Annotated in this window: 40 protein-coding genes and 1 tRNA gene (1 of these 41 cut by a window edge); 20 read left to right on the top strand and 21 right to left on the bottom strand. The window is 59.0% G+C overall.

Annotated elements, in window-relative coordinates; all coding sequences use genetic code 11:
* Window positions 1-157 precede the first annotated feature (157 nt).
* The 4 genes from HNR46_RS15070 to HNR46_RS21530 all read right to left on the bottom strand — a co-directional run bounded on the left by HNR46_RS15070 (window position 158) and on the right by HNR46_RS21530 (window position 2,298).
* Complete coding sequence (locus HNR46_RS15070) at window positions 158-625, bottom strand: hypothetical protein (protein WP_184020238.1); 468 nt, start codon at window positions 623-625, stop codon at window positions 158-160.
* Between the two features lie 142 nt (window positions 626-767).
* Window positions 768-1,382 carry a hypothetical protein gene (locus HNR46_RS15065; RefSeq protein ID WP_184020237.1) on the bottom strand — a complete coding sequence of 205 codons (615 nt, stop codon included), beginning with the start codon at window positions 1,380-1,382 and terminating at the stop codon, window positions 768-770.
* A 180-nt stretch (window positions 1,383-1,562) separates the two neighbouring features.
* Window positions 1,563-2,000, bottom strand: a complete 438-nt coding sequence (locus HNR46_RS20665) for a transposase (protein WP_425491701.1) — start codon at window positions 1,998-2,000, stop codon at window positions 1,563-1,565.
* Window positions 1,945-2,298, bottom strand: coding sequence for a transposase (locus HNR46_RS21530; protein ID WP_184020254.1), 354 nt, complete (start codon window positions 2,296-2,298; stop codon window positions 1,945-1,947). Before HNR46_RS21530 ends, HNR46_RS20665 begins: the two co-directional genes overlap by 56 nt.
* Before the next feature lie 308 nt (window positions 2,299-2,606).
* On the opposite strand from HNR46_RS21530, the gene HNR46_RS15050 reads away from it, so the two are divergent.
* Window positions 2,607-4,325, top strand: a complete 1,719-nt coding sequence (locus HNR46_RS15050; RefSeq protein WP_184020236.1) for an ABC transporter ATP-binding protein — start codon at window positions 2,607-2,609, stop codon at window positions 4,323-4,325.
* A gap of 9 nt (window positions 4,326-4,334) precedes the next feature.
* Here HNR46_RS15050 and HNR46_RS15045 read toward each other — a convergent pair whose 3' ends face one another.
* Entirely contained in the window at window positions 4,335-4,910 is a 576-nt protein-coding gene (locus HNR46_RS15045) for a hypothetical protein (protein ID WP_184020235.1), read from the bottom strand.
* Between the two features lie 158 nt (window positions 4,911-5,068).
* On the opposite strand from HNR46_RS15045, the gene HNR46_RS15040 reads away from it, so the two are divergent.
* Complete coding sequence (locus HNR46_RS15040; RefSeq protein WP_184020234.1) at window positions 5,069-5,683, top strand: RibD family protein; 615 nt, start codon at window positions 5,069-5,071, stop codon at window positions 5,681-5,683.
* Window positions 5,684-5,750: 67 nt separating this feature from the next.
* Here HNR46_RS15040 and HNR46_RS15035 read toward each other — a convergent pair whose 3' ends face one another.
* Window positions 5,751-5,936 (bottom strand): hypothetical protein, encoded by a 186-nt coding sequence (locus HNR46_RS15035; RefSeq protein WP_184020233.1) that lies wholly within the window; start codon window positions 5,934-5,936, stop codon window positions 5,751-5,753.
* A 129-nt stretch (window positions 5,937-6,065) separates the two neighbouring features.
* Between HNR46_RS15035 and nifJ the strand changes: the two genes are divergently transcribed.
* The 3 genes from nifJ to HNR46_RS15020 all read left to right on the top strand — a co-directional run bounded on the left by nifJ (window position 6,066) and on the right by HNR46_RS15020 (window position 11,550).
* A complete protein-coding gene (gene nifJ, locus HNR46_RS15030; protein ID WP_184020232.1) occupies window positions 6,066-9,650 on the top strand; it encodes a pyruvate:ferredoxin (flavodoxin) oxidoreductase in 3,585 nt (1,194 codons plus the stop codon).
* Window positions 9,651-9,664: 14 nt separating this feature from the next.
* Window positions 9,665-10,660: a dihydroorotate dehydrogenase-like protein gene (locus tag HNR46_RS15025; protein WP_184020230.1), complete on the top strand. Its 996-nt coding sequence runs from the start codon at window positions 9,665-9,667 to the stop codon at window positions 10,658-10,660.
* 215 nt (window positions 10,661-10,875) lie between these two features.
* Entirely contained in the window at window positions 10,876-11,550 is a 675-nt protein-coding gene (locus HNR46_RS15020) for an LURP-one-related family protein (protein ID WP_221285198.1), read from the top strand.
* Between the two features lie 72 nt (window positions 11,551-11,622).
* On the opposite strand, the gene HNR46_RS15015 is transcribed toward HNR46_RS15020, so the two are convergent.
* Window positions 11,623-12,720 carry a PfkB family carbohydrate kinase gene (locus HNR46_RS15015; protein ID WP_184020228.1) on the bottom strand — a complete coding sequence of 366 codons (1,098 nt, stop codon included), beginning with the start codon at window positions 12,718-12,720 and terminating at the stop codon, window positions 11,623-11,625.
* Window positions 12,721-12,777: 57 nt separating this feature from the next.
* The gene (locus tag HNR46_RS15010; protein WP_246418120.1) at window positions 12,778-13,845 is read right to left on the bottom strand and encodes a phosphoglycerate dehydrogenase; all 1,068 of its coding nucleotides are present in this window, start codon (window positions 13,843-13,845) and stop codon (window positions 12,778-12,780) included.
* 190 nt (window positions 13,846-14,035) lie between these two features.
* Here HNR46_RS15010 and HNR46_RS15005 point away from each other — a divergent pair, with 190 nt between their 5' ends.
* The 4 genes from HNR46_RS15005 to HNR46_RS14990 are packed head-to-tail and all read left to right on the top strand — an operon-like array spanning window position 14,036 to window position 17,337.
* Window positions 14,036-15,052, top strand: coding sequence for a coiled-coil domain-containing protein (locus tag HNR46_RS15005; RefSeq protein ID WP_184020226.1), 1,017 nt, complete (start codon window positions 14,036-14,038; stop codon window positions 15,050-15,052).
* A complete protein-coding gene (locus HNR46_RS15000; protein WP_184020224.1) occupies window positions 15,052-15,387 on the top strand; it encodes a hypothetical protein in 336 nt (111 codons plus the stop codon). The genes HNR46_RS15005 and HNR46_RS15000 overlap by 1 nt, the downstream gene beginning before the upstream one ends.
* Window positions 15,388-15,429: 42 nt before the next feature.
* Window positions 15,430-16,431 carry a coiled-coil domain-containing protein gene (locus tag HNR46_RS14995; RefSeq protein ID WP_184020222.1) on the top strand — a complete coding sequence of 334 codons (1,002 nt, stop codon included), beginning with the start codon at window positions 15,430-15,432 and terminating at the stop codon, window positions 16,429-16,431.
* Between the two features lie 12 nt (window positions 16,432-16,443).
* Window positions 16,444-17,337 carry a hypothetical protein gene (locus HNR46_RS14990; RefSeq protein WP_184020220.1) on the top strand — a complete coding sequence of 298 codons (894 nt, stop codon included), beginning with the start codon at window positions 16,444-16,446 and terminating at the stop codon, window positions 17,335-17,337.
* Window positions 17,338-17,382: 45 nt separating this feature from the next.
* Here the strand turns inward: HNR46_RS14990 and ypfJ are convergent, their stop codons facing one another.
* The gene (gene ypfJ, locus HNR46_RS14985; protein WP_184020218.1) at window positions 17,383-18,237 is read right to left on the bottom strand and encodes a KPN_02809 family neutral zinc metallopeptidase; all 855 of its coding nucleotides are present in this window, start codon (window positions 18,235-18,237) and stop codon (window positions 17,383-17,385) included.
* Between the two features lie 141 nt (window positions 18,238-18,378).
* On the opposite strand from ypfJ, the gene HNR46_RS14980 reads away from it, so the two are divergent.
* The 5 genes from HNR46_RS14980 to HNR46_RS14960 all read left to right on the top strand — a co-directional run bounded on the left by HNR46_RS14980 (window position 18,379) and on the right by HNR46_RS14960 (window position 22,715).
* Window positions 18,379-18,816, top strand: coding sequence for an NfeD family protein (locus HNR46_RS14980; protein ID WP_184020216.1), 438 nt, complete (start codon window positions 18,379-18,381; stop codon window positions 18,814-18,816).
* Window positions 18,817-18,829: 13 nt separating this feature from the next.
* Window positions 18,830-19,816 carry an SPFH domain-containing protein gene (locus HNR46_RS14975; RefSeq protein WP_184020215.1) on the top strand — a complete coding sequence of 329 codons (987 nt, stop codon included), beginning with the start codon at window positions 18,830-18,832 and terminating at the stop codon, window positions 19,814-19,816.
* A 133-nt stretch (window positions 19,817-19,949) separates the two neighbouring features.
* Entirely contained in the window at window positions 19,950-20,882 is a 933-nt protein-coding gene (locus tag HNR46_RS14970) for a UDP-glucuronic acid decarboxylase family protein (RefSeq protein WP_184020213.1), read from the top strand.
* 45 nt (window positions 20,883-20,927) lie between these two features.
* Entirely contained in the window at window positions 20,928-21,725 is a 798-nt protein-coding gene (gene murI / locus HNR46_RS14965; RefSeq protein ID WP_184020211.1) for a glutamate racemase, read from the top strand.
* Window positions 21,726-21,854: 129 nt separating this feature from the next.
* The gene (locus tag HNR46_RS14960; protein ID WP_221285197.1) at window positions 21,855-22,715 is read left to right on the top strand and encodes an MBL fold metallo-hydrolase; all 861 of its coding nucleotides are present in this window, start codon (window positions 21,855-21,857) and stop codon (window positions 22,713-22,715) included.
* Here the strand turns inward: HNR46_RS14960 and HNR46_RS14955 are convergent.
* Complete coding sequence (locus tag HNR46_RS14955) at window positions 22,712-23,209, bottom strand: cupin domain-containing protein (RefSeq protein WP_184020209.1); 498 nt, start codon at window positions 23,207-23,209, stop codon at window positions 22,712-22,714. The two genes, HNR46_RS14960 and HNR46_RS14955, sit on opposite strands and share 4 nt — an antisense overlap.
* Window positions 23,210-23,345: 136 nt before the next feature.
* Window positions 23,346-25,007, bottom strand: coding sequence for a hypothetical protein (locus HNR46_RS14950; protein ID WP_221285196.1), 1,662 nt, complete (start codon window positions 25,005-25,007; stop codon window positions 23,346-23,348).
* A 188-nt stretch (window positions 25,008-25,195) separates the two neighbouring features.
* Here HNR46_RS14950 and HNR46_RS14945 point away from each other — a divergent pair, with 188 nt between their 5' ends.
* The gene (locus HNR46_RS14945; RefSeq protein WP_221285195.1) at window positions 25,196-26,260 is read left to right on the top strand and encodes a glycoside hydrolase family 43 protein; all 1,065 of its coding nucleotides are present in this window, start codon (window positions 25,196-25,198) and stop codon (window positions 26,258-26,260) included.
* 93 nt (window positions 26,261-26,353) lie between these two features.
* A complete protein-coding gene (locus tag HNR46_RS14940) occupies window positions 26,354-26,614 on the top strand; it encodes a hypothetical protein (RefSeq protein WP_184020207.1) in 261 nt (86 codons plus the stop codon).
* Window positions 26,615-27,177: 563 nt separating this feature from the next.
* Here the strand turns inward: HNR46_RS14940 and HNR46_RS14935 are convergent.
* From HNR46_RS14935 to HNR46_RS14915, 5 genes are all read right to left on the bottom strand, one after another.
* Window positions 27,178-28,344 carry an aminotransferase class I/II-fold pyridoxal phosphate-dependent enzyme gene (locus tag HNR46_RS14935; protein WP_184020205.1) on the bottom strand — a complete coding sequence of 389 codons (1,167 nt, stop codon included), beginning with the start codon at window positions 28,342-28,344 and terminating at the stop codon, window positions 27,178-27,180.
* Window positions 28,345-28,486: 142 nt separating this feature from the next.
* Window positions 28,487-29,353, bottom strand: a complete 867-nt coding sequence (locus tag HNR46_RS14930) for a 50S ribosomal protein L11 methyltransferase (protein ID WP_246418119.1) — start codon at window positions 29,351-29,353, stop codon at window positions 28,487-28,489.
* An 82-nt stretch (window positions 29,354-29,435) separates the two neighbouring features.
* Window positions 29,436-29,510 (bottom strand) — tRNA-Gly (locus tag HNR46_RS14925).
* 111 nt (window positions 29,511-29,621) lie between these two features.
* Complete coding sequence (locus HNR46_RS14920) at window positions 29,622-30,893, bottom strand: hypothetical protein (RefSeq protein ID WP_184020203.1); 1,272 nt, start codon at window positions 30,891-30,893, stop codon at window positions 29,622-29,624.
* A gap of 13 nt (window positions 30,894-30,906) precedes the next feature.
* Entirely contained in the window at window positions 30,907-32,163 is a 1,257-nt protein-coding gene (locus HNR46_RS14915; protein ID WP_184020201.1) for a hypothetical protein, read from the bottom strand.
* Window positions 32,164-32,262: 99 nt separating this feature from the next.
* Between HNR46_RS14915 and trpC the strand changes: the two genes are divergently transcribed.
* The 4 genes from trpC to HNR46_RS14895 all read left to right on the top strand — a co-directional run bounded on the left by trpC (window position 32,263) and on the right by HNR46_RS14895 (window position 37,429).
* Window positions 32,263-33,060 carry an indole-3-glycerol phosphate synthase TrpC gene (gene trpC / locus HNR46_RS14910; protein ID WP_184020199.1) on the top strand — a complete coding sequence of 266 codons (798 nt, stop codon included), beginning with the start codon at window positions 32,263-32,265 and terminating at the stop codon, window positions 33,058-33,060.
* Window positions 33,061-33,238: 178 nt separating this feature from the next.
* The gene (locus HNR46_RS14905) at window positions 33,239-35,473 is read left to right on the top strand and encodes a TonB-dependent receptor (protein ID WP_184020197.1); all 2,235 of its coding nucleotides are present in this window, start codon (window positions 33,239-33,241) and stop codon (window positions 35,471-35,473) included.
* A 6-nt stretch (window positions 35,474-35,479) separates the two neighbouring features.
* The gene (locus HNR46_RS14900) at window positions 35,480-36,172 is read left to right on the top strand and encodes a Fe2+-dependent dioxygenase (protein WP_184020195.1); all 693 of its coding nucleotides are present in this window, start codon (window positions 35,480-35,482) and stop codon (window positions 36,170-36,172) included.
* 63 nt (window positions 36,173-36,235) lie between these two features.
* Complete coding sequence (locus HNR46_RS14895) at window positions 36,236-37,429, top strand: PepSY-associated TM helix domain-containing protein (protein WP_184020193.1); 1,194 nt, start codon at window positions 36,236-36,238, stop codon at window positions 37,427-37,429.
* On the opposite strand, the gene HNR46_RS14890 is transcribed toward HNR46_RS14895, so the two are convergent.
* The 5 genes from HNR46_RS14890 to HNR46_RS14870 all read right to left on the bottom strand — a co-directional run.
* Window positions 37,426-38,670 carry a tetratricopeptide repeat protein gene (locus tag HNR46_RS14890; RefSeq protein ID WP_184020191.1) on the bottom strand — a complete coding sequence of 415 codons (1,245 nt, stop codon included), beginning with the start codon at window positions 38,668-38,670 and terminating at the stop codon, window positions 37,426-37,428. The genes HNR46_RS14895 and HNR46_RS14890 overlap by 4 nt on opposite strands.
* Window positions 38,671-38,675: 5 nt before the next feature.
* Complete coding sequence (locus HNR46_RS14885; RefSeq protein WP_184020189.1) at window positions 38,676-40,034, bottom strand: tetratricopeptide repeat protein; 1,359 nt, start codon at window positions 40,032-40,034, stop codon at window positions 38,676-38,678.
* Between the two features lie 215 nt (window positions 40,035-40,249).
* On the bottom strand, window positions 40,250-40,966 hold the full coding sequence (locus tag HNR46_RS14880; RefSeq protein WP_184020187.1) for a TonB family protein: 717 nt from the start codon (window positions 40,964-40,966) through the stop codon (window positions 40,250-40,252).
* Entirely contained in the window at window positions 40,963-41,367 is a 405-nt protein-coding gene (locus tag HNR46_RS14875; RefSeq protein ID WP_184020184.1) for an ExbD/TolR family protein, read from the bottom strand. Before HNR46_RS14875 ends, HNR46_RS14880 begins: the two co-directional genes overlap by 4 nt.
* A protein-coding gene (locus HNR46_RS14870) for a MotA/TolQ/ExbB proton channel family protein (protein WP_184020182.1) crosses the window boundary here: on the bottom strand, window positions 41,364-41,742 show its 3' portion. Its footprint extends 176 nt past the window's final position; the window shows 379 of its 555 coding nt (coding positions 177-555); its start codon lies off the right edge, out of view — the gene reads right to left on this strand; its stop codon occupies window positions 41,364-41,366. The genes HNR46_RS14875 and HNR46_RS14870 overlap by 4 nt, the downstream gene beginning before the upstream one ends.

Here is a 41,742-nt window from a genome sequence, read left to right as displayed (position 1 = left end):
GCATCGTAGTCATGAGTTTCTTGCAGAACGTAAAAGCTGTGGCGACCCCGATAACCCACCGGTGAAGCCATGGACAATCAATCACCTCCCGAAGCCGGCGGCAAGAACGCAACAAAGCCGCTGATAGGGGTCGCCTCCACTGCCTCGTTCGACTTCTTCATTTTGCAACGAGAGCCCGAAGTTTCTTGAGGATACCTTCATGGAAAACGCTGCTTCCGCTGTAGGGGCTTCCTGTAAACATACCCTTTCGCCCTTGCACCTTCTTCAGCTCATTGATGGCAACCCTGCGACCTTCACCTAGAAGCTCACTATCCTTCAGGTATTCGAGGTGGGCGACATAGAATCTACCTTTGGAGTCCACAAAAACGAACTGCTCAACAGGTCCGTAAAATGGCTCATCCTTCCAAGACGCTTCCCGGTAATCTGCCACAATCTTACCCAACGTCGCCTCACCCAAATCGAGTTTACCAACCAACTTGCCGGTTGCAATCCAGTACGTCGGTTTGCCGGTCAAATTGGATCTTACATGCTTCGGCGTCTCGACGCGGTCCTCGCGATAAACCTCAATAGTCTCAGCATGAGTGAACCCCACCAGAAGGAGTGTTGTCAAAATGACGAGTCTCATTTTTTGTCGAACGTTGAAGTGGTGGCACCCGCTACCGGGAGCGCCACTCCGACTCACGGTAAAGGGTTCTAGTCACGGTTCAATCTCCGACTCGCAGCGGGGTAGCGGGTTGCCACCCACGCCTTGTTCGCTGTTGGCTTGTCTATGGCGTCGTAACTTGCCCCTCGTCATCTATGTAAAGGGGGATTGTCGTCGTCATTTTGCGCTTTGGGGTTGCCAATCTCACACTGACCTCAACGGTGTCAGAAGACAGCCATCTTAAGGGCACCTGTCCGGAAGAACTCACAGACTCCTTGGCGACTCCAAGCTTCTTTGCGGCGATCTCCAACAAATCCGGAATCTCCAGTGATGCGGCAGTGCCAGCCTTGGAAATCCGATAGATGTTGAGCTTGCTGTGCCTTGCGCCTGAATCGTGAGTTGCGAGCAGCGTGGATATGTCGTTCCACTCTATTGAGAGAAACGAAGTCACTTCCTTGTCTGTCATCCACTTCGTTCGCGAATTGATGATAAATAGCAGTGTGGTGCGGTCTGCTGGCGCGAGCCCGATACCTGTGGCAGTGGTCGCGCTATCGGGAGTGTCTCCATCCCAATGATTGAACTCAAACAGCGCGTGTTCCGCGTCAGGAGATGTTGAACCCTCAATGAGAACGCCTTGGGTGATTCCGCGTTGCCTAGCCCACCACTCTTCTGGCTCCCGTGCACTCGCCGGAGGGGCGGCAATCGCTAGCGCAGAAATGGCAGTAAGGAAGCGATTCATTTCTCCAGCGAGACCCTATGGCTGCGACTTGAAGCAGTCGGGCACCATCGGAGTGGGTTGAGGGTTGGGAATAAGGTGTCGGGTCGGGTTCTTTTCGTGGGCGATCCCGCGTGAACGGGATCTATCCAAGATCAATGCGTGACGAAAAATGAAAACGAACTCAGACACGACCCGCACACCCTACCTCGGACGCGATGTCCATAACGAGCAAATTGACTCAGGTATTCGGGAACCATCCGTTTGTCCATCCCCTGCGGGTATGATCATCGTCATTCTGGAGGGGTCCCGCAACGCGGAACCTCGTCCGTAAGGATCGGTCGCCACCTCCCAGCACGCGCTGGGGTGTCTCTTCAGTGGGGCGACTTCACCCACCCACTGGCCAGCTTTGCCCCCGTCGGCCGAGATCAGTTTGAGCCAGCCAGAGGTGGTGGTGAGAACGGCCATCAGCAGGCGGGCTCCGTCGCGGTCCTGCACGTCGGCGGGAGTCACCTTCACGGAAAGGATGAAGCCGAGGGTGTCGACCAGGACGTGTCTCTTCCTTCCTGTCATCGTCTTACCCGCATTAGAGCCACGAAGTCCGGGTTGGCTCGCTGTGCGAACGCTTTGGCGATCGAGGATCGCAGCGGTCGGGGCATCTTTTACCGACTTTGAGCCGGTCCAGGTCGCGGATCGCGTGATGGATCTGCTGCCAATGGCGCTGCTTGGCCCACAGTCGGAAATCGTGGTAGAAGGTCTTCCGGTGGGGCAGGTCGTGCGGGATCCTGCGCCACGAACCGCCGGTCCGGATGATGTCGAGGATGCCATTGAGGATGCTGCATCGCGAGTGTTCGCAGGTCCCTTCCCCGCCATCCCTTCGGGCAACTGGGAAGTAGCGCGCGGATCCTCTCCCACTCGGATTCGGTCTGGCTGCTCGGATCCTCGTGCATCCCGAGCTTTTCGACCACCTAACCTAACAGAACAGAAGTTCGTGGCAAATCATGCTGTGTCTCCCGGCCGGGAAGCATGCGAACGGTTCGAGACTTTCCTCCTGAGGGGGGGAACGCCGACCCGGTCGTCGGCCCGCGGGAGCACGCCCACGGGCGCCCCTTAACCGAGCGGGATTCTCTGAGCGCTGACCGATGAAAGAGATCGCTTGATCGTCAGTTGCTTGTTGACGGGGCTTTTCGCTTTCACCGGCCCTCTTCCAGGCTTTTCTTTGGCGGGCGATCTTCAGGTTTCACACCGATGGACACGATGACCTTCCGCCACCACAAGCTCCGTGCCACTGCTCTTGTTCTTCTGGCTCTCGTCGGCACGGCTCTGGTCTTGGTCATTCCAGCCATCGCTCGCGAATTCACCGACGGAATCATCGGACAAAACCGGCCTGATCGGATTGTTCGAATCACTCTGATCGGCCTGGGCGCGATTGCCCTGAGGCAAGCTTTGCTTTCTCTCCGTTCGCTTCTTGCTCAGTCACTCGAGTCGCGGCTCACCCATGATTTGCGGGTCCGGCTGTTCGATCAGCTTCAGAGCCAACCCATTCGTTGGTTCGATCGTCACGCTTCGGGGGAAATCATGTCCCGTGTGGCGGATGATGTTCCTGCGACTCAGCGGATGTATGTGGAAGCCTTGGATGTCGCGCTTCCTGCCTTTTTTCAGTTCGCCGCCATTTTGGGATCGCTGTTCTGGCACGATAGTCGGCTGGCATGCGTGGCGATTGCTCCACTTCCGGTGATTGGGCTGATCACATGGCGTCACTCGGTTCGCGCCGCCCCTCATTGGAGGGCTTCGTCAGAGGCGACGGCGGATCTCCACGCCCATCTCCACGATTCGCTTTCTGGGATTCGCCAGATCAAAGTTTTCACCCACGAACCGGAGACCTTGGAATCCTTCGCCGCCGCCTCTCAGCGCACGCGAAGTCGCTATATGAAGGTGATGAAGGGCCAGGCGGTGGTTTGGCCCGGGGTCTCGATGCTAGCGGAGGCCGGAATCATTCTTATGGTCGCCTACGGAGCGTGGAGAGTGTTGCAGGGGGAAATGACATCTGGAACCTTGTTCTATTTCCTCTTTGCCTGGGGCTTCTTGTTTGATCCGGTGTCGAAGATCAATCCGCTGTCTCAGACCTTCAGTCGAGGTCGCAATGCGATGCGGCGGCTGCGCGAAATTCTTGATCGGCCTGCAGAGCCTCAGCTGACCGAGGGTCTGCGGCCGGCTGTTTTCCGGGGCGATATCCGCTTCGAAGGGGTTTCTTTTTCTTATGATGAGACGACTCCGGCGGTCGCCGAGATTCAGCTCCATGCAGCGCCCGGAGAGACGATCGCTCTGGTCGGTCCCACCGGGGCCGGAAAATCCACGCTGCTTCACCTCTTGGCCCGATTTTATGAGCCGAGTTCCGGACGCATTTTGCTCGATGGGCAACCCCTCGACCACCTGTCGAAAGAATGGCTGCGTGACCATATTGGCTACGTGACGCAGGACAGCTTTCTTTTCAACGATACGCTCCGCGCCAATCTGCAGATTGCCCGGCCCAGTGCGACGGACAGTGAGCTCTGGAAGGCGCTTGAGGCCGCCAACGCCGCGAGGTTCGTGCGTGATCTGCCAGAGCAACTCGACACGTTGGCGGGAGAACGTGGCATCCGATTTTCCGGGGGGGAAAAGCAACGCCTCTCCATCGCCCGCGCGCTTCTGCGCAATCCTCCGCTCCTGCTTCTCGATGAAGCGACCTCGGCGTTGGACAATCAGACGGAGCTACTGGTCCAGCAGGCTCTTGAACGTCTCCGCGCCGATCGCACTTGCTTCGTGATCGCCCATCGCCTCAGCACGATTGAAGCCGCGGATCGCATCGCGGTGCTGGTTGACGGCCGCATTGCAGAAGTCGGAACTCACGCCGAACTGGTGGAGGCTGCAGGTCCCTATGCTGATTTGCATCGGGGCGGATGGAGCCCACTTGTCCCACCAAGTTGAATCGAGGATCTACTCGAGTGAAGGCATTGCATGGGCCCGACCACGGGCACGCGCCTTCGCCACTGCCCAGATCGCGGATCCCCACGAGACGACCACCAAGGACAGGTTGGCGACAAACGGTTCCCAAGGATAGGGCCATCTGGGAATCACCCCGGTCATTTGGAGGAGCGCGGCGTAGGGGGCAAAGGCCGCCCAATATCCGGCCAATTGGAGAGCGACGCTGAGCAGGACTGCGATGGACATCCCCCCTGACAGGCGAACTTTCCATGCCGCCCCTGCGGCCACGCCCAAGGCGATGGGCGTGAGGTAGCTCCAGAGATCGATCGGGCCGAACGGGGCCAGAATTCGAGAGATCGCCGGGAGGCCGCCGCTTTCCCGGTAGATCTCGGTGAGCGTCTCGACTCGGATGTCGTAGGCCAACTGGGCCAACGCTAGCAGGGGGCTCAAAGTGGCCAACAGGACGGCAGAGCCGACCACCACGCGAGACCGCAGGCCCGGCACTACGACCTTATCGCCGGAGGCGGTTTTCATGTCGCCAAGTGCCACTGCTTGGTGGGAGAGGTGTGAAGAACGCAAGGGTTTCATCGCCGAATGAACGTTTCAGGATGGTGGCTTTTCCACCCGCCGCTTTCGAGCTCCATCGCTCGATCGGGTGAAACCCCGTCCGCCCGGCCAAGTCACGGATGCCTTTCCGAATCGGATGTCGACTCCGGGTGGCGACTTGAGAATGCTGGTTGCACCCCATGGTTCGTCCGCACCTCAGCCTCAATTTTGCTCTCTCTGCCGATGGCCGGATCACTTCCATCGCCGGGATTTCCTCTGGATGGACCTCGGAGGCGGATCAAGAGCGATTCCACCGCTTGCGAGTCGAAGCCGACGCCCTCCTGGTGGGAAGAGGGACCCTCGAAGCGGACCGGATGACCCTTACCGCTCCACAGAACCCCCTGCGTTGCGTCATTTCCCGGACGGGCAAGTTCGATCCGTCGCATCCGCTTTTCCACACGCCCGGCGGCCCCATTCATCTGCTGGGAACCGAGCACGCCCCGAGGAAGATCAAGGATACGGTGGGGCACCACTCCACTCTGGCCCAATTTCTTGAGCGTCTCCACCAGGACTTTGGCGTGGAGAGGCTTCACTGCGAGGGGGGCGCCAGCCTCGTCCGTGAACTCGCTGAAATCGATGCCATTGATGAAATCCACCTAACCTGGGCCGGTCACACCCTTTTTGGGGGACGGGATGCGCCTGGGCTCACCGGTCCTCCCGGGGATTTCCTAGCATCTTCTCGCCACTATCAACTCACTCATTTTGAATCCCTAACCGAATCGGGAGAATGCTTTCTCAGCTATCGCAGGGCGTAAAAAAGCCGTCTCCCCTTCAGGAAACGGCCTCAAAATCCGATCCCGGTTTCGCCCGGGTGGAGGCGAATCAATGGGCTTCTTCTGCGTGCTCACCCGCATGGCCCTCTTCGCCATGCTCGGCATGTTCTGCGTGCTCGTCATGACCGTGGGCCCCGTGGGCCTCGTGCAAGATCTTCGTTTCCTCCCAATCATGGCGTTCGCACGAAACGGCGGAAAACGCGGCAGCGGCGGCGAGCAGGCAGAAAAGTTTCATCGCCGCTTCGTTTAGGCCCCTCGCCCGCCCCCGGCAAGCGGGAATGCCCGCGGAACCGGAGCAATTCCCGCGGGGCGAATCGGCATCGACGCGAAGCCATCCGGTGGCCCTATCGCTTTGATTGCACACGTGAAACCGCACGCAACCCTCGAGGCCAACGAAGCCGTCTCCTCCGTGGCCTGCCGCCTGAGTGAAACGATTGCCATCTATCCGATCACTCCCAGCTCACCGATGTCCGAGCTGGCGGATGTCTTCGAAAGCCGCGGCCAGAAAAACATCTGGGGCGCGACGCCGCGAGTCATCGAGATGCAGAGCGAAGGTGGCGCCAGTGCCGTGTGCCACGGCACGCTTCAAGCCGGTTGCCTGTCCACCACCTTCACCTCATCGCAAGGGCTGCTGCTGATGATTCCTGCGATGTATAAAATCGCCGGAGAACTGACTCCCTTTGTCATGCACGTCGCGGCCCGCTCGCTGGCCACTCACGCCCTGTCCATTTTTGGCGACCACCAAGATGTCATGTCGGTTCGCCAGACAGGCTTCGCGCTGCTCGCCTCCGCCTCCGTGCAGGAAGCGCAGGACCTGTCGGCCATCGCCCACAGTGCCACCCTTGCCACCCGAGTTCCTTTCCTCCACTTCTTCGATGGATTCCGTACTTCGCACGAAGTCCAGAAAATCGAAATCCTTCCCGACGAGGTGCTCCATGGCATGATGAACGAGGACGACCGCCTCGCCTTCTACCAGCGGGCGCTGACCCCCGACGCGCCCACGGTCCGCGGCACCGCCATGAACCCGGATGCCCACTTCCAAGCACGCGAAGCCTGCAACCTCTTTCACGATGCGGTTCCCGCCAAGGTGCAGGCGGCCATGGATCGCTTCGGAGAACTCACCGGACGCCACTACCATCTGTTCGACTACACGGGTGCAGCCGATGCCGAGAAGGTCATCGTGGTCATGGCTTCCGGAGGTGAGACCGTGGATGAAACCGTCAAGTACCTCACCGCCCGCGGTGAAAAAGTGGGAGTGATTCGCGTCCGCCTCTATCGACCTTTCGATCAGGCCGCGCTCCTTGCGGCGCTTCCGCGGACGGTCAAAGCCATCGCCGTCCTCGACCGCACCAAAGAGCCGGGAGCCCCAGCCGAGCCCTTGCACCTGGATGTTTCCGCGGCCCTCTCCGAAGCCCTCGAAACTGGCACCTTGCCCTTCCCCATGCCCCGCCTGATCGGCGGTCGCTACGGGATCTCCTCCAAAGAATTCACTCCCGCCATGGTCAAGGCGGTCTTCGACGAACTCGACCAGCCTCGGCCCAAACGCCGCTTCACCGTCGGTATCGAAGACGATGTCACCCATCTTTCGCTCGCCTACGATCCATCGTTTTCGATCGAATCCGACCAAGTCGTTCGGGCGGTATTCTGGGGGCTCGGCTCCGATGGCACCGTCGGCGCCAACCGCAATTCCATCAAAATCATCGGCGAAGAAACCGACAACTTTGCCCAGGGTTACTTCGTCTTTGATTCCAAAAAGTCCGGCGGCGTCACCGTTTCCCACCTTCGCTTTGGTCCCGAGCGCATCCGGGCCCCCTACCTCGTGACCAACGCCAGCTTTGTGGCCTGCCATCAATTCGGATTTCTCGAGAAATTCGACGTCCTCGAACCCGCAGCCCATGGCGCGACGGTCCTCCTCAATGCTCCGTATGCGCCCGATCAATTGTGGGACAAACTGCCACTCGAAGCTCGCCGGGCGATGGTCGAAAAGGACCTCAAAGTTTATACCATCAACGCCTTTGAAGTGGCTCGAGAGGCCGGCATGGGAGGTCGCATCAACACCGTGATGCAAACCTGCTTCTTCGCCATCTCTGGTGTTTTGACCCGCGACGAAGCCATCGCCAAGATTCAGGACGCGATTCGAAAAACCTACGCCAAGAAGGGCGATGAGGTCGTCCGCCGCAACTTCGCCGCGGTCGACATCGCCCTGCAACACCTCCATCCCGTTCCCCTCCCAGGCACCCTTGAGGGCCCTCCCCGCGCCGCGGTCGTGCCCGACGATGCACCCGATTTCGTCAAGCGCGTCACCGCAGTGATGATGGAAGGAAAAGGCGACCTTCTTCCGGTCTCCGCCTTCCCTCCCGATGGCGTCTGGCCGACCGATACCACGCGCTGGGAAAAGCGCGCCATCGCCCACGAGATTCCCGCTTGGGAACCGGACCTCTGCATCCAGTGCAACAAATGCGTCATGGTTTGCCCCCACGCCGCCATTCGCGCCAAGTTCTACGACAAAGACGAACTCGGATCCGCTCCAGAGACCTTCAAGGCCGCCGACTTCAAGATGCGTGATTTCCCAGGATCCTCGTACACGATCCAAATCGCCCCGGAAGACTGCACGGGCTGCAAACTCTGCACCGTCGTTTGCCCCGCCAAGGACCGGCAACAGCCAAAGCGCAAGGCGCTCAACATGACCCCGCTGCTTGAGGTGCGGGAAACCGAACGGGAAAACTTCGACTTCTTCCTCAACCACCTCCCTGATCCCGACCGGGCGCGCCTGAATCATGGGGAAGTGAAATCCTCACAGTTCCTGCGTCCCCTTTTCGAGTTCTCGGGAGCCTGCGCGGGTTGCGGCGAAACTCCCTATCTGAAGTTGCTCACCCAACTTTTCGGGGACCGCCTGCTCATCGCCAATGCCACCGGGTGTTCCTCGATCTACGGAGGCAACCTTCCCACCACTCCCTATGCCAAAGATGCCTTCGGGCGTGGACCTGCGTGGGCCAACTCGCTGTTTGAGGACAATGCCGAATTTGGTTTCGGAATGCGCTTCGCCGTCGATCAGAAAAACGACGCCGCAAGAGGCCTGCTTTCCCGCCTGGCGCCGCAGATAGGCGACAGCCTGGTTCAAGAGATTCTGGACGCCGATCAGACCGACGAACCCGGCATTGAGGCCCAGCGCAAGCGGATCGCCACGCTCAAGGAAACCCTAGGCGGCATCTCCACCCCTGAGGCTGCGGCCCTGCGCTTGCTCGCCGACTATCTGGTGCGCAAATCCGTTTGGATCGTAGGCGGCGATGGCTGGGCCTACGACATCGGCTACGGAGGACTCGACCACGTCCTCGCCCAGGGCCGCGACGTCAATGTGTTGGTGCTCGATACCCAAGTCTACTCCAACACGGGGGGACAGGCGTCCAAGGCCACTCCGATCGGCGCCGCCGCGAAATTTGCCGCCGCTGGCAAGTCCAACGCTCCCAAAGAACTCGGCCTCATGGCCATGCAATATGGCAACGTCTACGTCGCCCGTGTCGCCATGGGAGCGAAGGACAGCCAAGTCGTCAAAGCCATGCGGGAGGCCGAGGCCTGGCCCGGCCCGTCGCTGATCATCGCCTACAGCCATTGCATCGCCCATGGCTTCGATCTCTCGCTCGGCATGGACCAGCAGAAGCGTCTTGTGGATAGCGGGCTTTGGACCCTCTTCCGCTACGATCCCCGCCGGATTTCCGAAGGACAACCCCCGCTCATCCTCGACTCGAAGGAGCCCAAAGGGACCACCGCCGACTTCATGCGCAATGAAACCCGCTTCCGCATGATCGAGAAAATCAATCCGCAACGCTTCAAGGAACTGGCCGATCATGCCCAGGAAAGCGCCCGCCACCGTTGGAAACTGCTCGAACAAATGGCCGCGATTCATTTCCCGGAAGAAGCCGCTGCCACCACCACTGAGGAAGAATCCTGAACTGCCCGAGAACCATGAACCTTGAAACCACCTACCTCGGCCTCACCCTCCCGCACCCGATCCTTCCGGGAGCCGGTCCTCTCACAGGAGACCTCCGCAAAGTTCGCCAGCTCGAAGACGTCGGCGCGCCGTGCTTGATCATGAACTCGCTTTTTGAGGAGCAGATCGTCAAAGAGCAACGCGCTGCCTTTGCCGCCATCGACGAGGCAGAGGACAGCTTTGCCGAAGCCCTCAGCTTCCTTCCTGAGCCAGAAGACTACTGCCTAGGTCCCGACGAATACCTCTCGCGCATTGCCCACATCAAAGCCGCAGTCGACATCCCCGTCATCGCCTCCGTCAATGGCATCAGTCCTGATGGGTGGCGGGAGTATCCACAATTGATCGCCGCCGCTGGGGCCGATGCTCTTGAGGTCAACCTCTACCATTTGTCAGCAGACAAGTTCGAAAGCTCAGCGGAGGTGGAAGAACGGCTTCTCGAATCCGTGCGGGCAGCGCGCGAAGGCATCGAGATCCCCATCGCGGTCAAACTCCCTCCTTTCTTCACGTCGATTCCTCATTTCGTATCGCGCTTGGAAGAGCTCGGCGTGCAGGCCGTGGTGCTGTTCAACCGATTCTACCAACCGGACATCGACATCGAAGAGCTCCGCACCGAACCCACCCTGCGCCTCTCCACCTCCGCAGAGCTCAACTTGCGGCTCCGCTGGTTAGCCATTTTGCATGGCCGCACTGGACTCGACCTCTCCCTTAGCGGTGGCATCCACGAATCCCATGACGTGATCAAAGGCCTCATGGCAGGAGCAACCACCGTTCAAACCGTTTCCGGCCTCCTTCTCCACGGACCCGCCCACTTGAGAAACCTCGTAGATGGCGTGATCGAATGGATGCATGAACACGAGTACTCTCATCTCGACCAACTTCGGGGCTGCATGAGCCACCAAAATGCACCGGACCCGGAAGCCATTGAGCGCGGCAACTACGCCATGGTTTTGCACAGCTGGACAGCCGATTGACCGACCCGACACTGCTCACGCATCGCCCTTCTGCAAAGCGGCGACTCAAGACATCACAGCCTCCTTTTGCCATCGCGGAACGGGGGCTTTTTTGCGGACAGGTCCGAGCCGCCCGGTGCAGAACCCGCCTTCATCGATCATCCCAGAATTCGTGAATGAATGACTTGGTATCCTTCGATCCTATCGCTAACCCATGAAGCTCTGACCTTCCTATCATGACGGACAATCCCTACGCCCCCCCTGCATTTCCTGCCACGCTTCCTCCCGCCACCGACGACATTTCCCGCCATCTCGCCGGTCTCCAGTATCCCCTCCAACTCAGCTTCAAGATTCTCGCCCTGGCCACCCAGGCCACCGTCACCGATGCCAACGGCAGAACCGTCTTTTACACCAAGCAGAAGATCTTCAAATTCAAAGAGCACGTCGAAATCTTCACCGATGCCACTCGCGCGACTCGATTGGCCGAAATCAAAACCAACAAGGTAATCGATTGGTCGGCCCGATACTTCTTCACCGACTCCCAAGGACAAGCCATCGGTTCCGTGGGACGCCGAGGATGGCGCTCCCTTTGGAAAGCCCACTACGAAACCTTCAATCCTGGCGACGACACCCCGGACTTTTCCCTTCGCGAGGAAAACCCTTGGTCGAAGGTCTTTGACTCCCTGCTCGGGGAAATTCCCATCATTGGGCTCCTCACCGGCTACCTCTTCCATCCCCGTTACCGAGCCTCCCGTATTGATGCGCCTGCCGTCATGCATTTGACAAAAAAGCCGGCCTTTTTCGAAGGTCGATTTCTCATCGAAAAATGCGGCGACCTCACGCCACGGGAAGAGCTCAATCTCATGCTCAGCTTCCTCATGCTCGTGCTGTTGGAACGCCGCAGAGGCTGAGCCCCTCCTCCCCTCCAAAAAAATCGCGCCGCTCCCCGAAGGAGGCGGCGCGATGGATCCTTCCTATTGGGGTCAGCGGTCGACTCGGGCGGAACCTCCACCGACCAACTTCTTCACCTCGTCCACGGTTGCCATCGTCGTGTCACCCGGTGTGGTCATCGCCAGGGCACCATGTGCCGCACCATATTCCACCGCCATTTGGGCGTCGTTGAATTCCATAAAGCCATAGGCCAAACCCGAAGCGAACGAGTCGCCTCCTCCCACGCGGTCGTAGATTTCCAGCTTCGGACGATGCGTGGCTTCAAAGAAGCGACCATCGTGCCAGCAAATGGCGCCCCAGTCGTTGACCGTCGCCGTGTGAACATCGCGGAGCGTCGTCGCCACAACTTGAAAGTTCGGAAAATCCTTCACGGCCCGCTGGATCATATCTTTGAAGCTGTCCACTTGCAGGCCGGTCACGTGTTCACTCACCCCTTCCACCTCGAAACCAAGGGAAGCCGTGAAGTCTTCCTCATTTCCGATCATCACATCCACGTATTTGGCGATCTCTCGGTTGACCTCTTGGGCCTTGGCCTGACCACCGATGCTCTTCCACAAACTCGGCCGGTAGTTCAGATCGTACGCGACGATCGTGCCATACTCCTTGGCCTTCTTGCAGGCTTCAATTGTCAATTCCGCCGTCGTTTCTGAGAGCGCGGCAAAAATGCCTCCCGTGTGGAACCAGCGGCTTCCCTGCTTGCCAAAAACATCATCCCAATCGACGTCGCCCGGTTTCATCTGGCTGGCCGCCGTGAGTCCTCGGTCGGGCGTCCCTTTGGCACCTCGCACGCCGAATCCTTTCTCCGTAAAATTCAGCCCATTGCGGACTTCCCGGCCAATTCCATCGAACTTTTTCCACTGCACATAGCGGGTATCCACACCGCCTTGCAGGATGAAGTCTTCCAGCAACCGCCCCACGTCATTGTCCGCAAAGGCCGTCACCACAGCCGCCCGCTTGCCAAAGCAACGGCGGAGGCCCCGTGCAACGTTGTATTCTCCGCCACCTTCCCAAACATCAAAGCGGCGAGTGGTGCGGACACGGCCGTCGCCAGGATCAAGGCGAAGCATGATCTCCCCGAGGGAAATGATGTCGTAAGCAACGGATTCAGTGGATCGAAGGGTCAGAGACATGATGATTTTGTGAGAAGCTCGAAGCGAAAATCAGAATTCGGAGGTCGTGAGAAAAGTTCATTCTTCCGCGCTCGGCACCACGCCATTCGCACAGAAAACCGGCCCTTCCCCCTGGAGAAAGTTCACCAGGTTGGTCACCGCCTTCATCGCCTGCCGAGGAACACTCTCGAAAGTCCGCGAGCCGATGTGCGCCGTGACCAAGGCTTTGGGATGGCTGAGCAGGGGGTGCGCCGGATCCGGTGGCTCCTGCTCCATCACATCCGTTGCGTAGCCAGCCAGCTTTCCCGAATTCAAGGCCTCTAGAACAGCCTCCGTGTCGACCAATTCTCCGCGCCCCGTGTTCACCACGATCGCCTCTGGCGGCATCATGGCCAATCGAGCTCGATGGATCATGTGATGCGTCTCAGCAGTCAGCTTCGTGTGCGGGCTGATGATGTCGCAAGTCTCGAAAAGCGAATCAAGGGAGCGGTGACGCGTCACTCCTTCGCGAACACAAAAATCTTCGGGCCAGAAGTTTCCGTATCCATGGACTTCCATGTCGAATCCACGGGCCCGCTTCACCATCTCTTGGCCAATCCGACCCATTCCGATGATCCCGATCTTCTTCCGCCAAAGCTCATGCCCGGTCAACCGCAACCACCGACCCTCCCGGGTGGCATTGACGGTCTCCACAAGGTTGCGATACAAGGCCAACATCAAACAAAACGTGTGTTCAGCAACGGTGGTATGATTGACCCCGGGTGTGAACATGACCGGGATCCCGAACTCCTTCGTCGCCGCGATGTCGATCTTGTCCAATCCGATCCCATATTTCGCGATCACTCGAAGCCGCGGAAGGCTCTTCTCGATCACTGCGCGGGTGATTCCGTCGTCCCCACACAGGAACCCATCAAAATCACCTGCCAACTGCAGCATCTGCTCCTCGCTGAGGGGACCCCGTTCCCGGACAATCTCATACCCCTGGCTTTCAAGGAATTCATGATGAGGCCCCGGAGTATCTTGAAAACTGCAAGTCGTAAGGAGAATTCGCATCGGCATGGCTCGGCCCCGCCATTCCAGCACACCCAAGTTGTCATACAAGTCGGAAATTTGACATGCGCTTTCCATCGTCACCAAGTCGGCCATCTTGGATGAATTGGATGAGAATCCGCACCGCGCTGCTGCCCGCTTTCGGGCTCAGAGAACTCTGCTCGAGCGGACTCGTGAGGGTCAACCGACCTTCCCTAACCACCGCATCTTCTTCGTGTCTTTACGAAACTTTCATCTGAAACTCACTTGTCAAAAGCCCCCCTTAGATTGTTTAAATTCCACCGTCATGACGGCCACCCCCTTCCTTATCCGCACTGCGGTCATCGGTCTATGGGTCGGCACCTTGGGAATGACGACTGGATGTCGATCCCGTTCGACCGATACCGCATCCCGCGATCCCCTTTGGTGGTCTCTGGAAGCCGAACGGGTGAACCATGAATCTGAACTCAATCTCGCCCGCTATCGATGGAGCGAACTCGAAGCAGTTCACCGCGCCGGGGAAGCTGCGGCCCAACGCCTGCAATGCGCCTCCGACCAAAAGGCACATCTTGAGCAACGTCGCATCCAACTCGCAGAGGAAGTTGCCGAATTGAAAGCCTCCAATGAGCGCTGGCTTCAGGCACGCCTCTCGGAAATTCGCCACTCCCATGAAGGCATTTCCCTTCCCACCTTGCAGTCCAACGCGGGCAAAACTTACCACGATGTCACCATCCAACAGGTGAGCAAAGCCGGAGTCGAGTTCCGTCACGCCACAGGGCTCGCACGCCTGACTGCTCGCCAACTCACCCAGGATCAGCTCGAATCCTTTGGCATCGATCCCGTGCAATCCTACGCCGTCGTGCGGCAGGAAACTCTCGCCCATGCCCGTTATGTTTCGAGGGTGGAATCTGCCGAGATTCTCCATCAACAGGAGCAACGAAAACAAGAGCACCAGAGGGAACTGGCCATCGCAGAAGCCGCACGGGACCGCGCTCTTCGATTTTCTCGCGAGCTTGCCCAAATCGATTCCCAACCTCGGTCCGCGCTCTCCGAAGCGCCACGGCGTCTCGGTCGCGACCGGACAGCGGCCCGGGTCTACGGTACGCCCATCTATCGGAATGCCTATGGTTCCTACTCCTGTTCCGCAGCAGCCCAAGGCCGACAACCTTACGGACTCGGCGCCGCGCGGATTCTCAGTCTTCGCAATGGACGAGTCTATCCCGACACCATCAACGGTCGGGCCCTCGCGGGACCCTTCGTGTCGGTCCACTATGGCCGCCCCGCCTACCGTCCCCCCACCTGTATTTACCCCTACCGACGCTGATGCAACCACGCCAAAGACGCCTCCTCGCCATCACTCTCACGGGCCTCGCTGCCTTTGCCTCCATCTCCTGTAAGGAGGATCCTGAACTGGTTCGCCAACGGGAAGAGCAACGCGCGGAAATCAACAAGCTCGAAGGAGAACTCAATCTTCTCGACGAAAAACTCAGAAATGCCCCTGCCGACCGCCGGGGCGAGCTGATTCAGGTCCAAGCCAAGGCCAAGAACCTCGAAGCCGAAGTCTCCAGCCTCGAAGAGAACATCATCTCTCTTGAAAAAGAGAAAAAGGATCTCGAAGACCAACTCAAAGACTACCAGCGCAAATATCCTCTGCGCTGATCTCCCTCCATCCCCAACTCCTGATTCAAAACTCTCATTTCCATGGGCAGCACCGATCTTTTCTCCAGCAGCTACGGCCCGGGAGTCGTAGGCACCTTCATGGCACTCATCGTCCTCCTTGGTTTCGGAGGACTCTACATGATGGTCGGCGATAACTACCTCAAAGGAGGCCCTCCGATCGAAGCCGTGATCGCGGAGAACGCCAACGATATCTCCCACCTTAAAAAATCGATTTCCGCCAGAACCGCCTCTCTCGCAGAACATGACGTCATGAAGAAAGCGGGTTTCGAACTCCAGCGGCTCGAAGTCACCACCGGCGAACTCGAAAAGCGAGTGGCCCATCTCCAATCAGAGGTGGCCACCAACCAAGCCGAAATCGATCAGGTGAACTCCGCTTTCGAAGACTACAAGGCTCGCTATCGCGAATCCGCTCGCCTTTCGATGATCGATCGTGTTTTCGACGAACTCCGCGGCAGCGACGGCACCGTCTACAAGAACGTCAAAGTCACGAGCATTGATCCGGTTCGACTCAATTTCAAACACGACAACGGGATCGGAAAAGTCAGCCTTTCTGACCTCCCGGCCGACATCAAAGACTTCCTCCAATTCTCCGAAGTCGAAGCCACCGACCACGCCGGCAGCGAACAGATGGCCGATGCCGCTCTCGGCGACGCCGTCAAAATCGCCCAACAGGAAGACAAAGTCATCCGGCTCGAAAATGACGTTCGCGAGCAACGGAACGAGCTGGAAAAAGCCCGCAGTAGCCTCGACCGGGCTCGTCGTGCCATCCCCGTCCACGAACGCAGTATTCGCCAAAAGCGCATGGAAATCGCCTCCGAGCGGCAAAAATCGGGAGTCTCACGGGTCCCCCAAATGAAGGAAGAACTCAGCCAAATGGAAAGCGCCCTGCGGAAAGTCCAACGCGCCATTCCTGATCTGACCCGGACCATCTCTGAACTCACTGATAAAGTCTCCGAGACGGAAAAGAACATCGTCGAGGCGCGCAGCAAACTCGCCCGACTTCACGCAGGGGAAAAGGAATAACCTGACGCTTCCATGGAAGAAAGTCATCTCGGCATCTTCGTTGTTCTGTTCGGTATCATCGCCCTAGTGATGGGAGGCATCGGCATCACCACGATGTCCGACCAGAAATCCACACGCTTGAGCCAATCCGCCGCCCTCACTCTCGAGATTGATAGCAATCAAGATCGCCTGAAATCCCTTCGCGAAGAGATCAGCTCGAAAACGCGGACAGCGGCCGAATACGAAATCGAAGGTCGAAAGCTCGAAGCCACCCTCCAGCAATCCCGTATCGAAGTCGCCAGTCTGCAACTCCGCCAGGAATCCTTGGCACAGAAACGAACTGAACTCGTCGAACAGATTCCAGAGATCCGCCACGATCTCGCTGCGGCACAAATGGCGAAAAAAGAAGCGCTCCGTCGCTCGATGATTGGCGCCTATCTTGGGGATGTTTCGACCACTCGTCGGACCTATCGCCAGGTCCGAGTCACGGGCTTCGAACCCGGCGCCATGCGGATCGTTTGCCAACGCGGACCGGCCACACTCCCTCTCAGCACCCTACCTGCAAATCTCAAAGAGCGCATCGGCTGGGACCCCATCGAAGAGGATCTCGAACGGCAGATTCCACGCACCGACCGCACTCCGTCCCCGAATATTGGCAAGGCGGCAGCACCCAGCGAGGCGGATATCGCCCGCGCTCAAGCCGACTTTGCCTCCGCCAAAGCCGAGATGGACCAAACCCAACGATCCCTCGAAGAGGCGCAATCTCAAATCGGAGGATCGCGCAAATCTCCTCCAGGGAGCCTTGAAACTTACCAAGAACGCGCCCAGCGACTGAGCCGCCTCCTTGAGCAACAACGCCTCCGCTACGAAGACTCTCGGAACACCCTGATCAGGGTTCACCCGAACGACTCCCTTTTGCGGCGCTGAGCGCTGCCCATCACTAGGGAGCCGCTCCCTTCACGGTCGGCTGCCTCAAAGATCCTTGGAAGAAAACGTATTTTGCGGATCGAACGGTTCTCCCTGATAGCCTTTCATGAACCACCTCATGCGTTGTTCCGAAGTGCCATGGGTGAAGGCATCGGGGACGACGTGACCCTGCGCTTGGCGCTGTAACGTGTCGTCGCCGATCGCATGGGCAGCCGTGAGAGCCTCTTCGATATCCCCATCCTCCAAGAATCCGGACCTCTGCTGCTCATGACGAGCCCACATCCCCGCGAGGAAATCGGCCTGCAGCTCCAGACGCACCGAGAGTCGGTTGCCCTCAGCTTCACTCAATCCCTGCCGGGCACGTTGCACTTGGTCGGAGATTCCTAGTAGGTTCTGAACATGATGGCCGACCTCATGAGCAATCACGTAAGCTTGGGCAAAGTCTCCCGGAGCGTGAAAGCGACGCGACATCTCATCGAAAAACCCAAGATCCAAATACACTCGCTTGTCAGCTGGGCAGTAAAAGGGCCCGACCTGAGAACTCGCGAATCCGCAACCGCTTCGCGTGGAACCTGTGAACAGCACCAAATCCGGAGCTTCATACCGCAGCCCCATGCTTTCAAATTCCTGCGCCCAAACATCCTCGGTCGAAGCAAGGATCTTTGAAGCAATTTCCCCCATTTGGGCATCCTCTTCCGTGAGGGCCGAAACTTCCGATGACGTCGCGCCTCCCTCCAAAGCTCCCGTCTGTTGCAGCAACTCCAGAGGGTTCTTTTTGAAAACGATCGCCGCAATCACGATCAAGATCAGCATGCCACCGCTCAGCTTGAATCCCCCTCCCCCAGGTCGGCCTCTCCGATCTTCCACATGCGAGCTCTGACGGCGTCCTTCGAGTTTCATAAGGTTGAGGCTCCCAACCTGCCATCAACCCTCCGCCCCGGCAAGCTCCTGCTCTCACGCGGACTCCAAAGGACACCTGCCTATTGTAATCGCGCATTCTCCGCCATCGGATAGAAAGGAAACCGATCCAACCCTCTACCCATGAAACCCGAGTTTCTCTGGCTGCTAGCCGGTGTCGTCCTCATCCTCGCTGAATTTGCCGCACCCGGCTTCATCATCTTCTTCTTCGGCGTCGGCGCCATACTGGCCGCCCTCACCACTTGGCTAGGCTGGACCCCTGAACTGGGCTCGCAGTCCCTCGTATTCGGGCTCTCGTCCTTTGCCCTTTTGTTTGGCCTTCGCCGCTTCGCCAAGTCCGCCTTTGTCGGCCGCTCGGATGTCGATCATGCCGATCTTGATGACGACTTTACCGGGCGCGAAGCACGCGTCCTCCGCGACATTCCCGGAGGCAGTGCCGAAGGCCGGGTAGAAATCAAAGGAGCCGAATGGAAAGCCCGCTCCACCGATCCCATTCCCGCCGGAAAAGGCGTGATCATCGTCCGCCGCGAAGGCCTCACTTTGTACGTTCGCTCACTCTAACCTCCATCCACCCATGATTCCTATTCTCGCTGATCTCACTTTTCCCGCGATCATTGGCATCGCGTTCGTCATCCTCGCCGTCGTTGCTCTGATCAAAACCGCTCGGATTGTACCGCAAAGGCAGGCCCACGTCATCGAGCGTCTCGGCAAGTATCACAAAACTCTCGAGGCAGGCTTCCACATCCTCGTCCCCTTCATCGATCGGGTCGCTTACAAGCACACCCTCAAAGAGGTCGCCGTCGACGTCCCTTCTCAGATGTGCATCACCAAGGATAACATCTCCATCGAGATTGACGGTGTCCTCTACATGCAGGTCCTCGACGCCAAGGCTGCCTCCTATGGGATCGACGACTACTTCTTCGCCGCTTCCCAACTTGCACAAACCACTCTGCGGTCCGAAATCGGCAAGATCGAACTCGACCGCACCTTCGAAGAACGGGAGACCATCAACGCCTCTGTCATCGAGGCTCTCGACAAGGCCTCCGAACCCTGGGGTCTCAAAATCACCCGCTACGAGATCGCCAACATCAAACCGCCTCAATCCGTACAGGACGCCCTTGAAAAGCAGATGCGTGCTGAACGCGAACGCCGCGCTCAAATCGCCCTGTCTGAAGGTCAACGAGAGTCCCAAATCAATGTTGCGGAAGGGGAGAAGCAGGAACAGATCAAGCGTTCTGAGGCCAAAAAGCTCGCCCAGATCAACGAAGCCGAGGGCAAAGCCCGAGAAATCGAACTCCTTGCCAATGCGACCGCGGATGGCATTCAACGCATTGCTCTCGCGATCGAAGCCCCTGGCGGGCAAGCGGCCGTGAACCTCCGCATCGCCGAACAGTATGTGAAAGAATTTGGCAATCTCGCCAAGCAAGGCACCACACTCATCGTTCCTCAGAACCTGTCCGACGTCGGTGGCACGGTGGCCTCCCTCGCCAAGATCCTCAAAGACACCACCGCATCTCCAGAGGCATTGCCGAAGCCCATGGCTCCGCCGCCCTTGGGCTGATCGGGTCTTTTTCCTCGAAGGGGAGGCTCGCAATGGGCCCCCCGGAGTGAGGACCTCCCGGGGATTCCTCGCCCGGGTCTTGCCTCGGCGAACTTTGACAGTCAAAAAGGGGGCTCCAAGCTCCCTTTTCCCCATGCGAATTCTCATCACCGGCGGTGCCGGGTTCCTCGGCTCCCACCTCTGCGAACGCCTTCTGCGTGAAGGCCATGAAGTCATCTGCCTCGACAATTTCTTCACCGGACGCAAAGCCAACATCGCTCATCTCCTTGAGAATCCCTACTTCGAGCTCGTCCGCCATGATGTGATCGACCCTTTCAAATTTGAGGTCGATCGGATCTACAACCTCGCTTGCCCCGCCTCTCCCCCCCACTACCAACACAATCCCATCAAAACCACCAAGACCTCGGTGATGGGTGCCATCAACTGCCTGGGGCTTGCCAAGCGGATTGGGGCCCGGGTTTTCCAAGCATCCACCTCAGAAGTCTATGGAGACCCCGAGATCCACCCTCAACCGGAAAGCTACCGTGGATGCGTCAATCCCATCGGCATTCGCGCCTGCTACGACGAAGGAAAACGGTGCGCCGAGACTCTCTTCTTCGACTATCACCGCCAAAATCAGGTCGATATCCGCGTGGTTCGTATCTTCAATACTTATGGACCGCGGATGCTCCCCGACGACGGACGGGTCGTGTCCAACTTCATCGTTCAGGCCCTGCGTGGCGAAGATCTGACCATCTACGGCGATGGCAAGCAGACGCGTTCCTTCTGCTATGTCGACGACCTCATCGAAGGATTCATCCGCTTGATGGAGCACCCCACCCTGACGGGTCCCGTCAACATCGGAAATCCAGGGGAGTTCACCATGCTGGAACTCGCAGAAAAGATCCTCACCAAAGTCGGCGGCAAATCGAAGCTCACCTACCATCCGCTTCCCGGCGACGATCCCATGCAACGCCAACCGGACATTTCTCTGGCGAAATCCGAACTCGGATGGGAGCCGACCATCGACCTGGATGCGGGGCTCGATCGCACCATCCCATACTTCGCCCAGCTTCTCGGCAAGTAAGCTCGCGGAGATTGCCAATCGGTGCGAATCCCCGATGCTCGGCCCGTGCAGAATTCTCCTCTTGGCTTTTTTGACTCCGGCATCGGCGGCCTCACCGTCGTCCGTGCCGCTCAAACTCTTTTGCCCCATGAGGACATCGTCTACCTCGGGGACACGGCTCGCGTTCCCTATGGATCCAAAAGCCCCGAGACGATCCGCCAATTTGCCTCGGAAGACGTGCAATGGCTCCTCAACCATCAGGTGAAGGCGATCGTCGTCGCTTGCAACACCGCCACCGCCCACGCCCTTCCTTTTCTGCGCGAGACTTTTCGGACCCCGATCATTGGGGTCATTGAATCCGGGGTGGAGGCCACTCTCGCGGATCCGGAAACGGACCGCGTCGGAATCATTGCCACCCGCGGCACCGTGCGCTCCCACGCTTACCAGCACGCCCTCGCTCAACGCCGCACCGGTCTCATCATTCATGCCCAAGCGGCTCCATTGCTGGTTCCTCTCATCGAAGAAGACTGGCTCGACCACCCTGCCACGCAGGCAGCGCTCCACACCTACCTCGACCCAATGGTCGATAAAGGGATCGATGCCTTGTTGCTCGCCTGCACGCACTACCCGCTCCTCATTCCGACCCTACGGAAATTCCTTCCTCCCGACATTCGCCTGGTCGACTCGGCAACCACCTGTGCCGAACATCTCAAGACCCGCCTCGCCGAGCTGAATCTCCTCAACTCCTCGAACGAACGCGGAAAACTGCAGATTCATCTCACGGACCTCTCTGAACAGTTTGAACAACTTTCCCGACGTTTCCTTTCCCATTCTCCGGGAAAAATTCGCCGTGCAGTGCTTTGAGCGCCTTCCGCGATTCCTCCGATTCGACGCCCAGAACTTTTCGTCTCGGCGATCCCCGAAAACTCGCCTTCCTACGAACACGGGAGCAAATTCCATGAAGTTCTGACAAGGTCGGCGAGGTTGGCCACCATGCTAAGAGCGATCCTTGCCTTCACGATTCTTTCCTTGAGCCCAACAGCCTTTGCTGGAGAAGCCGAGTTCCGTCTCGAACCCATTCAAGGCAATGTCTTCCGATTCACTGCGGGCCACTATCATTCCATCGTGATGCCCACACCGGAAGGGTGTTTTGTGGCCGACCCGATCAGCCCCGAGGCCGCGCGGTGGTTGAAAAATGAGATTCAACAACGCTTCGACACCCCCGTTCGCTATCTTGTCTACAGTCACAATCATTTTGACCACACCTTGGGAGGAGAGATCTTCGACGAACCTTCCATCACCTGCATTTCTCAAGAACTTGCACGCGAAGATTTGGTCCGGACCCGCACCGAAACTCGGATTCCCGACCTCACTTTCAAAGATCAACTCACCCTCCACTTGGGCGACAGCCAGGTCCACCTCCGCTATCATGGATCCAACAATGGCCGAGGGTCGATCAGCATGAAATTCATGCCCGCGGATGTCCTTTTTGTCGTCGATTGGATCGTTCTCGGGCGACTCCCTTACATGGACCTAAAAGGCTACGACATCCATGGCATGATCGACTCGACCCGAGAGGTGCTCGACATTCCTTTCACGACCTTCGTCGGCGGCCATGGTCGAACTGGCGACCGCCAGGATGTCGCGCGCTATCTGGGATATCTGGAGGCACTCTATGGCCGAGTCGTTGAAGCTCGCCGCGCAGGCCAGACACTTGCAGAAATGCAGAAGTCAATCCGCCTCGTTGAATACAAGGAGCTTGATCGCTATCAGGAATGGCTTCCGCTGAACATTGAAGGGGTCTCACGAACCCTCGACGATCGTTCCTATCTCGACATGCAAATGGAGCGCTAGGAACTCGGCACCGAGTCACCCTCTGGGTCCGGATAGTGGATCCCATATTTGGCGCTGGAGACCACGATTTCGTCCCACACAGGTCCGCCATCCCGCTTCCAAAGATCCGCCATTTCCGAGAAGAAATGCTCGAAACCCGAAGGCGCCGTGTGGATCAGCTGCCTCAATACCGTATCCCCCACATTCCGAAAGGCGTGCAGCGCCCCACGGGGCGCAAAGACCGAATCTCCCGCTACCGCGAGTTTCCACTCGCCATGAAAAAAGAACTCCGCCCGCCCCTCAAGCACGTGAAACCACTCATCTTCCCGATCGTGGACGTGCGGCGGGGGGCCCCCGCCAGGTGGCGTCTCCAAATAGAAAGCCGTATAGCGCCCTTCCGTTTGGACGCCTGTAAGACAAAAACGGGCCCTGTCTCCGAACGCCTCCATCTCCGGCATTTCTGAAGCGTGATGGATTCCAGAAAACGATTCCATTGGATTTTGGGTTGGATTCATCAGTGGACCCAAAATCTCATGCCCCGTTTGGGGCGACTTGCGCAAGCACATCTCTCGATCCTCCGAAAACCGACTCAATGGAAGTCCCTTGAAATCCCCTAGGGAGGACTCGCACTGCGTGAATTCTCTCTGCAAATCAGTGGGACGAGGCCCCCTTCGCACCTTCTCCTCGATCGAAGCGAAGCGTCACCACTCCTCCCTCATTCTCAATTCGGATGGAAGATCCATCCTCCGATTGACGGACTCGGCTATCACCACAATCTAGGCCATATTCAAAACCTTGGTGCCGATACCGAATGTGATGATCGTCCAGACTCGCCACGGGGATCTTGCGCTTGGCCGCCGCCCTCAGATCCAGCCCCCAATTTTCGCTTTGTTCAGATTCCACCAATTCGATTCGCACTTGGTCCGGATCACACTGAATGTTCCACACCCCACCATCGTCAGCGCCAACGCTCACTCGCAACGATTCTTCCCCGACTTTTTCCACCACGGGCATGCCGCGGCTTTTTAGTCGCATCTCTCCGGCAAATGGGGCCATCGCGGCCAAATCCCCCTGCTCGCTCCAATGAAATCCGTCGACCACCGGAAGGGTGTCGTATGTGGCGACCGAAGAGTCCTCTTTCGCCTCCAGATACCGCTCTGGATACCTTTCGTTGAAAACGTGCAAATCGCGGATCTTCCAGACATCCCCTGACCAAGCAAAGTTCACCCGATAGAATCGGCTCTCATACCACACACTGCGTTCCGGTGCTCCGACAGCATCCTCCATGGCGACCACGCTGGTTGCAGGCGTATGCGGGAACTGCTTGCGAAACCATGCACCCGATGCCGCAAGAGTCTCCACCCGGATCTCCCCTCGGTCTCTCCACTTCTGCAGCTTCGCATATTGGTCGATCAAACCGTCCTTCATCGCATCCCAACCGAACGAGTTCTCCTGACCCGCCTGCATGTAGGAAAACTCCAAACTCGGCTGCCGAAAATTCGTCTCAAAGAACCAGTCGACCCATGACGGATCTCCTCCTCCAGGTCGATAGACGGGCTCAAGGGTCACCACTCCCTGCCAGGTCCCACCCACTCCATGATCATACTGGTGAACCGGATCACTTCCTAGCATCCGAAACACCGGCACATCCAACTGCAGCTCCCCTCCCTGAGCGGGCATGTAGGCATTCATCCGACTCGGATAATAGGCCTGGTTCCAATAGCCCCCCCACAGCGTGTAGCCGTCCGTTCCGCTCTGATCCTTGCAGTTGCAGGCCGTCTCGACGCCGTACCGGTCATGCACATAGTTCAAGGTCGGGGCGTCCAAAATCCATGATCCCACCGAGCGTGGCAGGAAGCCAAAGACTTCCTCGAACTTGGCCATATAGACGTCCATCAATTGCTTCCGTTGCTCCACAGGATACCCTTGGGTGAAGCCCACGTTCACATGCCAATCCCACGGAAAACGCCCGCGCCACTTCAACCCCGCGGCCTCCACCTGCGGTTGGACGACCTCAAGCCAAGCGCCGATTTCATCGTCCGGCCCCATCTGTTTCTTCAACAGATCGGTGAACTCGGGTCGAATCAACGCATCGTACTGAATCAACCACGTCGTCGGTAGCTGATGCTTGCGCGCCAATGCCAACTGCTGGCGTACCGGCTCCACCAGATCCATGGGCGTGCGCGGTTCAACTCCCCGAATGAAATTCACGATGTTCACCACGTTCGGAGTCTCTCCCGAGGCTGCCGGGGAAACCCCTAACGCCAAGAGAACGATCCAAGCTTTCCAGTTTTTCATCAACGGGCTCTTCATGGGTAGACATGGATAGAGGACAAGGCCCGCACGCCGGAGGTGAAGCCTCGCATCATGGGATAGCCGATAACGCCGGCACCCCTCGAATCTTTCAAATAAGACACGGTCAACACGGCCATCCCGCATCGACCATCCATTGGAATAAACCTCCGACTTCCCTCGTAATTCTCCGGCGCCGAATTGCCCTCATGAACTCTTCTCTCAACTGGATTGCCCTCGTCTCGCTCACCAGCGGTTCTCTATCCTTGGCTCGGGCCGAGGAGCCCTCCACCTGGGTCATGGCGTATTTCCGGCAACGCTATCCCACACGAGTCGAAGTCGACGCCGAGGGTCGCATCCATGAAGTTCCCCTGCCGGATCCCATGCAGGTCGAACAACTCCACCTGGCCCTTAGCTCCGATGGAAGAAATTGGAGCCCCCTGAACGACAATCAACCCATCTGGGATCAACGCCTGCGCGATCCCTTCATCCATCGAGGCAGCGACGGACTGTGGCACCTTCTTGCCACCGGAAGAGCTCCCGGGAAACCTACAGACGAAGGGCCCCACTGCCTACACGCGACCTCACCCGACCTCATTCACTGGTCCCATCGGGAGACCCTTTCCTTGATGAAGGGCGTCAGAAATGACGATGGAGCTCCTGCACGAAATATCTGGGCCCCGGAGTGGTTTCAGGAGGAAGGAGATCCCACGATCACCCTGCTCTGGTCCTCCAGCTTTGAGGATGCCGGGTGGAAAAAAAGTCGACTCTGGATCTCCCAGACTACCGATTGGAAAACGTTCACGCCGGCCCAAGAGTGGTTTGCGCCGGACTACTCCGTGATCGATGGCTCCCTGCTTTCCGCGCAAGGTCGCTACTATCTCTTCCATAAAGAAGAGGAATTCGGTGCAGCAAGCGGCGAGCGGCGCGCCATTCGAGTCGCGGTTTCCGACCAACTTCAGGGTCCATTTGAGGTTTTCAAGGGACCAATCAATGGCGGCCAAATCGTCCCCACCATCACCGAAGGTTGCGCCATCATGCCCGATCCCCAAGGCTCAGGTTGGCTTCTCCTCTATGACTACTGCATGAGCAACGGCTACGGAGCTTCTTCCTCACAGGACCTCCTCCACTGGCAAGCCATCGACAAGGCCCAGTTTCCTCCTGATGCCCGCCACGCCAGTGTCTTTTCCGTAACCCCTCGAGAAGCGGCTGCCTTACAAACCGCCTTTCCGTCATCCCCTCCTCGAGATCTCGAGAGCCCAGAAGGCCGCTGAGCGATGGTCGCCACCTGGGGACCCATATTTTGCGGAATTTCCTATCAGAACCCGAGCTTGCCGGGCGGTGCGAGCGCACCCAGCTTCCTGGCGATGAAGTCCTTTGAAGACGCTTTCCGGGATCAGCTCGAAGCCCTCGACCAAACCATGGAAGCAGGAATTGCCCTCCAACAATTCCGCACCAACCATGCTGAGGTCGCGTGGACTCCGGAAATCGGAGCCAAGCTCAAACCGCTGCTCGACGACATGCTCGGCGCCGCCGCAGAACTCAATCAACGAACCCAGGTGGTCGCGCAGCGGCACACCGAGCGCCTGTCCGAGACGGCGGTTTCTCCAAAGGACGAGCACTCCTGATCCTGTGGTCTCCCCATCCACCACGGACGACGGGAGAAAAAATCACGCGATCTCAAAAAGTTTGAAAATGCCGACCTCCATCTCCGATTGAAGGTATTGATCGCATCAACAAGCTTTCATGAGATTGGAGACGCCCATTCGGGGGAATGGGTCATCCGTGGCGGCCTCGGCCGACTCTGAAAGCAGATCCAAGAAGCGGGCACCTCTGGGGGGAGGTGCCCGCTCTGCTTTTGAGATCCGTTGTCCTTCTTCAGGGGGGACAGAAAAAGGATTGGCGGGACTTGGGGGGAAATTTAGGGGGAGATCGAGGAGAGCCCTGGGGGATGACCCTCTCGACAGGGAAACTCTGGCATTTTCACCGCCCCTTCGACCATGCCGGGATCACGGGCCCGCAATTGGGGGGTCCTGTTCTCCCCCGTCCACTCACGGGTGAACTCGCTCCCTTAGAGCGACCTCCACCTCTTCCGCCCCCCTCCTCCATCGTCCCCGATGGAGCCTCCTGTCCAAAAGAAAGCCCGACATCCGCATCGGATGTCGGGCCCAAAGAGATCGGATGCGAGGCTTCAGTGCTCGCGGCAGAACTGCTCGAAGCGGGTCAGGCCTTCGTTGAGGACATCCAGAGTCGTGCAGTAGCTCAGGCGAATGCCATCATCATAGCCAAAGGCGATGCCCGGAACCGCGGCCACCTTGTAGCGAGACAGTAGCTTGTCGCAGAGATTCAGCGACTTGATCCCCAGTTGTCCGGTGTAGACGAAGAAGTAGAAAGCCCCCTTCGGTTCGACCACGCGGATATTGTGGATCCCCTTGAGACGTTGGAACACGAACTGACGACGCACATCGTACTCTGCCCGCAGGTCATCGAGGAAATTTTGATCCCCGTTGAGCGCCGCCACGCCCGCGTATTGGGCGAAGCTGGTGGCATTCGAAACCGTGTGGTTCTGAATCTTATCGATGGCCTCGGCAATCGGCTTCGGAGCGGCAGTGTATCCCAAGCGCCAGCCAGTCATGGAGTACGCCTTGGAAAATCCATTGACCGTCACCGTCAGGTTGTAGAGGTCTTCGCTGAGCGAAGCGATCGAGTGATGCTCGGCACCATCGTAGGTCAGCTTCTCGTAAATCTCGTCAGAAAGAATGATGATGTCCTCGGAAAGGGCGACCTCACCGATCGCTTCCAATTCGTCCTTGCTGTAGACCGCCCCGGTCGGATTCGAAGGCGAGTTGAGAATGACCATCTTGGTGGCCGGAGTCATGGCGGCCTCGAACTGCTCGGCCGTCAGCTTCCAGCCGTCCGATTCCTTGGTTTCCACGATCACCGGCTTCCCGCCAGCCAGGCGCACCATTTCTGGATAGGAAACCCAATAGGGCGCAGGGATGATCACCTCGTCACCCTCTTCAACGATCGCCAAAATCGCATTGTAGCAGGCCATCTTGGCACCCGCAGTGACGCAGATTTGCTTGGCGTCATAGTCAAGGCCGTTGTCGTTCGCCAACTTGGCCACGAGGGCCTCGCGAAGTTCCGGAATACCACCCGATGGGGTGTATTTGGTCCGGCCTTCCTGAAGCGCCACGATGGCGGCAGCCTTGATGTGTTCTGGCGTGTCGATTTCGGGCTCGCCGCCGGCGAGGCCGTAAACCTCTTCGCCACGGGCGGCCATCGCTTTGGCCTGATTCGTCACCGCCAAGGTGAGCGAGGGATTCACTTGGTGAATTCGGGATGAAATGGAGTCCATAAGAAGCGCGCGGATGGATGGGAACGTTGCGCCCGGCCGAGGCGACATCGCACGCTTTTGTCACCCCTTCCCGGCGGAACGGGGCGGCTTTTCTGACGAGCCCCCGGCCTCGGCGCAAGTGAAATGCTCCCCTAGCCCCGATTCAAACGTCCAAATCCGCCATCCATCCGCCACGGGCCGTGACCCACTTCCCCTTACGGATCACTTGGTTGAAGCCCAAGCCGTATCCTGCCGCCGCTTCAAAGACCCCCCAGGCCTGGCTATGCAGGATTCCTGAAAGCACCAGATCTCCACCCGGTCGGACCATTTTCGCGATCACCGGAAAGGCCTCAATCAGGACGGTCGAAAAGATGTTCGCCAGCACCACGTCGTAAGCCTTCTTCGGTTTCCACTTCAGAATGTCGACCTCACGGGTCTCAATCCCGGCCACTTGGTTGCGAATGGCATTTCGCTCCGTCACCTTCACGGCAAAGGGGTCGTAGTCGCAGGCAAAGGTATCCCCCGCGCCGAGCTTGCGCGCGGCAATCGCCAACACTCCCGTGCCGCAACCGAGATCGGCACAACTCCAACCCGCTTCGCGACTGCGCCCGATATCGACCAGCAGACGCAGACAAGTCGAGGTGGTGGCATGATCGCCCGTCCCGAATGCCATTTCAGGAGGAATGGAGAGAATCTCCCTGCCCGGGAAATCCTTCGCCAAAACCTTGAGCTGAGCCTTGCGGTCCTCCTGAGTCACGAGGAAGCGATCCCGAATCTTGAGTGGAGGGGAAACCTCCATCGGCTTTTGCCAGTCAGCATTCTTCAGCTCACGGACCCGTCCACCAAATTGCTTCATGATCGCCTCGGCGGATTTGCGGGACTCGCAAAAGACCTCCACGCGCAACGATTTCCCCCCTTTGAGGAGGTGGATCACCAAGTTCGGATTGCCGTGGAAGCGTTCTTCCCAGGCATCCATCCATTGCGAACCGGAAAGTTTTTCCCAAACCCACATGCCGTCTTCTCTAACCATCCCCGCCATCGTTTCCAAGTTTGTTCAGGCTCCTCTACCGGAAAAGGCGAAGGGCCACTGGTGCTTACCAGTGGCCCTTCAATGGAGCGGGTGATGAGATTCGAACTCACGACATCAACCTTGGCAAGGTTGCGCTCTACCCCTGAGCTACACCCGCTTGTCTCGCGGCCCGGTGGGCATCGCCGCGAAGGCGTGCGCGGTTTCTACATGGGCGCCGATCAGGCGCAAGAGAAAACTGGAACTTTCTTGCGACTTTCTCCACCCCTTCTTAGCGGTCAAAGTCCTGCCTCTCCCACCAAGCCGCGGCTGCCTGAGGATCCGACTGCGACCATCCCCATTCCAGCCGCTCGGCAGCCTTCTGACGCCATGTAGGATCGGAAATCGCCAGCACCTGGCGGCTCGCAGAAGCCGGATCTTGACCCGCCATGACAGGTATCAAGGCCGCCCGCAGGGCATCTCGCTGCGGCGATGCCGGTTGATCCTCCAGCCACTGAAGCGTTTCCTCTGACTCCTTGCGATACTGTCGGACCCAACTACCGACCAAATCAGAAGGGACCTGGTCCAACTGCGAGTTTCGCTCCATCCACCACTGCAATGCCGGACCATCGTATTCACGATGAATCGCCGCAGCCACCACCACGGCATCCACTTCGGAGGAGTCCCCCGCGATGCCTGTTGGCGCCTCCAAATGATCTTTGAGTTCGACGAGGTGGGTCAGCAATCCCATCGCATCCTCTTCAGGCCAGCCCGTGAGCAGTTCCGCATTCAAGACGGCTCCGTCCCGCGCATTGCCGGTCGACCAGGCAAACTCCACCAATCGATCCCTCAACGCCGGATCGGCGTAACAGGAAGGCGCCCAGGCGGCCAAAACTTGGTCCCGCGAGATGGCCCACGCTTGCCCCCCGTTTTCCGGAATCTTCAAGAACTCTTCCAACGCACGGCCTTCGTCTCGCAGCAGCAAAGGTTCCACCGCAGCGACTCGCAGCCTCTCCCGCAAACCGCCCGGATCCATCAGGACGTCCGACTCCCCGAGCCACGCCAGACAGCTCTCGGGATCATTCTTGGCCCATTCCCTCACGGCGATCTCCAATGCTCGGCCCGAGCCGTCTCGTGCTGCGCGACAAGCCGCCTCCGGATCCCGCTCGAGCCAAAGATTCAAAAGCTGCTGGCGAAGCCGTCGAGCGGCCAGCCCCCTCTCGTCTTTTAGCCATGAATAGGCCTCCGCCAGCTCCTCGTTGGTGAGTTCGTTCCAAGAATCCCTCAGCCCCTCCCAGCGCTCAAAAGAAACGTCCACCCATCCCCCCTTCGCCCATTCGATTCGCCATCGCCTCACCCGCTCGGCCAGCGGCGGTCGTCCCTTCGAGTCGACCTTCATCATCCGAGAAGGAAGAAACTCGGAAGCTGCTGCCGAGGCAGGCAATTCGGACGACAGGAACCATCCTGCTCGCGCACTGCGTCTGCCAAGCTCGTGGGCGACCCAGGCCAACCCAAGGAATCCCCCGATCACAAGAAAACGTACGACCTTCTTTTGCATGTTCATGATCCGAATCGTTTCAGGGTTGCAGCACCTCGCGCATCTCGACGGGAAGTCCCGATCGCCAACGTTGAGCCGACTCCGGGTCCATTCTCTCCCAGCTCTTGAATTGCTCCTGGATGTTTTTGACGCTGGGGTGCTCCGGCGACGCCCATCCTCCGTGATGGAGAAACCAAGTCGTGTAATCTTGAGTCGTCGATGCCACCCATGCGACTTCTCCACGGCTTTCCGCCCACTCGAGAGCTTCCTCGAATCGAGGGTCGCTTACCGCGCCTTGCGCAAAAAGAAGGCGTTTTAATTCACTCTGCCATTGCTCTGGTGAAAGGCTGGCCCAGAGCGCGGCCACGTCCTCAGTGTCACTCCCAAACCTCAGAAGATACTCTTCCCTCCAACCGCCTTCAAAAGCTTGAACCACCTCGCTGGGGGCCCCCGCCGAGGTCATCTCATCTGCCATCTGCATGGCCAGATCAGGAGAGACCGGGTCCAAATGGGCCGTCAGTCCGCGCCCATACTCATTCCATCCTTGGGTCGAACCGTCCATGGCCAATGCCTTCAGGATCGCTTGCCGATACTCCGCTTCCCCTCCGCAATTCTCGATCACTTTCGACAAACTCCTCCAGGACATTTCTCCGAACGCCTCCCGCACCCGCGCCAACCCATTCCGGGGGTCCTCCACGAGCCATTTCTCCGAGACCATCTCCGACGCACAAAAATCGACACCCGGAGCTTGGCTCGCCCTCGCCCAGCGAACCATCGCCTCTCCATCAACTTCCGCCCAGGCGGACAGAACGGCCATCATTCTCATCCCCATCTCTGACCTCGCAGCCCCCACCGTTGGAGCTTCCGCAGAGACGGTTCCGAATTCCGCCACGAGCGCCTTTTCCGCGTCTTCAGCAGCCCCCATCGGGTCCATCTGCGCCCATCGATAGCTCAGCATCGCCGCCAGCACCCCATTCACTTCCCATGGCGTGCCTTTCGGCAAGGAAGACAAAGCCGCCTCAACTTGCTCCAAAGAGAAAGCTCGAATTCGTTTCCAGAGACCCTCCCGCTCCCGCTCCGACAACTCCCGCTGACCGATCTGTTGGCGCCACGCTTCCAAATCATCCAAAACGCTTCGCTGGTCGGCGGAGGTCCGCATCCGGGTCACCCACGGTCGCCATCCCGACTCCCGAGAACCCGCAGCGACCATCTTTCGACGCTCGCCATGATAACCCCACCAAGCCACAAGCCCGAGGAGAAAGAGAAATCCCGCCCCATACCCAAATCGTTTCTTCACTTTCGGGAAATGCCAACTTCCCGCCGATTTGTCTCTCCATCCCCATCTCCGCCATCTTCTCACTTGAAACTTGGAAGCCGAAACTCCGACCTTCTCCCCGTGTCCGACAAACTCGCCGAGATCATCGCCACCAAACACCAGGAAGTCGAAGCGCTGCTTCCTCGTGCCAGCCACCTCCGTGCTGCGGCCCTGCAACGCAACGAATTCCGAGGCTTCCGTGCCGCTCTCGATCGCGGTGCCGACCAGCTCGGCGTCATCGCTGAGGTGAAAAAGGCATCTCCCTCCGCTGGCGTCATCGATCCCAACTTCGACCCGATCCGGCAAGCTCGCATGTACCTCGACGGGGGGGCCTCGTGCCTCTCCATCCTCACCGACGAGAAATACTTCCAGGGATCCCTCAGCTACCTCACGCGAATCTCCGAGTTCTCCACCGCACCCTTGCTGCGCAAAGATTTCACCGTCCATCCCATCCAAATCCACGAAGCCGTGGTCGCTGGCGCCGACGCCATCCTCTTGATCGTCGCAGCGCTTGACGATGACCTCCTCAAGCGCCTTTTCCACGAGGCCAAAGACTTCCAACTCGATGTCCTCGTCGAGGTCCACAACCTCCCGGAGATGGAGCGAGCCATCGACCTCGGTGCCGACCTCATCGGCATCAACAATCGCAATCTCAAAACCTTCACGACCGATCTGGCCGTCACCGAAGCTCTCGCAGATGAAGTCTCGGATGAGGTGCTTCTGGTCTCCGAATCCGGGCTCAAGTCCGTCGCCGATGCCCAACGTGTTCTCAATGCCGGCTCCAATGCCGTGCTGATTGGCGAGTCGCTCATGCGTGCCGATGACCCCGCCGTGGCCATCCGAGACTATCTGGCTCTGACCGCCCAAGATCCTTCCTAGAGATCGGAACTGCTTTCAAGCTTGGTCCCCCTCTCCACGCCGACCCCTCCCGGGTCGGCGTTTGCATTTTTGTCACCACGCCTTGCTCCCTGATTCTCAAGATCTCGCCGGGAAAATCCCCACCTCCCTCATTTTCAGGATTGACGCCAACCGGGCTATTGCGACTCAGTCGCAACAGATGAACGCAACTTCGCCCTCTTCGGAGAGTCTCCGTCAGCCTCGTTTTCAACGCGAATCGCTCGCCTTCACCGGCACACTGGTTTCCCTCGGAACACTTGCCGCCCCGGCTCTAGCCGCAGAAGCCCCGTCGGCACCGGCCACCGATGAGAAACCCAAGGAGCTCGACCAATTGGTCGTCGAAGCAGAAAACACCACACTCTATAAGCCGGAGCGTCTCGCCTCCCCGAAGTTCCAAAAGCCCGTCGAGGACATCCCCCAGACCCTTTCGGTGATCCCGAAAGAGGTCATCCGCGAACAGAATGCCACCTCGCTGCGGGATGTGCTGCGCAACACCCCAGGAATCAGCATCCAAGCTGGAGAAGGTGGCACCCCTCCAGGCGATAACCTTTCGATCCGCGGCTTCAGCGCCCAGAGCGACTTGTTCGTCGACGGAGTGCGCGACTTCGGTGGTTACACCCGCGATCCCTTCAATCTTGAGCAAGTCGAGGTCGCAAAAGGCCCGGCATCCACCAACTCCGGACGGGGTTCCACCGGCGGCTCGGTCAATCTCGTGAGCAAGAAGCCGTTCGCGGAGAAGGCCTACGATCTCATGCTCGGAGTGGGAACGGACAACTACTTCCGCGGCACCGCCGATCTCAATCAGCCCATCGACGGACTCAACGGCGCCGCCGTGCGCCTGAACCTGATGTATCACAACGCGGACACTCCCGGTCGCGACCAGGTCACCGAAGAACGCTGGGGAGTCGCTCCCTCGATCACCTTTGGCCTTGGCACTCCCACGCGTTTCACCGCCAGCTACTTCTACCTCTCGTCGGACGGCATTCCCGACTACGGCATCCCTTGGGTCGCCTCTCCCAATGTCGCCATTCCCTGGGCGACTGATCGACCCGCTCCGGTCGATTACGACAATTTCTACGGTCTGGTCTCGCGCGATTACCTCAAGAACGAAACGCACCTGTTCAGCGCCGAGCTTGAACACGACTTCTCCGATCAATTGCGCCTGCGCAACCTGACCCGCTATGGAGTGACTTCCACCGACCTCAGTGTGACCGCTCCGCGCTTTGTGGACGTCCTTCCCGGCACTCCCGGCAACCAGTACGGCACGGTCATCCGCCGTAGCGACTGGAAGTCCCGCGATCAGGAAGATACCGTTTTTGCCAATCAAACCGACCTCAATTTCGACTTCGAGACCGGCTGGGCCCGACATCAGGCAGTGGCAGGCTTTGAAGTCGCCCTCGAGCGATCGAAGAACTACAGCCGCACCGACCTCGGCACTGGCACTCCCAATACCGACCTGTTCTATCCGAATCCGTTCGACCCCTACTTCCCGATCATCGTTCGCGATGGCACCTTCACTTCGGCACAGTCGACCACTTACGCCGTTTACCTCACGGACTCGGTAGAACTCGGAGATTGCTGGCAAATTGACGCCGGATTGCGCTACGACCACCTCGAATCCGAGTTCACCAGCGCGACGGTTCCCACCCTCACCAAGACCAGCACCGGCCTCAGCTACCGCGGCGCCCTTACCTGGAAGCCGACCCAAAACGGCAACGTTTACTTCGGCTACGGAACGTCCTTCGATCCTTCCTCCAGCAGCCCTTCCTCCGGCGTTCGCAACAATGCCGCTGGCATCACCTCCTACACGACAGATCCTGAGGAAAGCGAAACCCTCGAACTGGGAACCAAGTGGACCTTCTTTGACGATCGCCTGATGGCCACTGCGGCATTCTTCCGCACCGACAAAACCAACGCCCGCACCACCGATCCCGTGACGGGCAATACCGTCCTGACTGGCGACCAACGCGTGCAAGGCCTTGAGCTGGGCGTCAGCGGAGAAGTCACCGACTGGTGGCGTCTCACCGGCGGATATGTGTTCCTCGACAGCGAAGTGCGCTCCTCCGGCAACCTGGCTGAAATCGGCAATGAACTGAGCAACACCCCCGAGCAATCGTTCAGCCTCTGGAACGTCTTCACCTTTGCCGAAAAATTCCAAGCCGGCATCGGCACCTACTACGTCGACAGTCGCTACAGCAACAATACCAACACCCGCTCCGCTCCCTCTTACTGGCTTTTTGACGCCATGTTTGGCTGGCAGGCCACGGAAAACGTTTCCGTCCAGCTCAACGTCAACAACCTATTCGACAAGGACTACATCGACCGCGTCGGCGGTGGCCACGCCATTCCGGGAAGTGGGAGAACCGCCATGTTGAGCACTCGATTCTCGTTCTAACCGGCCATGCTGCTTCGCATCCCTGACGTCCTCACCCCCGACCAAGTCCGGGAGGCTCGTGCCCTCCTCGACTCGGCGGAATGGGTCGACGGCAAACTCACCGCCGGAAGCCAGGCGGCACAGGCCAAGGACAACCAACAGCTGCCCCAGGAATCTCCCGCCGCTCGCAAGGTCGGCGGGATGATCCTCGAGGCGCTGGGCCAGAATCCCTTGTTCCTCTCCGCGGCTTTGCCGAAAACCGTGATGCCGCCGATGTTCAACCGCTATGCGGGAGGCCAATCATTCGGCACCCACGTCGACAACGCCATTCGGCAAATTCACGGTCAGGGTCATTCGATTCGCACCGATGTCTCGGCCACCTTGTTCTTTGCTGAACCCGAAGAATATGACGGAGGTGAACTTTGTGTGGAGGACACCTACGGGGTGCAGAAAGTGAAGCTCCCGGCGGGCCATATGGTGCTCTACCCCTCGACCAGCCTCCACCATGTGACTCCCGTCACCCGTGGTGCCCGGGTCAGCTCCTTCTTTTGGATCCAGAGCATGATCCGCTCCGATGAACAACGCACGTTGCTGTTCGATCTCGATCTCGCCATCCAGCGGATCCGAGGAGAACTCGGCGGGCAATCGGCGGCCGACCAAAGCGCCGTCCAACTCACCGGAGTCTATCACAATCTTCTCCGTCAGTGGGCGGAACTTTAAGCACTTCGATTGGTTTCCACGGGGTGGGCTTCATGCGAGCCCACCCCGCTTTCTTTTCCTGCCATGCCGCCCCTCCTTCGCAAGACCCTGTTTTGGTTGCACCTCGGTGCCGGACTCGCCGCAGGCTTGATGATCCTCATCATGGCCACCACCGGACTCCTGCTTTCGTTTGAACGCCAAATCACCGAAGCCGCCGATGGTTACCGAGTCGAAGCCACCGGCGAGAGACTCCCACTGAGCGAACTCCATGCCCGCCTCCACGAGGCCATTCCGGAGACCCGTCCCACCGGATTTCTCCTCAACGCCTCGCCAACGGCTCCTGCAGTGTTCCAATTCGGCCGTGAGCGCTCGGTCTTCGTCAATCCCTATACCGGCGCCGTTCTCGGAGAAGGCGCGACCCGTACTCGCGCCTTTTTCCACACGGTGACCGAAATCCATCGCTGGCTGGCCTTGCAAGGGGCAGCCCGTGACACCGCCCGCTCAGTCCAGGCGGCCGCCGCATTGGTCTTCCTCTTCATCTTGATCAGCGGGCTCTTTCTGTGGATCCCAAAACGTTGGACTCGCAAAGGGCTCAAAGCCATCACCACCCTGCAACCTCGCCTGAAGGGCCGGGCTCGTGATTGGAACTGGCACAATGCCCTTGGGATCTGGTTCGCACTGCCCCTGATCGTCATCGTCTCCTGCGGACTGGTCATCGCCTACCCATGGGCCAACCAACTGCTGTTCCAGGCCGTTGGCGAAAAAGCTCCCGAGCGCAAAGGACCTCCTGGACCCGCCCGGGGTGAAGGACGGGGACCCATTGGTTCAGGGGCCGGTCAGGCTCAAGGTCGCGGACCTGCTCAAGGTCGAGGCCGCGGTGCCACGGCTCCTCCACCCGAAGTCCTGCCCAGCGGCCTGGATTCAGCCCTGGCCAAGGCGGTCGAAGACTTCCCAGAGTGGAGTCAGGTTCAGTTCTCCTTCCCGGCTGGCCACCAAGCACGCTTCTTCGTCTCGGATTCCCATCGTGGTCGACCCGACTTACGCCGGGAAGTCACCATTCATCTCAAGAAGCAAGAGGTCGAATCCATCCAGGATTTCCAAAGTCAAACTCCCGGGCGCAGGCTAAGAACCTGGGTTCGCTGGGTCCACACCGGCGAGGCCGGAGGCTGGATGGGGCAAACTCTCGCCGCCCTTTCGACTCTCGCCACCCTGATCCTCATCGGAACGGGATTCGCACTCAGCTACCGCCGATTCTTCCGCAAACGGAAGATCGCCTAAAACTGCTGCAAACCCGCCAGACGTTCGTCCGCCGCCCGCAGCGATGCTGAAATCGCGAGCTCTTTCTCCGAACGACCCTCGGTCACTCCCCGCTCCAACGATTCCTTCAAAGCCAAAGCCAAGGCTTCGACCGCTGACGCCTGAAAATCCGGATCATCCCGCCATGCCCCTTCGGACACCTCCGGGTCCAAGGACTCCAAGACAAACTCAGCCAGAAACTGCGGCTGGCACACCCGATACACACGCAGACCTACCCGGAACAAATCCAGCGCCACCGGACGCATCGTATGGTCGCCAACAGTTTCCCACGCCCTCGCCACCTCTAAGCCTTCTTCGATCCAGTCGGTGGTCTCGGCAATCCAATCGCCTCCTTCCTGCGTCACTCCCGGACGTTCGCACAAGCCGCACGCAATCGCATGCCGTGCCTGCAGCGAAACTTTCGCCGCCTCCGGCGTCGTCCGTTCCCAAGGAGATACCACCTCCAAGACTTTGCGCGGGTCATCTCCTCGTTGCAACCGGGCCGCCTCACGGGTCACGATGGAACGCACTTCCTCGCATTCCGCCAACGCCACGACGGCTTGCTCAAATGACTCGTGAGCCTCGTCGGAGCAGCCTGCATCTTTCCAGGCGAGTCCACGATTGTTCCATGCCACTGCCCGGCGCCAGCGGACCCATTCCGTCGGCTCCAAAGATTCCAATTCTTCCAAACCATGATCGTACGAAGCTACCGCCTCGCGCGCCCGTGACTCCAAGCGCAACGCATCGCCACGATTGATCCACCCGGCGGCAAGTCCCCACCGATACACTGGCTCGCTCTCAAGCGGCAGAGTTTCGCGAAGTCGAATGGCCTCGTCCAGGTCCAACAAGGCGGCTCCTCCGTCCTTTTCTTCAAGCAGGAGGATCGCCCGCTGGGTCAGCAGATTTGCCAACTCATTGCGGGTTGCGTCGGTTTTCAAATCCAATTCCGAGCGCACCTCCAACCCTCTCAAATAGGCCGTCATCGCGGGAGCTTTCTGGCCCCGTTCGCGCCAAAGATTTCCCAAGGTCATCGCGAGACCCAATTGCAAGGCAGCACACACTGGACCTCCTGCTCCCTTGAGAAATCGCAGCGCGGCCTCCAATTCCTCAACCGCTTCGTCCCCCTCACCTGGAGGAGCCATATGGCGCCATTTCTCCAGCACTGAGAACGCCTCCTCCAGCGAGGAAACCCGAGAATCGCGGAAACGAAATACCTCAGCCATGATCGTCAACTCGCTGCATCCGCCAACTTCGCCAGGCTTTCCCGATAGGTCTCCAAGGACCCACCCGGTCGCAGCTTCAGCGCTTCGTCCACGGCTTTCAACGCCGCTCCGAATCGCGATTCTGCCACCCGCAGTTTGGCGATTTCCACCCAAGCATCCGCCGCCGATCCCTCCACGGCGGTGGCCCGCTCCAACAGCAATTCACCTTCGCCGTTCTTTCCACCAGAAATCTCGTATTTCCCGAGTTCCAGCAGAGCCACGCCGTCGGTGGGATCCTCATCAATGAGTGCCTTCAGCAAGCTCGCCCCCTTTTCCGGAGATTCTCCGGCATCGATCTCCAGTTTCGCCTCTGCCAACCGCAAGGCACGCGGAGCCTCCCCGGTCACCATCGCCTTGACCTTGGCAAGGAGCAGTCGAGCCACCTCCCACTCGCGCACCGAGCAGGCAAACCCCAAGGTGCCCATCGCTCGCGCCTCGGAGGGCGCCGACTTCCCAGAGAATGCCCCTTCCAATCGACTCATCGCTTCCTCAGGCCGTTGCTCCCGCAGATTCAACTCTGCCAAAAGAACCAACCCATCGCCATCAAGACGTTCCAAGCGCCGCGGCAACTCAAGCGTCTTGACCGCATCGGAAATTCGCCCCAGTTCGATCAACAGGCTCGCCTGAAGCACCGCATAGCTGGCCTCTTCCGGACGCTCGCGAATCACTTCATCGAGCAAGGCAACGGCCTCATCCTGCGCTTCAAGTTGCTGCAGGCACTGGGCCACGCCCGCTTTCCACTCCACGGCATCCGGCTCGCTCACCTGCGCCATCCGGTAGGCTTGCAGGGCACTCGCCCACTCGCCCTGTTGCAGCCGACAATAGGCCAGCAATCCGTAGGTCGATCCATCCGAATCTCCCAGCTTCACGGCTTCGATCAGGTGTTTCAGCGCCGCTTCATGCTTGTCCGCCCTCACCAGCACCACGCCGAGATTGCGATGAGCCCGGCGAAAGGACGGATAGCTTTCAATCGCACCCTCATAAGCCTTCTCCGCCGCCTCCATGTTCCCTTCTTCGAACTCCAAATTGCCCAAATTGAAGGTCAGCGCCGCAGACTTTGAGGTTAAAGAACTCTCCTTGAGCTTTGCCAGCGCGGATCGGCGATTTCCCGCTTCCATCAACTCCTGCACCTGCACCAGCAATCCTCGTTCCTCCGTCGAAACCACCGGCTCAATCCGTGCCTCAATCCGATAGCTTCCATTGAACGATTTCACAAACGCCGGGTCTCGCCAGAACGACGGAGAAAGCGGGAGCGCTTCCGCCGCATGCAGGCTCGATCCCATCCCCAACAAGGCGTATCCAATGATCCAAGGAAGCGTTTTCATAGGCATCTGTCGTTCCGTGCGGCTCCGAAGCCGAAAAAGAAAAGGGTGAGCATCTCGTTGCAATCCGACGGTGGCCCTGAAATCCCGCCGGGCGACTCCCTCGCCAGTACGGATCCCTCCTCTCGGGTCTCCGAATCGTCGTTCGGTCACATCGTCGTATCGTTGCGCGGACATGGTGGATTTCGAGCTGATAAATGAAGGTTCCAAGGCGGCTCCTACTTTCGAATCACGATCGGCCAGGACATCACCGCCTTGACCCGCTGACCATTCTTCGTGGGCGCCGTGAATCTCGAACCCGAAGCCACCCGTTTGGCTGCCGCCACCAATTCAGCGTGAGTGGAAGAAATCACCCCCAACACCGTCACGCCGCCACTAGTGCTCAACTCCACCCGCAGAGTCACCGTCCCCTGATTCACCCCCCGCCGCGACAAGGCTGGTGGGAATGAAGCTCGTCCATGACGCAGCAGGCGCGGCTTGCCGTCCAACTCACTCACCGCATAGCTCGACTTCATCGCCGGTTTGGGCACAGGTCGTGGCTTGGCAGGCGGGGCGGGGCGCGACAGGCGCTCAACCGGCCGCGGCCGCGGCTTCGCTTCCACCACCGGCTGCGGCAAGGGCGAAGGAGCGATATCCGTAAAAAAGGGATCCACCGGCATGGTCACATCCATCGGCACATCCGCCTTAGGAATCGGTACCATCGACGGATCGGGAACCTCAGCGACCTCCGTCAGCGCCGGGGGCGGTGGCGGAGCATCGGGCGGTGGCTCGTCCTCCGGTGGCGGCGGTGGAGGTTCCGGCAACGAGGTGATTTCAATTTCCCTCAATTCGATGTCCGGCACCTTCGAGGGCGGCGTCAGCAGACGCGTCAGCGCAAGCAGCGCCAATAATAACGCGGCCATCGCCACTCCCACCACCATGCCCGAAATCTTCATTTCTCAGTCGCCAATGAGACGGATTCTGCTCCGGCCAACTTCGCGGCATCGAGCACCCGCACCGTCGATTCCGTGGGTGCCGCGGCATCCGCCCGGATGATCACGGGCATCTGGCCATCTTCTTCCAGCAAGGCCGCGACCACAGCACGCACCCCATCCATGCCAATCTCCCGCCCCCCATGCCAAACTCGGCCCTCCGATGTCACCGCAATCAGGATCGCCTGCTTCTCGAGATCTTGAGAACTCGCAGCCCGCGGCTTCGACACCTCCACCCCGGTCTCTTTCACAAACACCGTGGTAACAATGAAGAAAATCAGCAACAGGAACACCACGTCGATGAGGGGCGAAATGTCCACCGTGCTCACCGTGTCGTCTGTCGTACTATGGCGAAAACGTCTCATGCGATCTGGCCTCCTTGAAGTTCTTCGTGGAGCTGACGCTGCAGCTCAAGATGGGTCGACTCGGATTGTCGCTTCAACAAGGCCAGCAGGAAGGCGGCGGGAATCGCAATCACCAATCCTGCCTGGGTCGTCACCAAGGCACGGGAAATTCCAGCGGAGATGGTATCGATCGGGGGAGAGGACCCACCCGAAGCCATGCCCGCAAAACTCACCAACATGCCTGCCACCGTGCCCAGCAAACCCAGCAAGGGTGCCGCAGCAATCAGCACTCCGAGAAACGGCAGACGCCGTTCTACCCATGCGATCTCCTCCAACTCAAAACTGGCAAAACGTCGCGTCCACTCGCGCGGACCCGGACGCTCCGTCGTCCACGGC

This window comes from Haloferula luteola (genome assembly GCF_014201715.1).
In the GTDB taxonomy this organism is placed as follows: Bacteria; Verrucomicrobiota; Verrucomicrobiia; order Verrucomicrobiales; family Akkermansiaceae; genus Haloferula; species Haloferula luteola.
This window is presented reverse-complemented; position numbering and strand designations above follow the sequence as displayed.

Coding starts and splice junctions, on each gene's coding strand:
- HNR46_RS15070 (WP_184020238.1), bottom strand. CDS start 625: ATGAGACTCGTCATTTTGACAACACTCCTTCTGGTGGGGTTCACTCAT.
- HNR46_RS15065 (WP_184020237.1), bottom strand. CDS start 1,382: ATGAATCGCTTCCTTACTGCCATTTCTGCGCTAGCGATTGCCGCCCCT.
- HNR46_RS15050 (WP_184020236.1), top strand. CDS start 2,607: ATGGACACGATGACCTTCCGCCACCACAAGCTCCGTGCCACTGCTCTT.
- HNR46_RS15045 (WP_184020235.1), bottom strand. CDS start 4,910: ATGAAACCCTTGCGTTCTTCACACCTCTCCCACCAAGCAGTGGCACTT.
- HNR46_RS15040 (WP_184020234.1), top strand. CDS start 5,069: ATGGTTCGTCCGCACCTCAGCCTCAATTTTGCTCTCTCTGCCGATGGC.
- HNR46_RS15035 (WP_184020233.1), bottom strand. CDS start 5,936: ATGAAACTTTTCTGCCTGCTCGCCGCCGCTGCCGCGTTTTCCGCCGTT.
- HNR46_RS15025 (WP_184020230.1), top strand. CDS start 9,665: ATGAACCTTGAAACCACCTACCTCGGCCTCACCCTCCCGCACCCGATC.
- HNR46_RS15020 (WP_221285198.1), top strand. CDS start 10,876: ATGACGGACAATCCCTACGCCCCCCCTGCATTTCCTGCCACGCTTCCT.
- HNR46_RS15015 (WP_184020228.1), bottom strand. CDS start 12,720: ATGTCTCTGACCCTTCGATCCACTGAATCCGTTGCTTACGACATCATT.
- HNR46_RS15010 (WP_246418120.1), bottom strand. CDS start 13,845: ATGGCCGACTTGGTGACGATGGAAAGCGCATGTCAAATTTCCGACTTG.
- HNR46_RS15005 (WP_184020226.1), top strand. CDS start 14,036: ATGACGGCCACCCCCTTCCTTATCCGCACTGCGGTCATCGGTCTATGG.
- HNR46_RS15000 (WP_184020224.1), top strand. CDS start 15,052: ATGCAACCACGCCAAAGACGCCTCCTCGCCATCACTCTCACGGGCCTC.
- HNR46_RS14995 (WP_184020222.1), top strand. CDS start 15,430: ATGGGCAGCACCGATCTTTTCTCCAGCAGCTACGGCCCGGGAGTCGTA.
- HNR46_RS14990 (WP_184020220.1), top strand. CDS start 16,444: ATGGAAGAAAGTCATCTCGGCATCTTCGTTGTTCTGTTCGGTATCATC.
- ypfJ (WP_184020218.1), bottom strand. CDS start 18,237: ATGAAACTCGAAGGACGCCGTCAGAGCTCGCATGTGGAAGATCGGAGA.
- HNR46_RS14980 (WP_184020216.1), top strand. CDS start 18,379: ATGAAACCCGAGTTTCTCTGGCTGCTAGCCGGTGTCGTCCTCATCCTC.
- HNR46_RS14975 (WP_184020215.1), top strand. CDS start 18,830: ATGATTCCTATTCTCGCTGATCTCACTTTTCCCGCGATCATTGGCATC.
- HNR46_RS14970 (WP_184020213.1), top strand. CDS start 19,950: ATGCGAATTCTCATCACCGGCGGTGCCGGGTTCCTCGGCTCCCACCTC.
- HNR46_RS14960 (WP_221285197.1), top strand. CDS start 21,855: ATGCTAAGAGCGATCCTTGCCTTCACGATTCTTTCCTTGAGCCCAACA.
- HNR46_RS14955 (WP_184020209.1), bottom strand. CDS start 23,209: ATGAATCCAACCCAAAATCCAATGGAATCGTTTTCTGGAATCCATCAC.
- HNR46_RS14950 (WP_221285196.1), bottom strand. CDS start 25,007: ATGAAGAGCCCGTTGATGAAAAACTGGAAAGCTTGGATCGTTCTCTTG.
- HNR46_RS14945 (WP_221285195.1), top strand. CDS start 25,196: ATGAACTCTTCTCTCAACTGGATTGCCCTCGTCTCGCTCACCAGCGGT.
- HNR46_RS14940 (WP_184020207.1), top strand. CDS start 26,354: ATGAAGTCCTTTGAAGACGCTTTCCGGGATCAGCTCGAAGCCCTCGAC.
- HNR46_RS14935 (WP_184020205.1), bottom strand. CDS start 28,344: ATGGACTCCATTTCATCCCGAATTCACCAAGTGAATCCCTCGCTCACC.
- HNR46_RS14930 (WP_246418119.1), bottom strand. CDS start 29,353: ATGGTTAGAGAAGACGGCATGTGGGTTTGGGAAAAACTTTCCGGTTCG.
- HNR46_RS14920 (WP_184020203.1), bottom strand. CDS start 30,893: ATGAACATGCAAAAGAAGGTCGTACGTTTTCTTGTGATCGGGGGATTC.
- HNR46_RS14905 (WP_184020197.1), top strand. CDS start 33,239: ATGAACGCAACTTCGCCCTCTTCGGAGAGTCTCCGTCAGCCTCGTTTT.
- HNR46_RS14900 (WP_184020195.1), top strand. CDS start 35,480: ATGCTGCTTCGCATCCCTGACGTCCTCACCCCCGACCAAGTCCGGGAG.
- HNR46_RS14895 (WP_184020193.1), top strand. CDS start 36,236: ATGCCGCCCCTCCTTCGCAAGACCCTGTTTTGGTTGCACCTCGGTGCC.
- HNR46_RS14890 (WP_184020191.1), bottom strand. CDS start 38,670: ATGGCTGAGGTATTTCGTTTCCGCGATTCTCGGGTTTCCTCGCTGGAG.
- HNR46_RS14885 (WP_184020189.1), bottom strand. CDS start 40,034: ATGAAAACGCTTCCTTGGATCATTGGATACGCCTTGTTGGGGATGGGA.
- HNR46_RS14880 (WP_184020187.1), bottom strand. CDS start 40,966: ATGAAGATTTCGGGCATGGTGGTGGGAGTGGCGATGGCCGCGTTATTA.
- HNR46_RS14875 (WP_184020184.1), bottom strand. CDS start 41,367: ATGAGACGTTTTCGCCATAGTACGACAGACGACACGGTGAGCACGGTG.